The 54,538-nt window shown below is 69.2% G+C and carries 60 protein-coding genes (2 of these 60 cut by a window edge); 16 read left to right on the plus strand and 44 right to left on the minus strand.

What is annotated here, in order from left to right; translation table 11 throughout:
• The 6 genes from H7I87_RS25470 to fadD5 form a co-directional block, all read right to left on the minus strand.
• Positions 1-602 carry the 5' end (the start) of a virulence factor Mce family protein gene (locus H7I87_RS25470; RefSeq protein WP_011726387.1) on the minus strand. The gene continues 964 nt to the left of window position 1, outside the view, so only the first 602 of its 1,566 coding nucleotides appear in the window; its start codon is at positions 600-602; its stop codon lies off the left edge, out of view.
• Positions 599-1,639, minus strand: coding sequence for a virulence factor Mce family protein (locus tag H7I87_RS25475; protein ID WP_003874130.1), 1,041 nt, complete (start codon positions 1,637-1,639; stop codon positions 599-601). Before H7I87_RS25475 ends, H7I87_RS25470 begins: the two co-directional genes overlap by 4 nt.
• Positions 1,636-2,940: an MCE family protein gene (locus tag H7I87_RS25480; protein WP_033727407.1), complete on the minus strand. Its 1,305-nt coding sequence runs from the start codon at positions 2,938-2,940 to the stop codon at positions 1,636-1,638. Before H7I87_RS25480 ends, H7I87_RS25475 begins: the two co-directional genes overlap by 4 nt.
• A gap of 5 nt (positions 2,941-2,945) precedes the next feature.
• A complete protein-coding gene (locus tag H7I87_RS25485) occupies positions 2,946-3,815 on the minus strand; it encodes an MlaE family ABC transporter permease (protein ID WP_003874163.1) in 870 nt (289 codons plus the stop codon).
• 1 nt (position 3,816) lies between these two features.
• Complete coding sequence (locus tag H7I87_RS25490; RefSeq protein WP_003874164.1) at positions 3,817-4,632, minus strand: MlaE family ABC transporter permease; 816 nt, start codon at positions 4,630-4,632, stop codon at positions 3,817-3,819.
• A gap of 299 nt (positions 4,633-4,931) precedes the next feature.
• The gene (gene fadD5 / locus H7I87_RS25495; RefSeq protein ID WP_033727414.1) at positions 4,932-6,518 is read right to left on the minus strand and encodes a fatty-acid--CoA ligase FadD5; all 1,587 of its coding nucleotides are present in this window, start codon (positions 6,516-6,518) and stop codon (positions 4,932-4,934) included.
• A gap of 183 nt (positions 6,519-6,701) precedes the next feature.
• Here fadD5 and H7I87_RS25500 point away from each other — a divergent pair, with 183 nt between their 5' ends.
• The gene (locus H7I87_RS25500) at positions 6,702-7,394 is read left to right on the plus strand and encodes a GntR family transcriptional regulator (protein WP_031353768.1); all 693 of its coding nucleotides are present in this window, start codon (positions 6,702-6,704) and stop codon (positions 7,392-7,394) included.
• Here H7I87_RS25500 and H7I87_RS25505 read toward each other — a convergent pair.
• Both H7I87_RS25505 and H7I87_RS25510 read right to left on the minus strand, forming a co-directional pair.
• Entirely contained in the window at positions 7,391-7,831 is a 441-nt protein-coding gene (locus tag H7I87_RS25505) for an SRPBCC family protein (protein ID WP_033727408.1), read from the minus strand. The two genes, H7I87_RS25500 and H7I87_RS25505, sit on opposite strands and share 4 nt — an antisense overlap.
• Before the next feature lie 43 nt (positions 7,832-7,874).
• Positions 7,875-8,360: an acyl-CoA thioesterase gene (locus H7I87_RS25510; RefSeq protein WP_023879447.1), complete on the minus strand. Its 486-nt coding sequence runs from the start codon at positions 8,358-8,360 to the stop codon at positions 7,875-7,877.
• Between the two features lie 14 nt (positions 8,361-8,374).
• Between H7I87_RS25510 and H7I87_RS25515 the strand changes: the two genes are divergently transcribed.
• Positions 8,375-9,487, plus strand: coding sequence for an alcohol dehydrogenase catalytic domain-containing protein (locus H7I87_RS25515; protein WP_033727409.1), 1,113 nt, complete (start codon positions 8,375-8,377; stop codon positions 9,485-9,487).
• Here H7I87_RS25515 and H7I87_RS25520 read toward each other — a convergent pair.
• The 9 genes from H7I87_RS25520 to H7I87_RS25560 all read right to left on the minus strand — a co-directional run bounded on the left by H7I87_RS25520 (position 9,484) and on the right by H7I87_RS25560 (position 18,205).
• Positions 9,484-10,401, minus strand: coding sequence for an alpha/beta hydrolase (locus H7I87_RS25520; protein ID WP_003879085.1), 918 nt, complete (start codon positions 10,399-10,401; stop codon positions 9,484-9,486). The two genes, H7I87_RS25515 and H7I87_RS25520, sit on opposite strands and share 4 nt — an antisense overlap.
• The gene (locus tag H7I87_RS25525) at positions 10,398-11,912 is read right to left on the minus strand and encodes a flavin-containing monooxygenase (RefSeq protein WP_080708791.1); all 1,515 of its coding nucleotides are present in this window, start codon (positions 11,910-11,912) and stop codon (positions 10,398-10,400) included. The genes H7I87_RS25520 and H7I87_RS25525 overlap by 4 nt, the downstream gene beginning before the upstream one ends.
• Positions 11,894-12,640, minus strand: coding sequence for an SDR family NAD(P)-dependent oxidoreductase (locus H7I87_RS25530; protein WP_011726476.1), 747 nt, complete (start codon positions 12,638-12,640; stop codon positions 11,894-11,896). Before H7I87_RS25530 ends, H7I87_RS25525 begins: the two co-directional genes overlap by 19 nt.
• The gene (locus H7I87_RS25535) at positions 12,637-13,389 is read right to left on the minus strand and encodes an HpcH/HpaI aldolase family protein (protein WP_009979753.1); all 753 of its coding nucleotides are present in this window, start codon (positions 13,387-13,389) and stop codon (positions 12,637-12,639) included. The genes H7I87_RS25530 and H7I87_RS25535 overlap by 4 nt, the downstream gene beginning before the upstream one ends.
• A gap of 10 nt (positions 13,390-13,399) precedes the next feature.
• On the minus strand, positions 13,400-14,365 hold the full coding sequence (locus H7I87_RS25540; RefSeq protein ID WP_009979754.1) for a zinc-binding dehydrogenase: 966 nt from the start codon (positions 14,363-14,365) through the stop codon (positions 13,400-13,402).
• Between the two features lies 1 nt (position 14,366).
• The gene (locus tag H7I87_RS25545; protein ID WP_011726477.1) at positions 14,367-15,578 is read right to left on the minus strand and encodes a cytochrome P450; all 1,212 of its coding nucleotides are present in this window, start codon (positions 15,576-15,578) and stop codon (positions 14,367-14,369) included.
• 17 nt (positions 15,579-15,595) lie between these two features.
• On the minus strand, positions 15,596-16,300 hold the full coding sequence (locus H7I87_RS25550) for a hypothetical protein (RefSeq protein WP_009979756.1): 705 nt from the start codon (positions 16,298-16,300) through the stop codon (positions 15,596-15,598).
• A 3-nt stretch (positions 16,301-16,303) separates the two neighbouring features.
• Entirely contained in the window at positions 16,304-16,867 is a 564-nt protein-coding gene (locus tag H7I87_RS25555) for a hypothetical protein (RefSeq protein WP_023860796.1), read from the minus strand.
• 159 nt (positions 16,868-17,026) lie between these two features.
• Entirely contained in the window at positions 17,027-18,205 is a 1,179-nt protein-coding gene (locus tag H7I87_RS25560; protein ID WP_011726478.1) for a CoA transferase, read from the minus strand.
• A gap of 113 nt (positions 18,206-18,318) precedes the next feature.
• Here H7I87_RS25560 and H7I87_RS25565 point away from each other — a divergent pair, with 113 nt between their 5' ends.
• Positions 18,319-19,005 carry a DUF427 domain-containing protein gene (locus H7I87_RS25565; RefSeq protein ID WP_003874179.1) on the plus strand — a complete coding sequence of 229 codons (687 nt, stop codon included), beginning with the start codon at positions 18,319-18,321 and terminating at the stop codon, positions 19,003-19,005.
• On the opposite strand, the gene H7I87_RS25570 is transcribed toward H7I87_RS25565, so the two are convergent.
• Genes H7I87_RS25570 through H7I87_RS25580 form a run of 3 tightly spaced genes read right to left on the minus strand, consistent with a single transcriptional unit; the run spans position 18,989 to position 22,004 of the window.
• Positions 18,989-20,164 (minus strand): acyl-CoA dehydrogenase family protein, encoded by a 1,176-nt coding sequence (locus H7I87_RS25570; RefSeq protein ID WP_033721279.1) that lies wholly within the window; start codon positions 20,162-20,164, stop codon positions 18,989-18,991. The genes H7I87_RS25565 and H7I87_RS25570 overlap by 17 nt on opposite strands.
• A gap of 8 nt (positions 20,165-20,172) precedes the next feature.
• Positions 20,173-21,093 (minus strand): LLM class F420-dependent oxidoreductase, encoded by a 921-nt coding sequence (locus H7I87_RS25575; RefSeq protein ID WP_033721280.1) that lies wholly within the window; start codon positions 21,091-21,093, stop codon positions 20,173-20,175.
• Between the two features lie 5 nt (positions 21,094-21,098).
• Positions 21,099-22,004, minus strand: a complete 906-nt coding sequence (locus H7I87_RS25580) for an acyl-CoA thioesterase (RefSeq protein ID WP_009979763.1) — start codon at positions 22,002-22,004, stop codon at positions 21,099-21,101.
• Between the two features lie 122 nt (positions 22,005-22,126).
• Between H7I87_RS25580 and H7I87_RS25585 the strand changes: the two genes are divergently transcribed.
• The 4 genes from H7I87_RS25585 (at position 22,127) to H7I87_RS25600 (ending at position 24,942) form a co-directional block, all read left to right on the plus strand.
• Positions 22,127-22,609 carry an SRPBCC family protein gene (locus tag H7I87_RS25585; RefSeq protein ID WP_033727411.1) on the plus strand — a complete coding sequence of 161 codons (483 nt, stop codon included), beginning with the start codon at positions 22,127-22,129 and terminating at the stop codon, positions 22,607-22,609.
• A gap of 72 nt (positions 22,610-22,681) precedes the next feature.
• Positions 22,682-23,500, plus strand: coding sequence for an SMP-30/gluconolactonase/LRE family protein (locus H7I87_RS25590; protein ID WP_019732877.1), 819 nt, complete (start codon positions 22,682-22,684; stop codon positions 23,498-23,500).
• Between the two features lie 19 nt (positions 23,501-23,519).
• Positions 23,520-24,338, plus strand: coding sequence for a thioesterase family protein (locus H7I87_RS25595; protein ID WP_009979766.1), 819 nt, complete (start codon positions 23,520-23,522; stop codon positions 24,336-24,338).
• Between the two features lie 52 nt (positions 24,339-24,390).
• On the plus strand, positions 24,391-24,942 hold the full coding sequence (locus H7I87_RS25600; protein WP_009979768.1) for a TetR/AcrR family transcriptional regulator: 552 nt from the start codon (positions 24,391-24,393) through the stop codon (positions 24,940-24,942).
• A 13-nt stretch (positions 24,943-24,955) separates the two neighbouring features.
• Here the strand turns inward: H7I87_RS25600 and H7I87_RS25605 are convergent, their stop codons facing one another.
• The 4 genes from H7I87_RS25605 to H7I87_RS25620 all read right to left on the minus strand — a co-directional run bounded on the left by H7I87_RS25605 (position 24,956) and on the right by H7I87_RS25620 (position 28,929).
• Entirely contained in the window at positions 24,956-26,296 is a 1,341-nt protein-coding gene (locus tag H7I87_RS25605; protein ID WP_033712357.1) for an FAD-binding oxidoreductase, read from the minus strand.
• Between the two features lie 21 nt (positions 26,297-26,317).
• Complete coding sequence (locus H7I87_RS25610) at positions 26,318-27,058, minus strand: glucose 1-dehydrogenase (RefSeq protein ID WP_003874189.1); 741 nt, start codon at positions 27,056-27,058, stop codon at positions 26,318-26,320.
• A 17-nt stretch (positions 27,059-27,075) separates the two neighbouring features.
• The gene (locus H7I87_RS25615) at positions 27,076-28,176 is read right to left on the minus strand and encodes an NAD(P)H-dependent amine dehydrogenase family protein (protein ID WP_009979770.1); all 1,101 of its coding nucleotides are present in this window, start codon (positions 28,174-28,176) and stop codon (positions 27,076-27,078) included.
• A 117-nt stretch (positions 28,177-28,293) separates the two neighbouring features.
• A complete protein-coding gene (locus tag H7I87_RS25620) occupies positions 28,294-28,929 on the minus strand; it encodes a TetR/AcrR family transcriptional regulator (protein ID WP_003874193.1) in 636 nt (211 codons plus the stop codon).
• 158 nt (positions 28,930-29,087) lie between these two features.
• Between H7I87_RS25620 and H7I87_RS25625 the strand changes: the two genes are divergently transcribed.
• On the plus strand, positions 29,088-29,213 hold the full coding sequence (locus H7I87_RS25625; RefSeq protein ID WP_003874194.1) for a hypothetical protein: 126 nt from the start codon (positions 29,088-29,090) through the stop codon (positions 29,211-29,213).
• Positions 29,214-29,233: 20 nt separating this feature from the next.
• Here the strand turns inward: H7I87_RS25625 and H7I87_RS25630 are convergent, their stop codons facing one another.
• From H7I87_RS25630 to H7I87_RS25645, 4 genes are all read right to left on the minus strand, one after another.
• Positions 29,234-30,658 carry an NAD(P)(+) transhydrogenase (Re/Si-specific) subunit beta gene (locus H7I87_RS25630; protein WP_009979772.1) on the minus strand — a complete coding sequence of 475 codons (1,425 nt, stop codon included), beginning with the start codon at positions 30,656-30,658 and terminating at the stop codon, positions 29,234-29,236.
• Positions 30,655-30,984, minus strand: coding sequence for an NAD(P) transhydrogenase subunit alpha part 2 (locus tag H7I87_RS25635; RefSeq protein WP_023860800.1), 330 nt, complete (start codon positions 30,982-30,984; stop codon positions 30,655-30,657). Before H7I87_RS25635 ends, H7I87_RS25630 begins: the two co-directional genes overlap by 4 nt.
• A complete protein-coding gene (locus H7I87_RS25640) occupies positions 30,985-32,082 on the minus strand; it encodes a Re/Si-specific NAD(P)(+) transhydrogenase subunit alpha (protein WP_003874197.1) in 1,098 nt (365 codons plus the stop codon). It abuts the gene before it with no gap.
• 141 nt (positions 32,083-32,223) lie between these two features.
• On the minus strand, positions 32,224-32,685 hold the full coding sequence (locus tag H7I87_RS25645) for a nuclear transport factor 2 family protein (protein WP_023860801.1): 462 nt from the start codon (positions 32,683-32,685) through the stop codon (positions 32,224-32,226).
• A gap of 120 nt (positions 32,686-32,805) precedes the next feature.
• Here H7I87_RS25645 and H7I87_RS25650 point away from each other — a divergent pair, with 120 nt between their 5' ends.
• Both H7I87_RS25650 and H7I87_RS25655 read left to right on the plus strand, forming a co-directional pair.
• A complete protein-coding gene (locus H7I87_RS25650; RefSeq protein WP_162936215.1) occupies positions 32,806-34,026 on the plus strand; it encodes an acyl-CoA dehydrogenase family protein in 1,221 nt (406 codons plus the stop codon).
• Positions 34,019-34,849, plus strand: coding sequence for a tyrosine-protein phosphatase (locus H7I87_RS25655; RefSeq protein ID WP_033712354.1), 831 nt, complete (start codon positions 34,019-34,021; stop codon positions 34,847-34,849). Before H7I87_RS25650 ends, H7I87_RS25655 begins: the two co-directional genes overlap by 8 nt.
• Before the next feature lie 19 nt (positions 34,850-34,868).
• On the opposite strand, the gene H7I87_RS25660 is transcribed toward H7I87_RS25655, so the two are convergent.
• The 9 genes from H7I87_RS25660 to H7I87_RS25700 form a co-directional block, all read right to left on the minus strand.
• Positions 34,869-35,732 (minus strand): SDR family oxidoreductase, encoded by an 864-nt coding sequence (locus H7I87_RS25660; RefSeq protein WP_019734343.1) that lies wholly within the window; start codon positions 35,730-35,732, stop codon positions 34,869-34,871.
• A 58-nt stretch (positions 35,733-35,790) separates the two neighbouring features.
• Positions 35,791-37,215 carry an aldehyde dehydrogenase family protein gene (locus tag H7I87_RS25665; RefSeq protein ID WP_016705823.1) on the minus strand — a complete coding sequence of 475 codons (1,425 nt, stop codon included), beginning with the start codon at positions 37,213-37,215 and terminating at the stop codon, positions 35,791-35,793.
• 117 nt (positions 37,216-37,332) lie between these two features.
• Complete coding sequence (locus tag H7I87_RS25670; RefSeq protein WP_033712353.1) at positions 37,333-38,883, minus strand: LCP family protein; 1,551 nt, start codon at positions 38,881-38,883, stop codon at positions 37,333-37,335.
• A gap of 74 nt (positions 38,884-38,957) precedes the next feature.
• Positions 38,958-39,890 (minus strand): class I SAM-dependent methyltransferase, encoded by a 933-nt coding sequence (locus tag H7I87_RS25675; protein WP_170925426.1) that lies wholly within the window; start codon positions 39,888-39,890, stop codon positions 38,958-38,960.
• A 40-nt stretch (positions 39,891-39,930) separates the two neighbouring features.
• On the minus strand, positions 39,931-40,872 hold the full coding sequence (locus H7I87_RS25680) for a class I SAM-dependent methyltransferase (RefSeq protein WP_033712352.1): 942 nt from the start codon (positions 40,870-40,872) through the stop codon (positions 39,931-39,933).
• A 76-nt stretch (positions 40,873-40,948) separates the two neighbouring features.
• Positions 40,949-41,584: a TetR/AcrR family transcriptional regulator gene (locus H7I87_RS25685; protein ID WP_033712351.1), complete on the minus strand. Its 636-nt coding sequence runs from the start codon at positions 41,582-41,584 to the stop codon at positions 40,949-40,951.
• Positions 41,585-41,586: 2 nt separating this feature from the next.
• Positions 41,587-42,573, minus strand: coding sequence for a pirin family protein (locus H7I87_RS25690; RefSeq protein WP_019732067.1), 987 nt, complete (start codon positions 42,571-42,573; stop codon positions 41,587-41,589).
• Between the two features lie 125 nt (positions 42,574-42,698).
• A complete protein-coding gene (locus tag H7I87_RS25695; RefSeq protein WP_003879065.1) occupies positions 42,699-43,247 on the minus strand; it encodes a Dps family protein in 549 nt (182 codons plus the stop codon).
• Between the two features lie 88 nt (positions 43,248-43,335).
• Positions 43,336-44,250, minus strand: a complete 915-nt coding sequence (locus H7I87_RS25700; protein WP_033712349.1) for a DNA-3-methyladenine glycosylase family protein — start codon at positions 44,248-44,250, stop codon at positions 43,336-43,338.
• A gap of 60 nt (positions 44,251-44,310) precedes the next feature.
• Between H7I87_RS25700 and H7I87_RS25705 the strand changes: the two genes are divergently transcribed.
• Entirely contained in the window at positions 44,311-44,712 is a 402-nt protein-coding gene (locus H7I87_RS25705; RefSeq protein WP_011726492.1) for a nuclear transport factor 2 family protein, read from the plus strand.
• Positions 44,713-44,714: 2 nt separating this feature from the next.
• Here H7I87_RS25705 and H7I87_RS25710 read toward each other — a convergent pair whose 3' ends face one another.
• From H7I87_RS25710 to H7I87_RS25720, 3 genes are all read right to left on the minus strand, one after another.
• Positions 44,715-45,095, minus strand: a complete 381-nt coding sequence (locus H7I87_RS25710) for a DUF427 domain-containing protein (RefSeq protein WP_023864822.1) — start codon at positions 45,093-45,095, stop codon at positions 44,715-44,717.
• Between the two features lie 223 nt (positions 45,096-45,318).
• Entirely contained in the window at positions 45,319-46,338 is a 1,020-nt protein-coding gene (locus tag H7I87_RS25715; protein WP_033712348.1) for an NAD-dependent epimerase/dehydratase family protein, read from the minus strand.
• Positions 46,335-46,841, minus strand: coding sequence for a nuclear transport factor 2 family protein (locus H7I87_RS25720; protein ID WP_009979794.1), 507 nt, complete (start codon positions 46,839-46,841; stop codon positions 46,335-46,337). Before H7I87_RS25720 ends, H7I87_RS25715 begins: the two co-directional genes overlap by 4 nt.
• Positions 46,842-46,969: 128 nt before the next feature.
• Here H7I87_RS25720 and msrA point away from each other — a divergent pair, with 128 nt between their 5' ends.
• Positions 46,970-47,485, plus strand: coding sequence for a peptide-methionine (S)-S-oxide reductase MsrA (gene msrA / locus H7I87_RS25725; RefSeq protein ID WP_003874215.1), 516 nt, complete (start codon positions 46,970-46,972; stop codon positions 47,483-47,485).
• 12 nt (positions 47,486-47,497) lie between these two features.
• Here msrA and H7I87_RS25730 read toward each other — a convergent pair whose 3' ends face one another.
• Positions 47,498-48,814, minus strand: a complete 1,317-nt coding sequence (locus tag H7I87_RS25730) for a cytochrome P450 (protein WP_033712344.1) — start codon at positions 48,812-48,814, stop codon at positions 47,498-47,500.
• 139 nt (positions 48,815-48,953) lie between these two features.
• Between H7I87_RS25730 and H7I87_RS25735 the strand changes: the two genes are divergently transcribed.
• On the plus strand, positions 48,954-49,559 hold the full coding sequence (locus tag H7I87_RS25735) for a TetR/AcrR family transcriptional regulator (RefSeq protein ID WP_033712343.1): 606 nt from the start codon (positions 48,954-48,956) through the stop codon (positions 49,557-49,559).
• A gap of 106 nt (positions 49,560-49,665) precedes the next feature.
• Positions 49,666-49,878, plus strand: a complete 213-nt coding sequence (locus H7I87_RS25740; RefSeq protein WP_003879062.1) for a TOBE domain-containing protein — start codon at positions 49,666-49,668, stop codon at positions 49,876-49,878.
• A 77-nt stretch (positions 49,879-49,955) separates the two neighbouring features.
• On the opposite strand, the gene H7I87_RS25745 is transcribed toward H7I87_RS25740, so the two are convergent.
• Both H7I87_RS25745 and H7I87_RS25750 read right to left on the minus strand, forming a co-directional pair.
• Positions 49,956-50,846 (minus strand): alpha/beta fold hydrolase, encoded by an 891-nt coding sequence (locus tag H7I87_RS25745; RefSeq protein WP_003874219.1) that lies wholly within the window; start codon positions 50,844-50,846, stop codon positions 49,956-49,958.
• Positions 50,847-50,875: 29 nt separating this feature from the next.
• Positions 50,876-52,105 carry a sulfotransferase family protein gene (locus H7I87_RS25750; protein WP_033712342.1) on the minus strand — a complete coding sequence of 410 codons (1,230 nt, stop codon included), beginning with the start codon at positions 52,103-52,105 and terminating at the stop codon, positions 50,876-50,878.
• 28 nt (positions 52,106-52,133) lie between these two features.
• On the opposite strand from H7I87_RS25750, the gene H7I87_RS25755 reads away from it, so the two are divergent.
• A complete protein-coding gene (locus H7I87_RS25755) occupies positions 52,134-52,709 on the plus strand; it encodes a TetR/AcrR family transcriptional regulator (protein WP_033712340.1) in 576 nt (191 codons plus the stop codon).
• Positions 52,706-53,818, plus strand: a complete 1,113-nt coding sequence (locus tag H7I87_RS25760; protein WP_019733140.1) for a DUF1214 domain-containing protein — start codon at positions 52,706-52,708, stop codon at positions 53,816-53,818. The genes H7I87_RS25755 and H7I87_RS25760 overlap by 4 nt, the downstream gene beginning before the upstream one ends.
• A gap of 81 nt (positions 53,819-53,899) precedes the next feature.
• Here the strand turns inward: H7I87_RS25760 and H7I87_RS25765 are convergent, their stop codons facing one another.
• A protein-coding gene (locus H7I87_RS25765; protein ID WP_019733141.1) for a fatty acid desaturase family protein crosses the window boundary here: on the minus strand, positions 53,900-54,538 show its 3' portion. Its footprint extends 462 nt past the window's final position; 639 of the gene's 1,101 nt are visible here — the last part of the coding sequence; the start codon falls outside the window, past its right edge; the stop codon is at positions 53,900-53,902.

Genomic DNA, 54,538 nt, shown 5'->3' on the forward strand with positions numbered 1-54,538 from the left:
TTGGCCTGGGCCAGCAGATGCTTGACCTGTTCGTCGCGCTTGCCGATGGTGTCGGAGAACTTGGCCACCCCGTCGAGCGCCGGGCTCAGGTGCGGGTAGGTCTGGTCGATGGTCTGCGACAGCACGTGCAGCGACTGCTTGACGGTCTCGATGTCCCAGCCCTGGGCGGCCTTGGTGACGTCGAAGAACGCGTCGTAAATCTGGTACGGCGTGGTGCTCTGGCCCAGCGGCAGCGTCGACCCGGGTCGCAACTGCTGGCTGCCGCGGGCCTCGACGTCGAGGATCTTCTTGCCGAGGATGGTGTCGGTCTTGATCGCCAGCCGGCTCTCGGTGCCGATGGTGTTGGTGCCGATGGAGAACTTCACCACGATGTGGTCGCCGTCGATCTTGAGGCCCTCCACCTTGCCGACGTCCATGCCGGCGATGCGCACCTTGTCGCCGGTGTTGATGCCGCCGGAGTCGGTGAACTGGCCGTAGTAGCTGGGCTTGGCGAACAGCATCGGGACGCTGGTGAAGCTCTGGCCGACGCCGATCACCAGCACCGTCACCACGATGCCCATCAGGCCGATGCGGACCCGGTTGGGGGGTTCGAGTGTTCTCATTGCGGTGTGCACCTACCCGTCGGCTGCTGGAACAGCCGGACCGTGCGGACCGGGCCACCGGCCTGCAGGCCGTTGATCTTGAGCGTGATGTCGCAGGCGTAGAAGTTCACGAAGTCCCCGTAGGACCCGATGGCGCGCCCGATCATGTTCAGCGCGGTCGGCACCTTCTTGAGGTAGTCCTGCAGCTGGTCCTGCTGGTCGATCAGCGGCTGCTGCACGGCGTCGAGGTAGTTCAGCGTCTTGTGCAGCAGTGAGCGGTCCTCGGCGAGCAGGTCGGCGACGGTGCCGGCGGCGTTGCTGATGTGCGCGGTCCCGCCGGCCAGCTGGTCGCCGTGGTCCTTGAGCCCGGTGATCAACACCTCCAGGTTGTTGATCGTCTGGTCGAACTGCTGGCGGTGCCGGACGGTGGTGTCCAGCACGGTGTTCAGGTTCTTGATCACCTCGCCGATCGCCTGGTCGCGCTCGCCGAGCTGGCTGGTCAGCTGCGCGGTCTGGTCGAGGATGTCGTTGATGGTGCCGCCCTGGCCCTGGAACACGGTGACCAGCGCGGTGGCGATGGTGTTGACCTTCTGCGGGTCCAGCGCCCGGAACAGCGGCTTGAAACCACCGATCAGCGCGTCGAGGTCGAGCGCGGGCTGGGTCCGCGACAGCGGGATGAACCCGCCGGGCGGCAGCACCTTGTCCGCGCCTTCGCCCTGACCGCGCTTGAGCTCCAGGTACCGGTTGCCGATCAGGTCGAGGTAGCGGATCTGCGCCGTCGTCGACTGGTACAGCGGCACCGAGCGGTCGACGTTGAATTCCACCCGTGCCCGCTTGCCGCCGTCGACCAGCTGCACCGAACTGACCTTGCCGACCTCGACCCCCGAGGCGCGGACGAACTGGCCGGCGCGCAGCCCGCTGATGTTGCTGAACTCCGCCGAGTACCCGTTGGTGCGGTCGAAGCGCATCTGACCGAACACCACGATGATCATCACGGTGAAGATCAGCAGCACCACCGAGAAGATGCTGAGTCTGACAAGGGTTCCGGTGATTTTCATGGGTTGATCGTGTTATCCCCTACCTGGCGGCCCCAGACGTACTCGTTGGCGTACGGCGATCCGGTGTCCAGGTGGTTGTACGGCGCAAGGCTGTTGCCGGAGTCGATCACGAGCTCGGGTGCCGGCCACAGGTCGTGGGTGATCGGCTGCCAGCATCCGGGCGCGCCTCCCGGCCCGCCGCGGGCGTTCACCCGGGGCAGGTTCTCCGGGTAGGTGTACGGGTTGGGCGCCCCGCCGACCAGACCGGCGATCCCGCCCACCAGCGAGGCCAACACGGGAATGGTCGCGACGGGGTTGAGGAGCAGCCCCAGCCCGGAGGTGACCTCGGTGTTCATGTTCAGTGAGTAGCCGTTGAACCCGCCCTCGGAGGCACCGGTGATCGGCACGATGTCGTGGTAGTTGTGCAGGGTGCAGAACAGCTCGGGGCTGTAGGTGTCCAGCAGTTGGGCGGTGGGCACCAGGTCGGCCCCGCCGCGGGCCAGGTACGGCCCGCCCTTGTTGAACAGCTCGGCGCCAGTGTTGCCGAATCCAGCCGCCGACAACAGCGCCTGGTCCAGATCCTTCTGCTGGGCGTTGATCGTCCGCGAGGTGATCACCGCATTGTTCAGGAAGTCGAACAGGTCCGGCGAGGCATCCGCATAGGTGTCCCCCAGCGCCGCCAAGCCCTGAATGTCCTTGCGCGCCTGCGGCATTCGTGGGTTCACGTCATCGAGCAACGCATTCGCGTCCACCACCGACTGACCGAACTTCTCCCCCAGACCCGACAACGACTGCGCCGCCGCGCTCAACGTCAAATTCAACTTGACCGGATCCACCTTCTCCGCGATCGACGTGATCGTCTGGAACAAGGTGTTGATCTCGGTCGTCACCGAACGCGCGTCGATGATGGTGTGCGAAGAGATCTTCTGCGGCGACGGGTGCGCCGGCGTCGTCAACGACACATACTTGCCCCCGAACACCGTCGTCGCCTTGATATCCGCATTCACGTTCGACGGGATCAACGTGAGATACCGCGGATAGACCTCGAGGGTGAATTTCGCCGCCGGCTTTCCGTCGCGCACCGTCTCCGAAATCGTGCCCACCCGGCCGATCTCGACGCCGTTGTAGGTCACCTTCGAGCCCGGGTCCATCACCAACCCGGCCCGCGACGCCAGCATCGTCAGGCTGGTCTTAGGGGTGAAGTTGCCGCGGAACTGGCCGTAGATCAGCGCCAGGGCCAGGGCACCGACGACCAGGATCGCCAGCCCGGCCAGCTTGTACGGCGGGGTCCGCGGCGCGTTGGTCTGGACGGGTCGGGCCATGGCGGTTACACCGTGAGCGCGAAGTTGGGGTTGACGCCGTAGAGCGCCAACGCGGCGGCCAGCACGACGACCTGCACCGAGACCAGGGAGAACCGCATCGATCGACCGACGGCCTCACCGACGCCGACCGGCCCGCCGCCGGCGTTGTAGCCGTAGAAGCAGTGGGTGATCATCACCACCGCGGTGATGATGATGGCTTCCAGGAACGACCAGAACACGTCGTCGGGCCGCAGGAACGTGCGGAAGTAGTGCTCGTAGGTGCCGTTGGATTGGCCGTAGAGCACGGTCGTGGTGATCTGCGGGGACAGGAACGACATGATCATCGCCAGCGCGTAGAGCGGGATGATCACCACCAGCCCGGCCATGATCCGGGTGGTCGCCAGGAACGAAATCGACTTGATGCCCATCACTTCCAGGGCGTCGATCTCCTCGCTGATGCGCATGGCGCCCAGCTCCGCGGTGGCACCGGCGCCGACCGTGGCGGCCATCGCGATGCCGGTGACGACGGGGGCGGCGATGCGCACGTTGATCAGCGCGGCGAAGAAGCCGGTGAACGCCTCGACACCGATGTTGCCCAGCGAGGCGAAACCCTGGATGGCGACCAGCGAGCTACCCGAGAGGGTGACGAAGCCGACGATGGCGACGGTGCCGCCGATGACGGCCATGGCACCGGTGCCCATGCCGATCTGGGCGATCAGCCGCAGGGTCTCCTTGCGGTAGTGGCTCAGCGCGTGCGGGATGTGCGCGAGGGCCACCCCACCGAACCAGGCCATCTGGCCGACGTCGTCGAGGCCGCGGGCGGCGGCCAGGCCGTAGCGGTTGAGGTTCTCGGCCGCCCGCGGGAAGCGCGAGCGAAAGACGGCGGCGGTTGACATGTCAGTGCCCCGTCCCGAATCGCACACCGATCGTGGTCAGCACCACGTTGACCGCGTACAGCGCGACCACGCACAGCACCACGGTCTCGTTGACGGCGGTGCCGAGCCCCTTGGAGCCGCCGCGCACGGTCAGCCCGCGGAAGCACCCGACCAGCCCCGCGATCAGGCCGAAGACGGCGGCCTTGACCGTCGCGATGACCACCTCGGGCAGGCCGGTGATGGTGGTCAGGGTGGCCAGGTACGCACCACCCGACACGTTTTGCAGGTAGACCCCGAACAGGTAGCCCCCGACCAGGCCGACGGTGATCACCAGGCCGTTGAGCAGGGTGGCGACCAGGGTCGCGGCGATCACGCGGGGCACCACCAGCCGGTGGATCGGGTCGATGCCGAGCACCTCCATCGCGTCGATCTCTTCGCGGATGGTGCGCGCCCCCAGGTCCGCGCAGATCGCCGTCGACCCGGCGCCAGCGACCACCAGCACGGTGGTCAGCGGGCCGAGCTGGGTGACGGCGCCGATGGCCGCGCCGGCGCCGGACAGGTCGGCGGCCCCGAACTGGGCGAGCAGCACGTTGAGGGTGAAGATCAGCAGCACGGTCAACGGGATCGACACCATGATGGTGGGCAGGAACGCCACCCGCATGATGAACCAGCATTGCAGGACGAACTCGCGCCACTGGAACGGCCAGCGGAACAACGCTTTCCCGGTGAGCACGCACATCCGGAAGAAGCCACCGACAAGGGTCAGCGGGGTCTCCAACTGGTCGCGCAGATAGCCCACCAAGTAGGGACCCCGTCGACTTGTCGACGTTGAAGTCACCGCTGCCCCCTCCGGCCGTCTCCGCGCGCCTGGTGGAGCGGCACATCGTCTAGCACGCCTGTCTCCCTCACCGCTACGCGGCTGGGGGTGTCCCCACCTCGCCCCGACTCAACGTGTGTGACCATCGGCTCCCTACTGGCAAGTAGTAACGGAGACCACAGGAATGTACCCGATGGCCAATCACGTGTGAACCGCATCCGCACAATTAACCCTTCGTCAACAACGGGCAAACGTTACAGCGTCCGTCAACTTTCCTTTCTGGTCCCAGAACCTCTTGCCCCGGAATGGATTTAGCCGATTCATCCGCCTCCGTAGCGGATCCGCAGCTCAGTCTTGAGCACCTTGCCGGCAGGGTTGCGCGGCAGCGCGTCGACGATCTCGAGCGCCTTCGGGTGCTTGTAGCGCGCCAACCGTTCGGTCAGGAACTCGTCGAGATCTTCGAGCGCCAAATTGTCGTTCGCGACAGCGGCGACCGCGATGGGCACCTCGCCCCACTTCTCGTGCGCCCGGCCGATGACGGCGACCTCGACGATGTCGGGGTGGCTGGCCAGCACGTTCTCCACCTCGGCGCAGTAGATGTTCTCGCCGCCGGAGATGATCATGTCCTTCTTGCGGTCGACCACCCAGACGTAGCCGTCCTCGTCCATGCGCACCAGGTCGCCAGAGTGAAACCAGCCGCCCGCGAACGCTTCCGCGGTGGCCTCCGGGTTGTTCCAGTAGCCGCTCATCAAAGTCGGTGCGCGATAGACGATTTCGCCGACCTCGCCGACGGGCACGTCGTTCATGTTCTCGTCGACCACCCGGGCCGCCACGGTGGGGATGACCTTGCCGACCGAGCCGCGCTTACGGATGGCGTCCTCGCCGAGCAGCATGCAGGTGACCGGCGACATCTCGGTCTGGCCGAACGCGGCCAGAATCTGGGTGCCGGGGAACATGGCCGACATCTCGCGCAGCAGGGCGTCCGGCGCCGGTGCGGCCCCCCAGGAGATCACCCGCAGCTTCAGGTCGCGCGGCCGTGCCCTCTGTTCGGCGCACACCGCCTGCCATTGCGCGGGTACCAGGAAGATCCCGGTGACCTTCTCCGCGGCCAGCACGTCGAGCAGTTGCCCGGGCTCGAACGCGCCGAGCGGATAGATCACGGTGGGGATGCCGAGCAGCAGCCCGGTCAGCATGTTGCCGATGCCGGCGATGTGAAAGAACGGCACCCCGATGAACCCGACGTCGTTGTTGATGTCGGCCCCGTTGGTGTACAGCCCGGTCATCGTCTGTCCGGTCAGGTTGGTGTGGGTGAGCACGGCGCCCTTCGGCCGGCCGGTGGTGCCCGAGGTGTACATGATCAGCGCCGCCGCGTCGTTCGGGATGTCGACGGGTTGGTGCGCCGCCCCGGTCTCGTCGATCAGGTCTTCATAGCCCAGCACGGCGTCGTCGGAGGAGCCGCCGGCCACCACGACGGTGTCGAGCAGCGACTCGATGTCGCGCACCCCGGTGGCCACCGGGGCGAGCACGGCCTCGGTGATGACCACCCGCGCCTGGCAATCCTGCACCAGGAAGGCGATTTCGGCCGCGGTGAGCCGGAAGTTCAGCGGCACCGCGATGGCCCCGAGCATGTTGATCGCCAGCACCGACTCCATGAACTCGGGGCGGTTGAGCATCAGGACCATGACCCGGTCGCCGAAGCCGACCCCCCGCCGGCTCAGCGCGTCGGCCAGCGCCCGCACCCGGCCGTGCAGCTCCCCCCACGTCAGGCCCTTGCCGAGGAACCGCAGCGCCATCGCGTTCGGCTGCATCAGCGCGTGCCGTTCCAGCTGGTTCACCCAGTTCTGCCGGCGGGACAGGTACGGCTGCTCGTTCGCCTGAGTCGGATGGTGTGCCAATTGGGCGGTCAAACTCAACACTTCCCTTCACTCGCGCACCGCTTGCGCCAGGTTGATATTTGATAAAACTTAGTGTTGTGTGGGTCACATTATGGCGTTGACGGTCTACTGACAAGCCCCCGTCGACACCGGTCAAAACGTAAACCCCGTCCCGCCAAGCCACTGAAAGCCCTGGCAAGCCCCGTGAACGCACCGATGTCCATGCAGCCGAGGAGCCGGCGGCGGCCGCTGCGCCGGGCCCAGTTGTCCGACGAGGTCGCGGGTCACCTGCGGGCCGCGATCATGTCCGGCACGCTGCGGCCGGGCACCTTCATCCGGCTCGACGAGACCGCGGCCGAGCTCGGCGTCAGCGTCACGCCGGTGCGCGAGGCCCTGCTGAAGCTGCGCGGCGAGGGCATGGTGCAGCTGGAACCGCACCGCGGTCACGTGGTGCTGCCACTCACCCGCCAAGACATCGAGGACATCTTCTGGCTGCAGGCGACCATCGCCAAGGAGCTGGCCGCCGCGGCCACCGACCACATCACCGACACCGAGATCGACGAGCTGGATCGCATCAACGACGCGCTCGCCGCGGCCGTCGGGTCCGGCGACGCCGAGACCATCGCGGGCCTCGAGTTCGGCTTCCACCGGGTCTTCAACCAGGCCAGCGGACGGATCAAGCTGGCCTGGTTCCTGCTCAACGCCGCCCGCTACATGCCGGTGCTGGTGTACGCCGCCGACCCGCAGTGGGGGCGGGCCGCCGTCGACAACCACCGGCAACTGATCGCCGCGCTGCGCCGCCGCGACACCGCCGCGGTGATCGAACACACGGTCTGGCAGTTCACCGACGCGGCGGCGCGGCTGACCGAGATGCGCGACCGCACCGGCACGCCGAGCAACCGGGGTTAGTTCGCGGCCAGCTGCTCGGCGCGCTGCTTGAGGTTGTCGGCCAGGTGGTCGAGCACGTTGTTCAGCATCGACTTCACCATCGGCGCGGGAACCGGCATCGACGGCTCGACGTCGATGTCCACCGTCAGCAGGCTCGAGGCGCCCATCTCCACCACGCTGAACAGCTGCTCCTGCTTCTTGAACAGCTCCCCCTGCTGCATGACGGTCTGGATCTGGTTCGGCCCCGGGTAGTAGACGGCCTGGATGTAGACGCCCTCGAAGCCCTGGTAGGCGGCGTCCAGCCGCAACTGGCTGGGGCGGCCGTCGTCGTAGCGGGCCAGCACCCAGCAGCCCGTGACCCCCTCACTCCACTCCGGGTACCGCTCGAAATCGGCGACGATGGCCATGATCGCGGCGGCGTCGGTGTTGACCTCGACGGTCTTGCTCAAAACGGGCATGCGCGAAGCATAACCGCGCACGCGAAAGTCCCAGCGCCGGGCGCTATTTCGGTGCGGCGTCCCCGACGGCGGCGCCGGCCAGCAGGGTCCGGATCGGGTCGGGGATGGGGACCGGCTTGCGGGTGTCCCGGTCGACGTAGACGTGCACCCAATGCCCCAGCGCGGTGATGGGCTCGGCGCTGCCCGGCGCCGCGGACCGGAACACGCCCAGCCGGTAGGTGACGCTGCTGCGGCCCAACCGGGTGACGGCCAGCCCCACCTGCAGGCCCTCGGGGAAGTGCAGTTCGGAGAGGTACCGGCAGCCCGACTCGGCGACGATGCCCAGCGCGGGCGTGGTGAGCGGGTCCAGGCCGGTGCTGGTGTTGATCCAGCCGTTGATGGCGGTGTCGAATAGTTGGTAGTAGACCGCGTTGTTGAGGTGGCCGAACATGTCGTTGTCTGCCCACCGGGTGCCCACCGGCCACAGCACCGGGAAGTCGTTGCTGGTCAACCCCTCCGGGGCGGGGGGAACTACGGGAGCCGACGCCATGGTTGTATTCCAGCATGTCCGGAATTCGGGGAGCGGTGCTGCAGCGCATCGGGGCGCCCCGGCCGTATGCGCGCTCGCGACCGATCAGCATCACCGACGTGGAGTTGGCGCCCCCGGGGCGCGACGAGGTCTTGGTCCGCATCGAGGCGGCCGGCATCTGCCATTCCGACCTGTCGGTGGTCGACGGCAACCGGGTGCGCCCGGTGCCGATGCTGCTCGGTCACGAGGCGGCCGGGATCGTCGAGCGCGTCGGTCCCGGGGTCGCCGACCTGGCCGTGGGCGCCCGGGTGGTGCTGGTGTTCCTGCCGCGCTGCGGCCGGTGCGCGGCGTGCGCCACCGAGGGCCTGACGCCGTGTGAACCGGGCAGCGCGGCCAACGGGGCCGGCACGCTGCTGGGCGGCGATATTCGGCTCAGCCGGGCCGGCCGGCCGGTGTATCACCACCTCGGGGTCTCGGGGTTCGCCACGCACGCGGTGGTCAACCGGGCCAGCGCGGTCGAGGTGCCGCCCGACGTGCCGGCCGAGGTCGCCGCGCTGCTCGGCTGCGCGGTGCTGACCGGCGGCGGCGCGGTGCTCAACGTGGGCCGCCCCGCGCCGGGCCAGACGGTCGCCGTCGTCGGGCTGGGCGGCGTGGGGATGGCGGCGCTGCTGACCGCGCTCACCTACGACGGCGTTCCGGTGGTCGCCGTCGACCAGCTGCCGGAGAAGCTGGCCGCGGCCCGGCGGTTGGGCGCGCACCAGGCGTACACGCCGCAGCAGGCCGTCGAGGCGCGGGTGAAGGCGGCGGTGGTGATCGAAGCCGTCGGCCATCCCGCCGCGCTGCAGACCGCGATCGACCTGACGGCCCCCGGCGGGCGTACCATCACCGTCGGCCTGCCGCCGCCGGACGCGCGGATCACGGTGTCGCCGTTGGGTTTTGTGGCCGAGGGCCGGTCGCTGATCGGCAGCTACCTCGGTTCGGCGGTGCCGAGCCGGGACATCCCCCGGTTCGTCGAGCTGTGGCGCGCGGGCCGGCTGCCGGTGGAATCGCTGGTGTCGTCCACGATCCGGCTGGAAGACATCAACGAGGCGATGGATCATCTGGCCGACGGCACCGCGGTGCGCCAGCTGATCCGGTTCGACGGCTAATCGCGGTGCAACGCCGCCGACAGCACCTCGCCCTGCAGCGCGAACAATCGCTGCGAGCCCGGCCAGTCCGGCAGCAGCGAGTCGAAGCCGTGGCAGGCGCGGGCGAACACGTGCAGCTCGGTGCAGACTCCGGCGTCCAGTAGCCGGCGGGCGTAGTCGATGGCCTCGTCGCGGAACGGGTCGATCTCGGCGCAGGTGATCAAAGCCGGTGGCAGCCCGGCTAATTCGGGCCGCCGCGCGGGTACGGCGGCCGCGGACCCGACGGTCGGGCCCAGGTAGTAGCGCCACATCAGCTCGGCGGCCTCGCCGTCGAAGGCCGGGCTGGTCCGGAACCGTGCCTTCGACCCGGTGGCCCGGTCGTCGAGCACCGGCTGGTGCAGCAGCTGGAACACCACGGCCGGCAACGACCCGTCGGGGTGCGCCAGGCAGGCGGCCAGGGCGGCGCCGGCACTGCTGCCCGCGACGGCGAGCCGGGCCGGGTCCACGCCGAGGGCGGCGGCTTCGGCGTGCACCCACCGCAACACGGTGCCCGCGTCCTGCAGCGCGGCCGGGTAGGGGTGTTCGGGGGCCAGCCGGTAGTCGACCGACACCACCGTGCAGCGGCCGCGCCGGGCCAGCTCCACGCACTGGCGGTGGTCGGTGTCCAGGTTGCCCAGCGCGAATCCGCCGGCGTGGCAGTAGATCACGGCGGGCGCCGGTTCGGGCCCGCCGCGATAGATGCGCACGCCGACGCCGTTCGCGTCGTCGTCGACGATCCGCACGCCGGCGGTGTCGGTCTGCGCGGCGGCCAGCCGGCGGCGCTCGTTGAACGGCGCCCGGGTGAGTTCGATTGCGGCGGGCGAGAAGTCGGTCCGGGTGGTGGCGACCGCGCGCAGCGCCGGGTCGAGGCGCTCGGCGCCGTCCAGCGCCGTCACCGCGCGTCCGCCTCGGAGGCCGGGGCCGGGACGCAGACCGCCGGCGCCTGGAACCGGTAGTCAGCCGGCCTGAACCGGCGCGTCATCGACCAGAAGGCGCGTGCGCTGCGCGGCCACTGGGTGACGACGCGGCCGTTGGGGGCGCGAAAGTAGTTGCTGCACTGGGTGGTCCAGACGGTGCCGACCATCCATCGGTCGATCTTGGCGACGAAGTCGGCCAGCGCGGCGGGCCGCACCGCGATGTAGCGGCGGCGGTGGCGGCGCAGATACTTCAGGGCCCGCACGATGTAGCGGGCCTGGGCCTCCAGGACGAAGATGACGCTGTTGGAGCCGACGTTGGTGTTGGGTCCGTACAGCATGAAGAAGTTCGGGAATCCCGGTACGGCCATGCCGAGGTAGGCGTAGGCGCCGTCGCGCCACACCTCGCGCAGCGTGACCCCGTGCTCGCCGGTCACGTCGAGTTCGCCGAGATAGTCGGCGGCGGCGTAGCCGGTGGCGCAGACCACCAGGTCGACCTCGCGCTCGGTGCCGTCCTCGGTGACCAGCGACCGCCGGCGCAGGGAGCGCGCGGGGCTGGTCAGCACCTCGACGTTGGGCCGGGTCAGCGCGGGCAGGTAGTCCGAGGAGAACACCAGCCGTTTGCAGCCCATCGGATGATCGGGCGTGAGCTTGCGGCGCAGTTCCTCGTCGGGGACGCTCGCCTCCAGCAGTCCCAGCGCGATGTTGGTGAATTGCCCGGTCTTCTCGCTGCCGTGCTCGATCACCGAGATGTTGGATTCGCTGCGCAGCCACAACCTGGTCCGGTAGAGCTTCTTCGCCAACGGCAGGTGCGCGAACGCCCAACGCTCCCACCGCGTGTAGGGCCGGTCGGGCTTGGGCAGGATCCAGGTCGGCGACCGCTGCACCGAATACACCCGCTCGGCCACCTTGGCCAATTCCGGAATCAGCTGGGAGGCGGTGGACCCGGTGCCCAGTACGGCGATCCGTTTGCCGTGCAACGGAATCGAGTGGTCCCAGCGCGCCGAGTGCATCACCGTCCCGGTGAACGGCTCCTCCTCGACCAGCTCGGGAAGCAGCGGGCGGGTGAACAGGCCGACGGCCGAGACCACCACGTCGAAGTGGTGCCGGTGGCCGGACGCGGTGGTCAGCCGCCACCGCTGCGTGTCGGCCTCCCAGTGGGCGGAGCGGATTTCGGTGCCCAGCCGCAGATGTGGCCCCAGCCCGTATTTGTCCGCGCAGCGCTGGAAGTAGTCCAGGATCTCGGGCTGTCCCGACCACAGCCGCGACCAGTGCGCGTTCAGGTCGAACGAGTACGAGTACAGGTGGGATTTGACGTCGCAGGCCAGGCCCGGGTAGGTGTTGATCCGCCAGGTGCCGCCCACGCCGTCTTCCCGGTCGAAGATGGTGAAGTCATCAAACCCAGCCTGCGACAGCAGGATTCCCAGCGCCAGGCCACCCGGGCCGGCGCCGATGATGCCGATCGACAGCTCGCTCATCGGATCTGCAGGCATTGCCCGCCATCGACGACGAGTTCGGCGCCGGTGATGAACGACGCCTCGGCGGACACCAGGAACGCCACCGCGTCGGCGACCTCACCGGGCTGCCCGATCCGCCCGAAGGACGCGGCCGCGGCCAGCCGGGTCTGGGTGGCCTCGTCGAGCATCGGCGTGGCGATCGGGCCGGGGAACACCGCGTTGACCCGGATACCGGCCGGGGCGAGTTCGGCGGCGGCGGTTTGGGTCAGGCCGCGCAGCGCCCATTTCGACGAGCCGTAGGCGCAGTGCTGCGGGAACGGGCGGATCGCACCGGTGCTGCAGATGTTGACGATCGACGCGCCGGGTGTCCCGCGGAGCCGCTCCAGCGCCGCACGCATGCCCAGGAAGGCACCGAAACAGTTGACCCGCCAGGCGTTTTCGAAGGCATCCGCGGTCTCCTGCGGCAGCGGGGTGCGGTGCAGCACGCCGGCGCAGTTCACCAGCGCGCTCAGCGCGCCGAAACGGTCCACCACGCGTTCGACGGCCGAGCGCCATTGTTGCTCGGAGGTGACGTCGAGCTCGACCGCGATCAGCCGGTCGTCGCCCGATGCGGCCACCGTGGCGGCCAGTTCGTCGATGCGCCGATCACACGCGGCCACCGCAAACCCGTTGCCGCGCAGCCGTTCGGCGATGGCCCGGCCCTGACCGCCGGCCGCGCCGGTCACCAGCGCCACCCGCGGCGGCTGGGCCGATCCGCCGGTCATTGCGTCGCCTCACGCAGGTGTTCGGCGGCGCCGCGGCGCAGTGCCTGTGCCTCGGCGGCCAGCGTGATCATGTCGAATCCCAACTGCGCCATGGCATGTCCCGTGCTGCCGTCCCCGGCGTGGATGCCGGTGACCAGGCCGGCCTTGGTGGCCGCCTTGTGGATGTGCACGATCGCGTCGAGCACTTCCGGCTGCCGGGTCGCGCCGATCACGCCGGCGCCCAGCGAGATGGCCAGATCGGCGGGGCCGACGTAGATTCCGGTCAGCCCGTCGACGGCGCAGATCTGGGTGATGCCGGACAGCGCCGCCGCGGTCTCGATCATCGCGAACACGCTGACCCGCGACTCGTGGGCCGCCGGATCATGGCCCAGGCTGACGCGCAGCGGGCCGAAGCTGCGCACGCCCGCCGGCGGGTAGCGGGTGGCGGCCACCGCGGCCGCGGCCTGGTCGGGCGACTCGATCATCGCGATGACGACGGCGTCGGCCCCGGCGTCGGCCACCCGCCCGATCGGTGCGGCGTCGGCGTTGGGCAGGCGCACCACGGTGCCGATCGGCAGGTGTTCGATGCGGCGCAGCACGCCGGCGATGTCGGCGTCGTCCAGATAGCCGTGCTGGGCGTCGAAGCCGACGTAATCGTAACCGGCGCGGGCGAATTCCTCCGGCCCCAGCAGTGTCGGGCCGGTGACCCAGCCGCCGAATATCGGGGTCCGCCGGTTCAGGGCCAGCCGCAGGTTGCTCGGCGCGGTCACGGTCGGCCACTCACCCGGCGATCGCGATCTTGATCCGGTCGGCGACCGGCCGGCAGGCCAGCTCGAAGGCGTCCTGCACCTCGTCGACGCCGAACGTGTGGGTCAGGTAGGCGCCCAGCAGCCAGGGATGCTCGGCGGCGAACTTGCCGGCCAGCTCCAGCATCCGCCGCCGGTCCAGTGTCACACCGGATTTCAGGGTGAGGTTGTTGCGCAGCATGGTCCGCATGCTGATCGGGTAGGTGTCGTCGTCAGCCACACCGAAGTAGAACACGGTGCCGCCGGGCGCGGCGGCGTCGATGGCGTGCGCCAGGGTGGCGACCTGGTGGCCGACGGCCTCGATGACGACGTCGGCGCGGTCGGCGGGGTCGAGCTGGCTGACCCAGCGGTCGCTGGTGGCGCGCACCGGGTCGTCGACGCCGAACGCCCTTGCCACGTCGCGGCGGTCGATGGGGTCCACTCCGGTGACCCGCCGCGCGCCGGCCGCCTTGGCGACGTAGGAGAACAGCAGGCCGATCGATCCCTGGCCGATGATCGCGACGTGCTTGCCGGCCAGCTCGAGCTGCTCGCAGGCGTAGAGCACGCAGGCCAGCGGCTGCAGCCCGACCGCCTGCGCCGGGCTGAGCGCCGGATCATAGGGCGCCAGCCCGTCGCCGTCGCTGACGACGCGTTCCATCAGGCCGTCGAATCCGGATGCCCAGCCGACGACGCGGTCTCCGGGACGGTGCGCCGGATGCCGGCTGGCGATCACCTCGCCGGCGACCTCGTGGATGGGAAAGCCGTCCTTCTCGGGGCCGCTGCGGCCGTCGTCGCCGGGCAGCCGGCCCCGGGCGCCGCGGAAGGCGGGCAGGTCGCTGCCGCACACGCCGGCGGCCGAAAACCGCAGCAGCACTTGCCCGTCGGCGAGGCACTCGGGGGTCTTGTCGTCGATCGCGGTCGGTTCGAACCGATACGGCGCGACGATCCGGTAGCACCACACCTCAGACCTCCACCGGGATCTTGTTCCAGCCCCATTGGAAGCTGGACGGCAACCGGGTGGCGGCGTCGGCCCGGATCGCGTAGTCGGGTACCCGGCGCAGCCATTCTTGCAGCAGCACAGCCACTTCCAGCCTGGCTAGGTGGTAGCCGATGCAGAAGTGCTGGCCGCGGCCGAAGGCCAGGGAGCGGCGGATGGGCCGGTCCCAGACGAAGTCGTCGGGGTCGGGGTATTCGCGTTCGTCGCGGTTGGCCGAGGCGAGCAGGGTGATCACCCGCTGGCCCGGGTTGAGGGTCTGCCCGTGAATGTCGAAGGGCTTGCGCACCGTTCGCGCGAACCACTGTGCGGGCGCGCAGTAGCGGATCATCTCCTCGCGGGCCACCGGAATGTTGTGCTGCGGGTCGGCGCGCACGGCGGCCAGCTGGTCGGGATGCCGGCTGAGCTCCCAGAGCCCCTGGGCGACGATCTTGGGCACCGTCTCGGTGCCGCCGATGAAGATGCACAGCATCTGGGTCGCCACCTCGAGGTCGTCGAGCGCGCTGCCGTCGGGCAGCTGGTAGCCGAGCAGGCCGTCCACCACCTCGAGCGGCGGCCCGGACGGGTCGGCGCGGCGGCGCTGCACCGCGGGCAGCAGGAACTCGAAGTAGTTGGGGCGCGCCTGCCCGGTGTCAACGCCGACGCCCGGCTCGGCCAGGCTGCCGGCATTGACCGCGGCGAGCACCTGCGGCGCGAGATCGGTTGGGATGCCCAGCAATTCGCAGACGATGGTGGCCACCACCACCCCGCCGTACTCCTGGGTCAGGTCGAAGGAGCCGCGCGCCAGCAGCTCGTCCAGGCGTTCGTTGGCCAGGGTCCGGATCCGGCCCTCGAGGTCGGTGACCGCCCGCGGCCGGAACGGGCGCGAATGGGTGCGACGGATCTCGCCGTAGAGGTCGGCGTCGAACATGGCGTGAAACGGCAGCGGGTGCAGCGGCGGGTCGTCGACCGGGCCGTCGTTGTGCTGGGCCAGCACCGATGCCGGCGGCAGCGTGCCCTCCGAGGCGACGAAGGTGCCGTTGTTGACCTCGAGCACCCTCCAGATGTCGTCGAACCGGGACAGCGCGAAGGTGTCCCACTGCGGCATGTAGTACACCGGGTGGTGGTCGCGCAGAATCCGGTAGTACGGCAACGGGTTTGCCATCACCTCGGCGTCGAAGGGATCGTAGGCGAAGTCCACCGGCGCTCCTTGGGCCGTCACTGCAGCGGCGAGGGGGGTAGGGCCTGCAGGATGGAATCCTCCCAGCCGTCGCGCAGGGCCGGGGCCACGCTCATCCAGGTGACGATCTCGGCGGGCGGGCTCTCCTTCCACGACGGGTAGTGGTTGGCGAAGCAGTCCCAGCCGCCGTCCAGCGCCCAGTAGTGGATGACCTCGTTGTAGCGGAAGGTGGTGGTGAACGAACCCAGCCAGCGCTTTCCGGTGCGCTCCGACCACGGCACGTAGAGTCGCTCCAGCTCCCGGATGTAGTCGTCCTGGCGGCCCGGCTTGGTCTGCATGATCTCCTGAATCACCAGGGGCGCAATGAAATTGGCCTCGCGCAGCTGGGCGAGCGTCTTGTTGCTGGGGCCCGGGTACATGATGCGCCCCTCCCCCGAGGCGCCGATGTCGGCCAGAAACGCCGACCATTTTCCGGCCGCGGCCTCGTGGCTGCCGCCGCGCGCCTGGGCGGCGCCGATCCTGGCGTAGTCGGCGAATCCGTCGACCTCCCAGATGATCGTCACCTGCGGCCAGTGACCGTTGTACGGGGTGGATTCCCAGATCGCGAACAGCCGGGCGCCGAGCTGGTCCATCATCGGCCGATACGTGTCGGTGAAGACCTCGGTGAAGCGGTCGCTTCGCCCGGATCCCAGCGAGATCGTCTCGTGCAGGTAGAGCAGCGTGTGTCGGTAGTACTTCTTCATGGGCTAGTCGAGCCGGACCAGCTCTGAGTCGGCGGCCGAGTACACGTCGCACAGCAGCGATTCGGCGGGGGCGATGCCGGCGTCCGAAATCCCTTCTGCCGCAAGCGCATAGCCCTTGAACCTGCGCGCGGCCGCGCTGAGCAGGTGCTGGGCCCTGGTGGTCGCGCGGCTCACGCCCAGCGGCCAGCCGTCGCCCCACAGCGCGACCGCGGTGAGCCGGTTGTGCAGCGATTCGAGCACCGTGTCGCGCACCCGGGCGTCGGCGGTGAACGCGTCGGCGCTGACGGCCAGGCCGGCGGCGCCCTGGCCCAGCCCGGCGAGCCCGGAGTCGAGGTCGGCGGCGCGCACCCCCAGGATCCGCAGCGAGCGGGTGTTGCAGCCCTGTGGGAGCAGCACGGTCACCTCCCAGCCGGCCATCGCCCGGTCGTAGAGCCAGCCGCCGGCCGACTGCACGACGTCGACGGCGCTGGCGGCGACGACGTCGAGCCGATACCGCAGGCCCTCGTCGTTCGCGCGGGTGACCCGGGCGGCGCTGCTCTTGCTGATGTCGAACGTCGGAGCGACCATCGATCCATTCCTCACCACCGCCCGCAACGAATCCGTTGCCGGGCCTCGAGCGCTTGTCATGGGCTTTGCACGGGCTGGAGCCGCTTGCCGGTCCGGGCGATGCGACTCACCGCACAGCGTGACACTTCCGCGCAAATTTGTAAAGCTCCCGGCGGCCGGTCAGGAGCCGCGGCGCGCCTTGAGCTCGGCGAGGACCTCCGCGGTGTGCTGCCCGAGTTCCGGTGCCGCAGAACGCGGTGCCCACGGCGTGCCGTGGAAATCCGCCGGGGTGGCCACCATCGGCACCGCGGCTTGGTCGTCGGCGCCGTCGGGCACGTAAACGATCCCGCCCGCGGCGTGGAACTGCTCGTCGGCCACCACGTCTTCCAGCGAGTTGACCGGCGACCAGAAGAAATCCGGTTCGCCGGCGAAGATCTGCGCCCACTCGTCGAGCGGGCGGGTCGCGAAGATCTCGTCCAGCGCCGCGATCAGCGCCACCGAGTTGGCGGCGCGGGCGCGGGCGTCGGCGAAGCGGGGATCGTCGCGCCACTCGGGGCGGCCCACCGCGCGGCACAACGCCGGCCAGTGCCGCTCCGGCTCGAGCCCGACGATCCAGAACCGCCGTCCGTCGGAGGCGGCGTAGTTGTTCATGCACGGGTTGCCCATCGACTCGCGTTGCCCGATCGCGATGGGCTGGCCGCTCATCAGGTAGGTGTTCAGGTCGAAGCTGACGGTGTAGGCGCCCTGCCGGTACAGCGAGGTGGTCACCAGTTGGCCGGCCCCGGTGCGCTCGCGCGCCAGCAGCGCCGCGCACACCGCCGCGGCCATCGTCATCCCGGCCGAATGGTCGCCCATGCCGCCGCGCTGGAACGGGGGCGTGTCGCCGGGCCGGGTGAGCAGATGGGCCACCCCGGCGCGGGACCAGAACGCGGCCACGTCGAAGGCGGCGCGGTCGGCGTCCGGCCCGCTCTCGCCGTACCCCGTGATCAGCCCGTACACCAGCCGGGGGTTGGCCGCCGACACCGACGCGAAGTCCAGCCCCAGCCGCTGCAGCGCCCCGGGCCGCACGTTGGTCAGGAAAACGTCTGCGCCGGAAAGCAATTCGAACGCCGCCCGGCGGTCCGGTTCGCTGCTCAGGTCCAGCACGACGCTGCGCTTGGACCGGTTGTCCATCTCGAACGGCGGGTTCAGCCCCAGGTCGCAGCCCAGCATGCGGCCGAACATGCGGGCCGGGTCGCCGGTCGGCGGCTCGATCTTGATCACGTCAGCGCCCCAGTCGGCCAGGATGCCGCCGGCGGCCGGCCCGGCCACCCAGACCCCGAGTTCGACGACTGTGACGCCTTCCACCGGTCCCGCCATGGGTGAGTTCCCGCCTTCTGCCGTTCGGGCGTCACGCCATCGTGGCGCCGCGTGTCGAGTGTCACGCTAGCGTGGGCCTCGGGTGGGGTTTGCGTGCGATGGGAGGACGACCCATGTCTTTGGTGGCCGGGCGGGGTCCGCTCAGCAGCGATCCGGCGGGGCGGTTCTCGCCGCCGATCCCCGCCGAGGTCGTCTACGTCGAACCGCATCCCCGGCGGGTGCAGGCGGTCAAGGACGGGCGTTCGGTGATCGACACCGAACGGGCGCTGATGGTGCACCGGCGGGGGCGGCCGCTGAGCTACGTCTTCCCGGCCGACGAGGTCGCCGGCCTGCCCGGGGAGCCGGAGCCGGAGGCGCCCGGTTTCGTCCACGTCCCCTGGGACGCGGTGGACACCTGGTGGGAGGAGGGACGCAAGCTCGTGCACTACCCGCCCAATCCGTATCACCGCGTGGACTGCCGGGGCACCCGCCGGCGGCTGCGGGTGCGCGTCGGCGGCACCACGCTGGTGGACACCGACCACACGACGATCGTCTTCGAGACCGCCCTGCCGCCCAGGCTGTACGTCGATCCCGCGCACGTGCGCACCGATCTGCTGCGCCGCTCGGAGACGACGAGTTACTGCAACTACAAGGGTTTCGCGACGTACTGGTCGCTGGTCGACGGCGACCGGGTGGTCGACGACGTCGGCTGGTGCTATCCGGATCCGCCGCCGGAAAGCCTGCCCATCAAGGGTTTTCTGAGTTTCGACGAGACCCGCGTCGAGCTGCTGGCCGAGCTGCCGGTCAGCGCCCGTAGCTAGGCCGTCCGAGCCCCAGCTCGTGCTGGGCGATCATGTTGCGGAACACCTCCATGGTGCCGCCATAGATGCCGGCGGGCACGGCGTGCCGGAAGATGAACTCGATGGCGCCGTCGTCGGGTGAACCCGGCGTGCCGGTGGGCAAGGCCGATGCGGTCCCCAGCAGGTCCATCAGTTCCTGGGATACCTCACGCATGGTTTGAATGAGCGCCACGCGTCCGTACATGCCGGGGGTCGACATGGCCGCCTCGATGCGGGCCATGCCGCGCCCGAGCCGGTATTTGACCGACTCGTCGTCGATCGGCCGGCCGCCGGCCGCATCGGGTCTGGCCAGGATGGCCGCGACACCGTCGGCCGCCTCGGCCATCAGGTGGCCGTGCTCGGAGAGCATCGAAATGTTCTGCAGGCCATGGTCTTGGGGGTCGGTGATGCCGTGTTCGGCGTCGAGGGCGAACCGCATCACCGTCCAGCCGCCGTTGACCTCGCCGATGCGGTAGAGGTCGTCGACGCGCACGTCGCTGTAGTAGACGATGTTGGTGCGGTCGCCGTCGACGGTGCGGATGCCCTGGATCTCGATGCCCGGTGAGTCGAGCGGCACCAGGAACATGGTCAGGTTCTTGTGTTTCGGCCGCCGCGGATCGGTGTTGGTGAGCAGGAAGACGTACTCGGCGTTCTGCGCGTTCGAGGTGAACATCTTGGAGCCGTTGATGATCCAGCCCGACCCGTCCCGCACGGCCCGGGTTTTGCAGGTGGCGACGTCGGAGCCGCCCTCGGGTTCGGTGTAGCCCAGGCAGAGCCGGATCTTCCCGGACAACACGCCGGGCAGGATCGCGTCGGCGAGTTCGGGCGCCCCGAATTGCTTGACCAACCGCGCGACCACCGCCGTGGTGCCCCAGTGGAACCACGGCGTGTGCGCGCGGCCGATCTCGAGCTGAAAAATCCGCCGGCGCACCGGATCGAATCCGCCCTCGGACTCCAGCTTCCAATCCGATTCCAGGTAACCCGCTTCACCCAGCGCCACATGCACCGGCTCACTGAAGTTTTCGCCGGTTTCGCGATCACGCCGGCGCACCTCGTCGGTGACGTGCTCGGCCAGGAACGCGCGCGTGCTCTGCTGGAAGGCCGCGTCCTGCGCCGAAAGTTCTACCCGGGAGAAGTCCATGGTTGCGGCTAGGCGGCGTCGACGACCAGGGTGCGGAACCGGTCCAGGGTCTCCAGCGCGTGGGCCATGCTGTCGCCGGGCAGGTGCACGCTCACCCAGGTCACCCCCAGCTTGGCCAGCTTGTCCAGGCCGTCGAGATAGGCGTCGGCGTTGAATTCGTCGTCGACGGGGCTACCACCCTCGAAGTTGGTGAAGGTGATGTCGATCGTCGACCAATCACGTTGCGCCGCATCGCATCTGCGACGCAGGTCGGCGATGCCGTCGGCGAGTTTGGCCACCGAGTCGATGACGGCGGTGCCGGCCGTCCGGGCCAGCTGCGGCGGGGCGGGAAACGGGCACCAGCCGTCGCCGTAGTCGGCCACCCGCTGGCGCGCGGCGGTGGTGTTGCCGCCGATCCAGATCGGCGGATGCGGGCTGCTGACCGGCCGGGGATGCGCGGTGATGCCCCGGGCGCTGAAATGCCTTCCCTCGAACGAGATGTCGTCGCCGGTCCACACGGCGCGGATCACCTGCAGGGCCTCCTCGAACAGCTCGGCGCGCTCGTCGTAACTGACGCCCAGCGCCGCGAACTCGCGCTTGAGGTAGCCCACGCCGACGGCGAGGGTGAAGCGGCCGCCGGAGAGCAGGTCGAGGGTGGCGCCGGATTTGGCCACCACGAACGGGTTTCGATACGGCAGCACCACGATGTTGGGGATCAACCGCAGCGTGGACGTGGTGGCGGCGGCGAAACCCAGTGCCACGAAAGGATCCAACGCGTCATGCCCACCGGCCTCGAGCCAGCGCTGCGACGGCGCGGGGTGGTCGGTGAAGCCGAAGCCGTGGATCCCGGCCGCCTCGGCCGCCGCGGCCACCTTGGCGATGCCGTCCCCGCTGACCAGCTCCCGGTTGTAGGGATGGCTGTGCATCGGGTGGGTGATGGTGAAGCGCATGGCCGTTAGAAGCGGGCCCGGGAATCGATCGCGGTGTCGCTGGTGCGCAGCGGGCGGATCAGCGCCTCCTGCGCGAAGGAGGCCAACAGCTCGCCCTGTTCGGTGTGCACGGTGCCGCGCACATACGACATTCCGGCGCCCACCTGGGTGCTCTCGTGGCTGTAGAGCAGCCAGCCGTCCCAGCGCACCGGCTCGTGGAAGGCGACCGAGATGCTCATCGGCGCGGTGGACACGGTCAGGTGCGCCTGGGCGGTGCCGATGCCCGGATGCGCGCGCATGGTGGTGGAGATGCCCAGGTGCCCGGTGAAGTAGGCCAGCAGCGCCTTGGCCAGGTCGTCACGGGTGGGGATGGGGTCGTAGTGCAGCCAGGCGTACAGCTCCGGCGGGCCGACCTCGTCGGGGCTGTTGACGTCGACGACGTCCACCAGGCGCAGCTCCCGGCCGACCATCGGCATCGGGGAGGGGTTGGCGTCGGCGGGCCCGGCGACGTCGGGCCGGGGCAGCTGGTGGCGGATGACGTCGCCGGTGGGCACGTCGGCCAGCACGGTGATGCTCAGGCAGCGCCGGCCGTTCTGGTGCACGGCGACGACGGCGGTGGCGGTGGACCGGCCTTCGGCCACGACGTCGAGGACCAGCTCGATGGGCGGTCCGACCGCGACTGCGCGGGAGAACACGGCGTGCGCCGAGCGCACCGACTTGTCACCGAACCGCTTGGCCACCGCGACGATCGCCTGCGCGAGCACCTGGGTGCCCTCGACCACCTGGCGTTCGTCGCCCCCGCCCCCGATATCACCGGCGGTGTCGGCGGTGAACCGGTCCTGCCCGTCGGGCCGCACCTCGAACAGATCCAGCAGGCCCTGCACCGTCCACTCGGTCGATTCCTGGGAAACCTTGCTCAACTCGGATTCCACCTCTCGTGTCGCCCAGCTTCGCGCTCAGCGTGACACTTTGCGTAAGATTTGTAAAGCTTGGCTAACAACACGGCGGGGCGGCATAGCGGCCGGGCGACGGAACGCACAGGGAGGCAATACAATTGGGCATCGTCACCACCAGCTCGGAGACCGCGTTCACCCAGTCCGCCGAAACGGTGTACGACTTCGTCACCAATCCGCAGAACTGGACCAAGACCTATCCCGGCAGCGCCCACATCGGCAAGCTGCCCGAGCTTCCGCTGCGGGTGGGCGACACCTGGGAGGAGACCGGCCCCGACGGCGACCGGATCTTCAGCTGGCAGCTGGCCGCCGCGGTGCGCCCGTCGCTGTTCGTGTTCACCTCGATCGGCCGGCTGGGCCACGACCGCGACGGCGGTATTTTTCAAGGCGGCCTGCCGGGCCGCATCACGGTCTGCTACCGGTTCACCCGCCCCGGCCACGACATCACGCTGTTCTCCCGCACCATGACGATCGAGGCGGACAAGGACGCCCCGCTGCCCGATCAGCTGTTCGTGCAGGCCAACCCGGCCAGGATCGACGCCTACCACGAGGCCGTCGCGCGGGAGCTCGCCGCGCTCGATTGACACCGGCACCCGCGGTGCATGACACTTTGTCGATGTTTTGTAAAGCGGAAGGTTTGCCGAAGGCATGAGCGGATGATCCCCGAGCCACTGGTCAACGGGTTCTGCTTCGGCGAGGGCCCGCGCTGGTTCGAGGGTCTGCTGTGGTTCTCCGACATGCTCGGCGAAGCGGTGCACACCACCACCATGGGTGGCGCGCTGACCACCCTGCCGCTGCCCGGGCACTGTCCGTCCGGGCTGGGATTCCGCCCCGACGGCTCGTTGCTGATCGCCTCCACGCGCGACCGGCGGGTGTTGCGCTACGACGGCGAAACGGTGGTCACCGTCGCCGAACTCGCCGACATCGCGCCGGCCGACCTGGGCGACATGGTGGTCGACCGCGCGGGCCGCGCCTACATCGGCTGCCAGGCCTTCACCGGCGGCGCGATCATCCGGCTGGACCCCGACGACCGTGCGACCGTGGTGGCCGACGACCTGGACTTCCCCAACGGCATGGCGATCACCCCGGACGGGGCGACGCTGATCGTCGCCGAGTCCACCGGGCGGCGGCTGAGCGCGTTCGCCATCGACGACGACGGCGCACTGTCGGGCCGGCGGGTCTTCGCCGACGGCCTGGACGGGCCGCCCGACGGCATCGCGCTGGACGCCGACGGCGGGGTGTGGGCGGCGATGACGCTGGCGCACCAGTTCGAGCGGATCGTGGCCGGCGGCGCCGTCACCGACCGCATCGACATCGGCGATCGCGTGGCCATCGCCTGCGCACTGGGCGGTCCGCAGCGCCGCACGCTGTTTTTGTTGTCGAGCACGGACGCCTATCCTCAGCGTCTGGTCGGCACCCGCCTGTCCCGGTTGGATGCCGTCACGGTGACCACGCCCGGCGCCGGCCTGCCCTGACTTTCCGGAGAGGTTGACGATGACCGACGCCTACTACGAGCTGATCGACTCCGACGCGTCGGGCGAGAGGTTCCGGGCCACCGATCTGGCGCGTGGCACCTGGTCGGCGACGATCCAGCACGGCGGTCCGGTGTCGGCGCTGCTGACGCGGGCCCTGGAGCGCTGCGAGCAGCGCGACGACACCCGGCTGTCCCGGGTGGTGATCGACCTGCTGGGTGGGGTGCCGGTCGAGGGCGACCTGTGGGTGCGCGCGGAGGTGCAGCGCCCCGGCAAGCAGATCGAACTGCTCGGCGCCCAGATGCTGGCGCCGGGGCCCGACGGCGCCCCGCGGCCGGTGGCGCGCGCCAGCGGCTGGCGGTTGCAGCACCAGGACACCGGATCCCTGGCGCACGCGGCGGCGCCGCTGCCGCGTCCGCGGGCCGAGGCCTACGACCGCAACCTCAAGGCGCGCGACTGGGACCGCAACTACGTGCACAGCCTGCAGTGGCTGTGGTTGACCGAGCCGCTGAGCGAGGGCCCCGGGGAATCCTGGATCAGCCCGACCGTCGACCTGGTGAAGGGCGAATCGATGACCCGGCTACAGCGGCTGTTCGCGGTGGCCGACTGCGCCAACGGCATCGGCAGCAAGCTGGACATCACCAAGTGGACGTTCCTCAACACCGATCTAGCCGTGCACGTGTTCCGGGTCCCCGACGGCGACTGGATCGGCATCCGGGCCGAGACCAGCTACGGGCCGGACGGGATCGGCACGACGATCGGCACGTTGTTCGACGAGCAGGGCGCCGTGGGCGCCATCCAGCAGTCGGTTCTGGTGCGCCGGCGTCCCGGTCGGGCCTAACGTGGGAGCGAATGACCATGACACCGCGGCGACACTTCGTAAAGTTTGAATCATGAGCCATCCGGTCCGGGCGACGGCGATCGCCGACACCGACACCTCGACCCGCCAGCGCATTCTGGCGGCCACCGCCGAGGTGCTCGGTCGCAACGGCAAGACCAAGCTCAGCCTGTCCGACGTCGCCACCCAGGCCGGGGTGTCCCGCCCGACGCTGTACCGCTGGTTCGCCTCGAAAGAGGAGCTGCTGTCGGCGTTTTCGGCCTACGAGCGCCAGATCTTCGAAAGCGGCCTGGTCAAGGCCACCGCGGGTCTCAAGGGTGTGGACAAGCTGGACGCGGTGCTGCGGTTCATCGTCGACTATCAGCATTCCTACTCCGGCGTCCGCATGGTCGACGTCGAGCCCGAGCACACCATCGCCCAGTTCTCCGGGGTGATCCCGCAGATGCGCGAGGGCCTGCAGCGCCACCTGCCCGGACCCAACGCCGCGGTGAAGGCGGCCACGGTGATCCGGATCGCGATCTCGCACTACATCGTGCGCAGCGACGACGCCGATCAGTTCCTGGCCCAGCTGCGCCACGCCGTCGGCATCAAGGCGCCGACCGACTGACCGCCGGCCGGGATCAGTCGAACAGGACCGCGGCGTTGAGGTAGCCCGTCGGGTCGAGCGCGGCCTTGACGGTGCGCATCGCGGCGATGTCGGCGGGCTCCCGGGACATGCCGAGGTAGGGCCGCTTGCGGCTGCCGACGCCGTGTTCGGAGCTGACGTTGCCGCCGCTTGCCGCGATGAGATCCATCATCGGCTCATACAGCGCGTGCTCCCGGTCGGCCGCACAGCGCAACACGTTCAGGTGCAGGTTGCCCTCGCCGATGTGGCCGAACAGCACCGGCAGCGCGTCGGGCGCGTGGGTGTGCACCAAATCGATTGCGGCTCTTTCGAATTCGCTGATCGACGACAGCGGCAGCGAGACGTCGAACTTCAGCGGCGGCCCGTACACGCCGAGCACCTCGGCCAGCGCCTCCCTGACCTGCCACAACCGTTGCCGCGCAACGGCATCCACGCCGACGGCCGGTTCGCCGCTGAGCGGCGCGTCGTCCAGCAGGCCGGCGAGCCGCTCGGTCTGGTCGTGGTCGGCGGCCAACTCCACCAGCAGCAGCCAGTCGGCGTCGACCGGGGCGGGCACGCCGCGATGCTCGCGGGTCAGCGCAGCCGCGCGGCCGTCGATCAATTCCAGCGCAGCGATGCCGTCCACGTCGCGGAACGTGCGCCCGGCGGCCACCACGGCATCGAGTTCGGCGAACCCGCAGATCGCCGTCACCGTGTGCGTCGGGGTGGGGTGCAGTCGCAGGTCCAGCTCGGTGATCACGCCCAGCGTGCCCTCGGCGCCGACGAACAGCGCGGGCAGGTCGTAGCCGGTGTTGTCCCGGCGCACCCGGCTGCGCCGGCGCAGCAGCGCGCCGTCGGGCAGCGCGACCTGGATGCCGAGCACCTGCTCGCCCATGTTGCCGTACCGAACAGTGTGCAGCCCACCGGCATTCGTGGAGGCCATGCCGCCGACGGTCGCGCTGTCGCGGGCCGCGAGGTCCACGCCGAACACCAGGTTGGCGGCCGACGCGGCCTGCTGCACCGCGGCCAGCGTGGCCCCGGCGCCGACCTCGATGCGACGCTCGACGGTGTCGACGTCGGCGATGCGGTGCAGCCGTTCGGTGGACAGCAACACGTCGTCGTGCTCGGGCACCGTCCCGGCCACCAGCGACGTCCGCCCACCCTGCACCGTCACGTGGGCGCCGGCGTCCCGGCACACCCGCAGCACCTCGGCGAGTTGCTCGGCCGAGCCCGGCCGCACCAGCGCGCTGGCCCGCCCGCGATAGCGGCCGGTGTGGTCGACGCTGCGCGCCGCCAGCACGTCGGGGTCGGTGACGACGTGAGTGGATCCGACCGTATCCGCCAACGCGCGCAGCATGTTCGCGGTTATAGCACCGCGCTAGAACTGCTTGTGCGGCACGTCGGTGACCAGTCCGCCGTCCATCACGAATTCGCTGCCGGTCGCGTACGACGACTCGTCGCTGGCCAGGAACAAGACGAACGTCGACACCTCGCGGGACTCAGCCGGACGGCCGAGCGGGACGGTCACCATGTCGTCGGGCAGGTGTTTGGTCATCGGGGTGCGGATGAAGCCGGGGTGCACGGAGTTGACCCGGATGTTGTGCGGCGCCAGCTCCAGCGCCGCGGACTTCGCCAGGCCGCGCACGCCCCACTTGGAGGCGACGTAGGGGTGCACCATGGGCGCACCGCGCAGCCCCTCGATGGAGGAGATGTTGATGATCGAGCCGCCGCCGGCCGCGATCATCGGCTCGACGGCCACCCGCATGCCCAGGAAGGTGCCGGTCAGGTTGACGTCAATCACCTTCTGCCACTTGGCCAGATCGAAACTCTTCAGCGGCCCGAGCGCGACGGTGCCGGCGTTGTTGACCAACACGTTGAGCTTGCCGAATTCGCCGACGGCGGTTTCCACGGCGGCGTCCCACTGGTCGGGCTGGGTGACGTCCAGGTGGACGTAGCGCACCGAGTCGCCGATCTCGTCGGCCACGGCCTTGCCCTCGTCGTCGAGGATGTCGCCGATCACCACCTTGGCGCCCTCGGCCGCCAGCAGCCGCGCGTGCTCGGCGCCCATGCCGCGGGCGCCCCCGCTGATCAGCGCAACCTTGCCGTCTACCCGTCCCACGCGGGTCTCCTTTCGATTCAGGTGGTCACCAAAGTGCTTGGTGCGTAAAGGCCTTTGCCGGTCACCAGCGGCAAATCGAGGGTGGTCCGGATGCCAGGTGGGGCCGCGATCACCGCCGGGATGGCGTTGACGATACGGCCCGCGGCTCCCGCGATCGCGGCGTGGTTGTGGTCTCCCTTGCGGCTGCTCGGGACGATGTCGACGGCGTACGACGGCTCCCCGGTGATCTCGACCCGGTAGGACCCGTCGCCCGCGGCCGGCTGCGGCAGGTCGGGGCGCAGATCCGGCCGCAGCCGGGTGACGTGCTCGATGACGATGGCGGGGTGGCCGTTGACCATGCCGCGAATCTCGAACTGCAGCACCGCCAGCGTGCCCTTGGCCACCCGGCCCACCGCGATGTCGAAGTCCTCCGGCGCCGGCTCGCGCTGGTAGGACTCGGTGATCTCGTCGACCTCGATGCCCAGCCCGGCGGCCAGCTGACGGATAGCGGTTCCCCAGGCGATGCTGAGGACTCCCGGCTGCAGCAGCATCGGGATCTCGTCGAGCGGACGGCCGAATCCCATGTAGCCCATGACTTCCGCGCCGTTGTAGCTGGCGTAGTCGTGAATCTCCATGCAGCGCACCTGCTCCACCCGCTGACAGGTTCCCGCCAGCGCCAGCGGGATCAGGTCATTGGCGAAGCCCGGGTCGACACCGCTGATGAAGATGCTCGAATTGCCTTGCCTGGCAGCGTCTTCCACGCGGGCGATGTACTTCTCGGGCATCACACCCCAGGGGTATTGCAGCAGCCCGGGCGACGATCCGACGACGTTGATGCCGGCGGCCAGGATGCGCATGACGTCGGCCATCGCCTCGGGCAGCCGGGTGTCGCCCATCGCGCAGTACACCACGCATTCGGGCTTGGCGGCGATGACGGCGTCCAGGTCGCCGACGGCGGCGACGCCGGTGACCACCCCGGCATCGAGTCCGACGCCGCACAGCTCGCCGGCGTCCTTGCCGACCTTCTCCGGGGTGGACACGCACACCCCGGTCAGCTCGTAGCGCGGGTTGGTGATCAGTTCGGCGAGGGCCAGTCCGCCGACGTTTCCGGTGCCGACGTGCGCGACGCGGATCGCCATGACAGTCTCCGTCCGTTGAGCGCCCAAAACTTTTCTAGACACTAGTCCATTAAATGGGCGGCGCCTACCGGCCCGGAGCCGCCGGCGGTTCCGCGTCCGTCGGCTACGACGAGAGGGTCAGGGGCCCAGCGGCGAGGTGGTGCGGATCTCCTCGTCGCGGATCAGGCCGCGCAGCAGCGCGGTGCTGAACTCGGCGGCGATCTCCTTGGCGCTGCGGCGTCCGCTCGGGCGCAACCACCGGTAGGCGCCGAGCGTCATGCCGATGTAGCCGAGCGCCAGGACGTGCGAGTCGCACTCGTAGAACTCCCCGCTGGCGATCCCACGGTCGATGAGCCCGTGCACGTGCTCGTAGACCTGGGTCTCCTTTTCCCGGACCGCGGCGACCTGTTCCTTGGTGAACCACTCGGTGATGTAGGGCTGCTCCTGGAAGTAGACGGCCGCACCCTCGGGGTTGGCGGCGATCTGGTCGAGCAGCCGCACGGTGTACTGGTACAGCGCCTCGCGGGCGGTCATCGAGGGGTCGTCGTGGACCGCGGCCAGCGTCCGCTCGGCGGCCTGCTGGTAGATGTCGTAGAGGATCAGCGACTTGCTGGCGTAGTAGTGGTAGACGGTCGCCTTGTTCAGCCCGATCACGTCGGCGACGTCGTCCATCCGGGTGCCGTGATACCCGCGCGCGGCGAACAACTTGGTGGCGACGGCCAGCAGCTCTTCGCGGCGGGTTTGCCCATTCGGGGTGCTGCTGTCGGCGGGCATCTGTTCTCACTATCGTCGGTACGGGCAGGCCAGCCCCGGTTCGGCCAAGGATAACTATCAATCAACTGGTTGGACAGTTTAAGCAAAACGCCGGGTGTCCCGTCGACGGCTATGCGACTAGACTTTCCTCGAATGCGCTGAGTCGAGAGGTGGGGCCGATGGATCCGAGTCCGGATTACGACGGAAGCGACGAAATCGAGTTCTTCATGCGGTACCTCACCTGGGGGTTGCGCGGCGTCACCGACGGCAACGGCTACCCGCCGCCGGCCTACCCGCCCGTCTAGGCACCGCGTGAGAGCGCCAGTTAGAGCGCCTTCAGCTCCTCGGCAACCTCGGTCACCGACTTCTTCGCGTCGCCGAACAGCATCGTCGTCCCCTCGGCGTAGAACAGCGGGTTGTCGATGCCGGCGAAGCCGGAGTTCATCGACCGCTTGAGCACGATCACCGACTTGGCCTTGTCCACGTTGAGAATCGGCATGCCGTAGATCGGGCTGGACGCCTCGTTGCGGGCGGCCGGGTTGGTGACGTCGTTGGCGCCGATGACGATCGCGACGTCGGTGCGGGCGAACTCGTCGTTGATGTCGTCCATGTCCTTCATCGCGTCGTAGTCGACCTCGGCCTCGGCCAGCAGCACGTTCATGTGCCCGGGCATCCGGCCGGCCACCGGGTGGATGGCGTACTTCACCGGCACGCCCTTCTCCTCCAGCAGCGCGGCCATGTCCTTGACGGCGTGCTGGGCCTGCGCGACGGCCAGGCCGTAACCGGGCACCACGATCACCTGGTTGGCGTAGGCCATCTGGATCGCGGCGTCGGCCGCCGAGGTGGACTTGACGTGCTTGTCGCCGCCGTCACCGCCGCCCGGTGCCACGCCCCCACCGCCGAAGCCGCCGGCGACGATCGCCGGGATGGAGCGGTTCATCGCCTTGGCCATCAGGTTGGTCAGGATCGAACCCGAGGCGCCAACGATCATGCCGGCCACGATCATCGCGGTGTTGTTCAGCGCCAACCCCGCGGCCGCGGCCGAGAGCCCGGTCATCGCGTTGAGCAGCGAGATGACCACCGGCATGTCAGCGCCGCCGATGGGCAGCACCACCATCAGGCCCAGCACGCCGGCGGCGGCCAGCAGCCCGATCATCCACCACAGCGACACCCCGCCGCTGCCGGGATGGGCGTGCAGACCGATCACCACCGCGGCGGCCACGGCGCCGGCCAGCAGCAGCAGGTTGATCGGCTGCTGGGCCTTGCCGAAGCCGATCGGGGCGCCGGAGATGATCTCCTGCAGCTTGCCGAACGCGATGATCGAGCCCCAGAACGAGATCGATCCGATGATCGCGGCGAACAACGACGCCACCACGATGTGCACCGTCGGTGACTCGCCGTGCTGGAACGCCGAAAAGCCGGATGTCTCAATGAATTCCGACAGGGCGATCAGCGCGACGGTGCCACCTCCGACGCCGTTGAAGAAGGCCACCAGCTGCGGCATGGCCGTCATCTTGGTGTAGCGGGCCGGCGGGACGCCGAGCACCACGCCCACCACCAGGCCGGCGATGATCAGCACCCATTGGTCGGTGTGGCGAATCTTGATCAGCGTCGCGGCCACCGCGATGGCCATGCCCACCGCGGCGATCAGGTTGCCGCGCACCGCCGTCTTGGGCCCGGTCAGCCCCATCAGGCCGTAGATGAACAGCGCGAAGGAAACGATGTAGAGGCCGATCACCAAGTAGTTCATTTGGCCGCCGCCTCTTGTGTTTCCGGCTTCGCCGGGCTCTTCTTGCTCTTGAACATGCCCAGCATCCGGTCGGTGACGATGAACCCGCCGATGACGTTCAGGGTTCCGAACACCACCGCGACGAACAGGATGATCTGCATCGCCAGCGACGGATGCTCGACCGAGCCGAACACCACCAGCGCGCCGAGCACCACGATGCCGTGGATGGCGTTGGTGCCCGACATCAGCGGCGTGTGCAGCGTGTTGGGCACCTTGGAGATGACCGCGAACCCGACGAACCCGGACAGCACCAGGATCGCCAGGTTGGCCAACAGTTCGTCGTACATCTATGCACTCTCCCGTGTCACACACGCCGCCGCCACGACTTCGTCGTCGAAGTCGGGGGCCAGCTTGCCGTCTTTGATCAGCAGGTCCAGCAGCGCGGTGATGTTCTTGCTGTAGAGCTCGCTGGCGTGCTCGGGCATGGTCGCCGGCAGGTTCAGCGGGGCGGCGATGGTGACGTCGTGCTTGACCACCGTCTTGCCCGGCTCGGTCAGCTCGCAGTTGCCGCCGGTCTCGCCGGCCAGGTCCACCACCACGCTGCCCGGCTTCATCGACTCGACCGCCGCGGCGGTCACCAGTCGCGGCGCCGGGCGGCCGGGCACCAAGGCCGTGGTGATCACCACGTCGAACCCGGCGATGGCCTCCTCCAGGGCCTTCTGCTGCTGGGCCCGCTCTTCCTCGGTGAGCTCGCGGGCGTATCCGCCCTCACCGGCCGCATCGATGCCCAGGTCGAGCCACTGCGCGCCCACCGAGCGCACCTGGTCCGCGACCTCGGGACGCACGTCGTAGCCCGACGTGCGCGCGCCCAGCCGCTTGGCCGTCGCCAGCGCCTGCAATCCGGCCACCCCGACGCCGAGCACCAGCACGCTGGCCGGTTTCACCGTGCCCGCGGCCGTCGTCAGCATCGGGAAGAACCGGGTCGACTCCGAGGCGGCCAGCAGCACCGCCTTGTAGCCGGCCACGTTGCCCTGCGACGACAGCGCGTCCATCGCCTGGGCCCGCGAGATCCGCGGAATGGCCTCCAGCGCGAAGGCCTGCACGCCCGCCTGCTTCAAAGCGCCGATCGAGTTGTCGGCGTTGCGCGGCGCCAGGAAGCCGATCAGCGTCTGACCGCTGTGCAGCTTGGCGACCTCGTCGGCCGTCGGCGGCGCGACCTTGACCACGATGTCGGCGGCCCACGCGTCCCCGATGTCGGCGCCGGCCTCGGTGTAGAGCGCGTCGGGCAGCAGGGCCCGCTCGCCCGCGCCGGACTCGACCACCACCGCCAGGCCGCTGCCCACCAGCGACGCCACCGCCTTGGGCACCAGCGCGACCCGCCGCTCGTCGGCCCCGGATTCGGCGACCACCCCAACCTTGACCGCGTTGGCCTGCGCATTTGTCATGGCGCGTACATCTACTTTCCTTGCTGATTTCCTTGCCTACCGGCAACTCATCGGCGACCCCGTTGGCGTGAACACCCTAACCCGGTCGCCGCGCCGCGCCGCAGGCCGCACCCGGCCCCCGCCGTCGCCGCCGCGCCGGCGCTACCAGAGCGGAATCTCCCGGCCGTGTTCGGACGCCGGGCGCGGCCCGAAGTAGCGGCGCTGCGACTCGTCGATCGGCACGTCGTTGATGCTGGCCTCGCGGCGGGCCATCAGCCCCGATTCGGCGAACTCCCACAGCTCGTTGCCGTAGCTGCGGTACCAGTGGCCGGACCGGTCGCGGCACTCGTACTGGAACCGCACCGCGATGCGGTTGTCGTGGAAGTCCCACAGGCTCTTGCGCAGCGAGTAGTCGAGTTCGCGCTGCCACTTGCGGGTCAAAAAGGCGACGATCTGATCGCGGCCCACGATGTACTCGTCGCGGTTGCGCCACCGCGAATCGGGCGTGTACGCGAGGCTGACCTGCTCGGGATCGCGGGTGTTCCAGGCGTCCTCGGCGGCCTGCACCTTCTGCAGGGCCGTATCCCGGGTGAACGGCGGGAAGGGGGGTCGGGATTCGGTCATGCCGCATCTCTACCGCGAGCAGACACAAAAGCCCATTCCCAGCGGCGTGTCGGGGGGCTTTTGCGTCTGCTCGCGTTGGGCGGCGACCCGTGTCCTATGGTGACGGGCATGGACTTCGCGATGTCGGCCAAAGCCAGCGACTACCACAAGCGGCTGACCGATTTCATGACCGAGCACGTCTTCGCGGCCGAGGCCGAATACAACAAGTACCGGCACGAGGCCGGCCCGCACGACCACACCGTCCCGCCGGTGGTGGAACAGCTCAAGGTCAAGGCCAAGCAGCAGGGGCTGTGGAACCTGTTCCTGCCCGCCGAGTCGGGTCTGACCAACCTGGAATACGCGCCGCTGGCCGAGATCACCGGCTGGAGCCTGGAGATCGCGCCCGAGGCGCTCAACTGCGCGGCGCCCGACACCGGCAACATGGAGACGCTGCACCTGTTCGCCACCGAGGAGCAGCGCAAGCAGTGGCTGGAGCCGTTGTTGGCCGGCGAGATCCGCAGCGCCTTCTCCATGACCGAGCCCGCCGTCGCGTCCAGCGACGCCCGCAACATCGAGACCTCCATCGTGCGCGACGGCGGCGACTACGTGATCAACGGCCGCAAGTGGTGGACGTCGGGCGCGGCGGACCCGCGCTGCAAGATCTTGATCGTGATGGGCCGCACCAACCCCGACGCGGCCAGCCACCAACAACAGTCGATGGTGCTGGTGCCGATGGACACCCCGGGGGTGACGGTGGTGCGCTCCACCCCGGTGTTCGGCTGGCAGGACCAGCACGGCCACTGCGAGATCGTCTACGACAACGTGCGGGTGCCCGTCACCAACCTGCTCGGCGAGGAGGGCTCGGGCTTCGCGATCGCCCAGGCCCGGCTCGGTCCCGGCCGCATCCACCACTGCATGCGCGCCCTCGGCGGGGCCGAGCGGGCGCTGGCGCTGATGGTCGACCGGGCTCAAAAGCGGGTGGCGTTCGGCCGCCCGCTGGCCGAGCAGGGCGTGGTCCGGGAGTCGATTGCCAAGTCCCGCAACGAAATCGACCAGGCGCGGCTGCTCTGCGAGAAGGCGGCGTGGACCATCGACCAGCACGGCAACAAGGCCGCGCATCTGCTGGTCTCCCAGATCAAGGCGGTGGCGCCGAAGGTGGCCTGTGACGTCATCGACCGGGCCATCCAGGTCCACGGCGCCGCCGGGGTCAGCGACGACACGGTGCTGGCCCGCCTGTACGGCTGGCATCGCGCCATGCGGATCTTCGACGGCCCGGACGAGGTGCACATGCGGACCATCGCCCGCGCCGAGCTGGGCCGGGAAAAGTCTGCGCTCGCCGCGGCGGTCACCGCGCATGCCTGAGGCGCTGCGAGAACTGTCCGGCGCGTGGAACTTTCGTGACGTCGCCGACGGTGCGCCCATGCTGCGGCCGGGTCGGCTGTTCCGGTCCGGCGAGCTGAGCGGGCTCGACGACGAGGGCCGCGCGACGCTGCGCCGGCTGGGCATCACCGACGTCGCCGACCTGCGCGCGGCCCGCGAGGTGGCCCGGCGCGGCCCGGGCCGGGTTCCCGACGGTGTCGAGGTGCACCTGCTGCCCTTTCCCGATCTCGGCGAGCACGAGGCCGGCACCGACGACCAGGCGCCGCACGAGCACGCCTTCCAGCGGCTGCTCACCGGCGACGGGGCCGAGCAGTCGGCGGAGTCCGTCGACGAGGCCGCCACCCGCTACATGATCGACGAATACCGGCAATTCCCAACGCGTAACGGGGCGCAGCGAGCGCTGCACCGGGTCATCTCGCTGCTGGCCGCCGGGCGTGCGGTGCTCACCCACTGCTTCGCCGGCAAGGACCGCACCGGGTTCGTGGTGGCGACGGTGCTCGAAGCGATCGGCGTCGACCGCGACGTCATCGTCGCCGACTTCCTGCGCAGCAACGACGCCGCGCCCGCGCTGCGCGCGCAGATCTCGGCGATGATCGCGCAGCGCCAGGACACCGAGCTGACCCCGGAGGTGGTGACCTGGACCGAGGCGCGGCTGTCCGACGGTGTGCTAGGGGTGCGCGAGGAGTACCTGGCCGCCGCCCGGCAAACCATCGACGAGAAGTTCGGGTCGCTGCAGGCCTACCTGCGCGACGCCGGGGTCGGCGAGGCAGACGTGCAACGCCTGCGCGCGGCGCTGCTCGCCTGACCCGCCGACCGCGCGCTGCCTACCCCAGCTTGAAGTCGGCCTGCTTGGCCGCGGACAGGTCGGTGATCTCGTCCCACCGCGCGGCGACGTCCTGCACCGTCGGCGGCTTGTCGTAGGTGACGCCGGCGTTCTGGAACAGCGCGACGCGCTGCACCTTGCCGCCACCGACCACGAAAACCGAAGCGCTGTTGGGGTTTTCCTCGGTGCACAGGTAGGCGACCACCGGCGCGACGTACTCGGGGGTCAGCTTGGCCAGCACTTCCTTGGGCAGGATGTCCTCGGTCATCCGGGTCGCCGCGATCGGGGCGATCGCGTTGGCGTGGATGTTGTACTTGGCGCCCTCCAGCGCCAGGCTGTTGATCAGGCCGACCAGGCCGAGTTTGGCTGCCCCGTAATTGGTTTGGCCGAAGTTGCCGAACAGGCCGCTGGTGGAGGTGGCGACGACGACCCGGCCGTAGCTCTGCTCGCGGAAGTGCGGCCAGGCGGCGCGGATCACGTTGTACCCGCCGTACAGGTGCACCTTGAGCACGGCGTCCCAGTTCTCGAACGACATCTTGTGGAAGGTGCCGTCGCGCAGGATCCCGGCGTTGCTCACCACGCCGTGCACGGCGCCGAACTCATCAAGCGCGGTTTTGATGATGTTCTCCGCGCCCGCGGGCTCGGCCACGCTGTCGTAGTTGGCCACCGCGCGGCCGCCGGCGTCCTTGATCTCCTTGACCACCTGGTCGGCCATGTTGTGGCCGGCGCCGGTGCCGTCGCGGGCCCCGCCGAGGTCGTTGACGACCACGCTGGCACCCTCGCGGGCCAGCGTCAGGGCGTACTCACGGCCCAGCCCGCCACCGGCTCCGGTGACGACGATGACGCGATCCTGCACTCCGGGCATAAGATTCCTCTCTGCTGTGAAAAGCTCTGTCTAGCAACCGATTCGGTGAAGCCAGCGGTCAGAACATCTTGCGGGCCATCTTGAAGGCCCGCTCCGTGTACGGAGGGTAGATGAAGCTCGACAGGTCGGGACGGGTGGGTTTGGTCAACACCGACTTGCGGTGGCTGAACTCCTCGAAGCCGTAGCGACCGTGGTAGGCGCCCATTCCCGACGCGCCGACCCCGCCGAACGGCAGCTTGGCCGTCGACACCTGGAAGGCGAGGTGGTTGATCAGCATGCCGCCGGCCGGCACTTCCTTGATCACCCGCTCGCGGGTCTCGCGCGTCTTGGTGAACAGGTAGGCCGACAGCGGCTTGGGCCGTGAGTTCACGAAACGTATTGCCTCATCCAGGTTTTGGACGGTGATCACCGGCAGCACCGGTCCGAAGATCTCGTTGCGCATCAGCGGCCCGTCGGGGTCGGGGTCGACCACCACGGCGGGCTGGATGCGCAGGGTGGACGGGTCGCACGCCCCGCCGACGGTGACCTTGCCGTCCGACCCGGACAGGTAGCTGCTGATCCGGTCGAACTGGCGCTGGTTGACCACCCGCATGCCCTCGGGCTTGTCGGCGGTGAACTTGGTGATGGCGGCACCGATCTTGTCCACCAGTTCGTCGCGAATCTTGGCGTCCGCCAACACGTAATCGGGTGCCACACAGGTCTGCCCGGCGTTGAGCAGTTTCATCCAGGCGATCCGCTTGGCCGCCACCTCCACGTCGGCGTCGGCCGCGACGATGACCGGGCTCTTGCCGCCCAGCTCCAGGGTGCACGGCGTCAGGTGCGGGGCCGCGCCCTCGTAGACCTTGCGCCCGATTTCGGTGCCGCCGGTGAACATCACCCGGTCCAGGCCCTGGGCGATGAGCTCCTGGCTGGTCGCCCCGTCGCCCTCGATCACCGCGATGGCGTCGTTGTCAAGGTATTTCGGCACCAGCTCGGCCATCACCCGCGAGGACGCGGCCGCGATCTCCGACGGCTTGAGGATGACGGCGTTGCCGGCGGCGATCGCCCCGACGGCCGGGCCGAGGGTGAGGTAGAAGGGGTAGTTCCAGGCGCCGATGATCAGCACGGTGCCATAGGGTTCGTACTCCACCCAGCCGCGGCCGGGCAGCTGCGGCAGCTCCAGCAGCTGATAGCGGCGCCGGGTCCACTTGCGCACCCGTTTGGCCGCATACTTGGCCTCACCGGCGGTGGTGGCGATGTCGGCGATGTAGGCCTCGAACGGGCCGCGGTCCAGGTCTTCGGCCAGCGCGGCGGCGATCGCGGCCTCGTTCTCCTCCATCAGCTTCTGCAGTTGCAGCAGCTGGCGCTTGCGCCATTCGACGTCGCGGGTGCGTCCGGTGGCGAAGGTCTGACGAAGCCGGGCAACCGTGCCGGCGATGTCGGCCGATGCGGTCCCGTTGGCCGAAGTTGTGGTCTTCGATGCAACCGATTCGGTGGTCATCATTGTCCTTCCCGAGCAGAGTCGCGCTGCGCGGCGGCCGCTCATCGGTGATAACCGCGATCCTAACCATCTAGTTGGGGGAGCAATAGGAAGGATCCGGCCCGCGGCCGGGCCGCGCGGTTACTTGACGCAGGGGACGCTGGTGGCCGTCATCTGGCTGAGGTCGGTCGGCGCGGGGGCGTGATCGCCGGTGCCGGTGGCGGACACCGTGCTCACCTGTCCCGACCCCGAGGCGCCGGGATGGGCGAGGTAGTCGGCGGCCGGGAACGCGGTGCCGACGGTCAGCCGCACGGTGCCGGGCGCGACCGCGCTCTGCGCGGTGGCCGGCAGGTGCAGTTGGTCGGCCAGCAGCCGCGCGGCCGCCTCGGCGCCGGGGCCGTATTCGATGCTGCTGTCCTCGGCCTGGGTGGGGGCGGTCGTGGCGCTGCCCCGGGTGAAGCCTCGGCCGGCCAGGGCCTCCTCGAGGGCGGCGGCCAGCCCGTCGTGTGTGGTGGCGTTGACGACGTCGAGGACCGCGGGCTCGGCGGGGGCGGCCGGTGGCTGGGAGCCCGGGACCGCCGCGTCCAGCGCGGCCGGCGCGTCGGACATGAAGCGTTCGTTGACGATCCGCCGGATCGCGGGAAGGTCGACCAGGTTGATGTCGGAGCCGTTGGGGTCCTTGCCGAAGCCCGAGATCGGCAGGGTGTACAGCGACAGCGGCCGCCCGGCCAGTTGCGAGGCCCGCGCGGCGAACTGCATCAGGTCCAGCCCGGCGTCGACGGCGACGTTGTCCCGGGCGACCTGCAGCAGCTTGCGCAACCCGCTCACACTGGACAGCGCGCCGCCGCTGCGCGCCGCCTCGACCAGCGACACCAGGAACGCCTGCTGGCGGCGGGTCCGGTCGAAATCGGTGAAGGAGCCGTCGTTTTCGTCGCGCCGCTGCCGCACGAAGGCCATCGCCTCGGCCGCGTCGATGCGCTGCACGCCCTGGTGGAAGTCCGCCCCCGAATAGCTGTCCCGGGTGTCGCCGGCCAGGCACACCGTGATCGGCTCGACCGCCTTGGCGATCTGGAAGAAGGCGCCCAGGGTGACCTCGACGAAGTGGTCGACCGAGATGCCCAGAAAGTCGGTGACGGCGCCGATCTCGGCCTTGCGGCCGGCCTCGCGGGCGGTCTGCTCGCGAGCGGCCAGGTCGGTGGCCCCGGCGCCGGAATTCCCGGCGGCCTGCGCATTCAGCGACTGCTGATAGGCCAGCCCGTAGGCCTGTTTGATCTTGCCGGCACACACCGATCCCGGGCAGCCCGGCAACTCGGCGTAGTCGTCGCGCGGGATCGACACCGCGGTGACGGGCCCGTCACCGTCCGAAAGATGAACGACGATAAGGACATTGGCGTTGTAGCCGCCGGAGCTTTCGTCGCCGGCGTGCAGCGCGTCGTAGATTTCCGGCGGCAGCGGCCGGCCGTTCTGGTCCAACCGGCTGTCCAGGCCCATCAGCAGGATGTTCTGGTTGTCGCCGAGCGACATCGCCCCGTTGGGCAGGGCATGCGAGATGATGATCCGGCCCAGCGCGGTGTGATAGCCGGTCCAGCCGACACCGGTGACGGCCATGACGAACGCCGACGCGACGCTGGCGACGAGCCGGCCCTTCAACAGCACCCAGCGGCGCGGGTGACCGGTTCCAGCGCTGCCCATAATGGCTGACCATTGTTCCCGATGACCAGGTCAAATCCCGGTAACCGGGGCCGCGCGCCAGCCGGGAATGCCCCTTAGCGGCGCTCGGCGACGACGAAGTCGGAGAAGGCGTCCTTGTCGTCGGCCAGCGGGACGTTCTCGATCCAGCGACCGAGCCGGCGCATCGCGGCCGTCGAGTGCTCGGCCGTGGCGCGCCAGCCGTGCGCGTTGAGCCACTCGGTGACGTCGGCGCGGTGATCGTCGCGGTACATCAGCTCGCCGACGTCGACGGTCTGCTCGAAGCCGATCTCGTCGGCCACCTTCTTGAACCGTTCCCGCATCTGCTGGCGCCGCTCGTCGGCGTGGTTGGGCGCGGTTTCGGCGGCCACCCGGCTGCCGGCCGGGCTGAGCTCGCCGATCAGGGTGAACAGCCGGTCCTGCGCCTCGGCGGGCAGGTACATCAGCAGCCCTTCGGCCAGCCAGGCGGTGCGCTGGGTGGGGTCGAAGCCGGCCGCACGCAGCGCGGCCGGCCAGTCCTGGCGCAGATCGACGGCGACCTCGCGGCGATCGGCGGACGGCGTCACCCCGTTCTCGGCGAGGGTGGTGGATTTGTAGGCCAGCACCTGCGGCTGATCGATCTCGTAGACGGTGGTGCCGGCCGGCCAGTCGAGCCGGTACGCCCGGGAGTCCAGTCCCGAGGCCAGGATCACGATCTGCCGGATCCCGGCGGCGACGGCGTCGGCGAAGTAGGTGTCGAAGAAGTGCGTCCGCACCGCCTGGTAGCCGCGCATGTGGTGCAGGTGCGCCGCCGATTCCTCGTCCAGGGCCTCCACCCGGGCGGCGATGTCGGGGTCGAGCATGGCCTCCCACAGCACGCCGGCGCCGGAGTTGGTGACCAGCAGCTTGGCGTACGGGTCGCGGATCAGCGGGTCGGGCTGCTCGGTCTCGACGGCGCGGGCGGCGGCCACCATCACCGCGGTGGTGCCGACACTGCTCTTGATGTCCCAGGTGTCGTCGTGGGTGCGCAGTGAGCTCATGGCGTTTGCTCCTTGGAATCCTCGGGGGAAGTCAGCCGGTGGACCCGCCGAGGTGGGCGCGCAGCAACGTGCTGCGGACCGCCTCGTCGGACAGGTCCTCGGGTACCGGGCGGCCCAGCCGGGCCATCTCGTCGCGGTTGTCGACGCTGTGCACCCGCCAGCCGTGCCCGGTCAGCCAGGCGGCGGCATCCGAGCGGTCCGGCTCGTGGTAGGTCAGCGCGGCGACGTTGACGTCCAGGCCCAGCCGCCCGCGCATCCGCAGCCAGCGCTGCGCGTTGCTGCGCGAGTTCATGCCGAACACCTCGACGGCGACCTGGCTGCCGGCGGCGCTGAGCGCGGTGACCATCTCGAACAGCCGGTCCTGGGCGTCGCTCGGCAGGTAGGGCAGCAGTCCTTCGGCCAGCCAGGCGGTGGGCCGGGCGGCCTGGAAGCCGGCGGCGGTCAGGGCCGCGGGCCAGTCGTCACGCAGGTCGACTGGGACGGGACGCCGGACGGCGGCGGGGGTGGCGCCGTGCCGCTGCAGGGTCTCGGTCTTGTACTCCAGCACCTTGGGCTGGTCGATCTCGTAGACGGTGGTGCCGCCGGGCCAGTTCAGTCGGTAGGCCCGCGAGTCCAGCCCGGCGGCCAGGATCACCACCTGCCGGATCCCGGCGCGCAGCGCGCCGTCGAAGTACTCGTCGAAGTAGTGGGTGCGCACGGCCTGGTAGTCGATGCCGACGCGGTGCGCGCGTTTGCCGTGCGGATCGTCGTCGAGCCAGGACAGCTCCGGGTCGGCCAGCCGCGCCCAGGCCGGCCCGGCGGACGACACCAGCAGGCCGGCGAATTCGTCGCGGATCAGCGGATCGGGACCGGCGGTCTCCGCCGCACGCGCCGCGGCGACGCCCAACGCGGTGGCGCCGACGAGTTCGGTGATGGTCCAGCTGTCGCCGGCGGTCCGGACGGACGGCGGCAGCGAGGAGTCCAGATCAGTCATGTCCGGACCATGCTACCGGGATAAGTTAGTTAGCCTATACGCTTTGTGCGCAACTTCACTGCGCGCCCGTCCGCGCTTAGGACCCGGGACGCCACAGCGCGCCTTCCAGCAGCTGTCGCAGCATGCCGGTGACGGCCAGCATCTCCTGATAGGTCTCGACGTAGCCCGCGTACAGCCCCACCCCGCACATCACCACGAGCAGGGTCTCCACCAAGGCCGACGCGTCGATGTCGGCCGCGACCTCGCCGTGCTCGATCGCGTCGTTGACCACGCGGATCAAGAATTCGCGGGCAATGCGCACGGAATCGTTTTCCGCTGTGTTCCATTCGGGGTGCCGCTGCGATTCCAGGACGCCGCCGATAATGAATGCGGAACCCGCCGGATTCTCGGCATTGGCTTTCACCGCCGCGGAGATGAATGCCGTGAGCCGCCCCACCAGCGTGGTTTCGCGGTCTGCCTCTTTTATCCCGACCCCGATGACGAATTCATTCGTCTCGTCCATCACTTCCTGATACAGCGCCGGCTTGCTCGAGAAGTAGTGATTGATCGCCGGCCGGGTCAAATCGGCGCGCGCCGCGATGGCCTGGAAGGTCGCGCCGTCATAACCGCGTTCGCTGAAAACCAGGCGAGCGGCCTGAATGATGCGTTGCCGGGTTTCATCGGCTTTGGCCGCAGGCGGACGCCCTGGCCTGCGATTCCCCCGTGGAAGCATTCTCAGAGTGTGCCATCGCGGCGGTGCGGCATTAGCGCGTTTGGCGGAATGCTGCCAAACTTTCCGGCCTGGTAGTCCTGCAGCGCCTCGATCAATTCCGTGCGCGTGTTCATCACGAAAGGCCCGTAGTGGAATACCGGCTCGCGAATGGGCCGCCCGCCGAGCAGCAGCACATCAATGGCGCCGCGATCCGGCCCCGAATCCTGGACCTCGCGCGCGCCGACGGTGATCCGGTCACCCGGCCCCAGCACGGCCAACTGCCCCTGACGAATCGGGTGCGCGACCGGGCCGACGTAGCCGTCGCCGGACAGCACGTACACCAGCGCGTTGAAATCGCGCCGCCACGGAAGGTTGAGCCGCGCGCCGTTCGCGATCGTCGCGTGCGCCAGCGTGATCGGCGTGTGGGTGACGCCCGGGCCGTGGTGCCCGTCGACCTCGCCGGCGATGATGCGCAGCAGCGCGCCGCCGTCGTCGGAGGCCAGTAACGCGACGTCGCCGCCTTCGATGGCCTGGTAGCGGGGCGGGGTGAACTTGTCCTTGCGGGGCAGGTTCACCCACAGCTGGATGCCGTGGAACAGCCCACCGCTGTCGACAAGTTCGGCCGGGGGCGTCTCGATGTGCAAGATGCCCGACCCGGCGGTCATCCACTGGGTGGCGCCGTCGGTGATCAGGCCCCCGCCCCCGTGCGAGTCCTGGTGGGCGAACTTCCCGTCGAGCAGATAGGTCACGGTTTCGAAGCCGCGGTGCGGGTGCCAGTCGGTGCCCCGGGGCTCGCCGGGCTGATAGTCGACCTCACCCAGCTGGTCCATGTGCACGAACGGGTCCAGGGCGGCGGTGCTGACCCCGGCGAAGGCGCGCACCACCGGGAACCCTTCGCCCTCGTAGCCCCGCGGGCCGGTGGTGATGGATCGCACCGGGCGTTCGGTGTCGGCGGGGCCGGGGCCACCGACCCGCGGCAAGGTGAGCGTGTTGGCCGTGACTGCAGGCATTTGGCCTCCTCGATGTTGCGGACTACCCGGTATAACCGGACTACGGTCCACTTATTCCTGAGGGGCCGGACGCGCGATCGCCCCGGCGCTGTGCCGGGGCGATCCGTCGTTCGCTGCGGGGTGGGTCAGGATTTGCCGCGCGCGCTCTGCGCGGCGGCGCGTTCGGTGCTTTTGCCCTTGTGCGCCAACTGCCCGCCGGCGCTTTCCAGGTGTGCCCGGACGAACCATTGGAACTTCTCGAGCTGCGCCGCCTGCCCGATCAACAGGTCCTGGGTCACCTGGTCGAGTTCGTCCGTCTCGTCGATGTATTGGCGGATGTCTTCGATCACCCCGTTGTAGACGAGATCGAGGGCGGCCAAGTGCGCCTGGACGGTGTCGCGGCCCACCGAGTAGTCGTCCCACGACCGGTCCTTGATGATGGCTCCGGGCGTGCCCTGCGGCGAAGCACCAAGCGCCGCAATGCGTTCCGCGACGTCGTCGGCGAAACCGCGGACCGCCTCGACTTGCGGGTCGATCATCTCGTGCACGCCGATGAAGTTGGGGCCCACCACGTTCCAGTGAATGTGCTTGAGCGTCAGGTGAAGATCGTTGTAGGTGCTCAGTTGCTTTTGCAGCAGTTCGGTGAGCCGCGCCGCCTGCTTGTCGGTCAATCCCGGAATTGTGAACTCACTCATCGCTTGTTCCTGGCTTCCTTCCCTCGGTTCGCACTCGGTCACTTGGGCTGTCGAGTACCCGATGCCAAGGTGCGAAAAACGCCGCGAATCAAAGCGAGTGGATTTGCTGGACCGGAAGCCGCGGCCCCCGCCGGGGTTCACGAGCCAGCCCGCTGGCTTCGAGCAACCGGACCACCCGCTGGCGATGCGGCCGCATCGGCTCCAGCAATTCGAGCATGCCAGCGTCGTCGACGGGACGGCCCAGCAGCGTCCAGCCGACCATCTTGGGAATGTGGTAGTCGCCCACCGACACGGCGTCGGCGTCGCCGAAGGCCCGTTGCGCCGTCTCGGCGGCGGTCCACTCCCCCACCCCCGGCAGCGACGTCAACGCCGCGCGCGCCTGCGCGGCCGGCCGCGACACCAGCCGTTCCAGCGAGGCGGCGCGCCGCGCACAGGTCACCACCGTCTGCGCCCGCCGCGGGTCGACGTTGGCGCGGTGGAACTCCCACGACGGGATGCTGCGCCACGCCTGCGCCGAGGGCGGGACCATCATCCGCTCCGGCGCCGGTCCCGGCGCCGGCGTGCCGTACTTCGACACCAGCACCCGCCAGGAGCGGAACGCGTCCGCGCCCGGCACCCGCTGCTCGATGATCGCCGGGATCAGCGCTTCGAGCACCAGCCCGGTGCGGCCCAGCCGCAGGTGCGGGACGCGCCGCTGCGCGGCGGCGACCGTCGGATGCCGCGGCACGAAGTCCGAGGCGTCGTCCTCGCTGCCCAGCATCGCGGGCAGCATGTCGACGAACTGCGCCGCGCCGGCTCCCCACGCCACACACTGCACGGCGTTGGTCCCCGCGCGGCTGATCCGGGCGGTGACCGGGCCGGTGGGCAGCAGGCTGGTCCGCCAGATGGAGCCGTCGCCCGGGGCCAGGAAGCAGGGATCGCCCAGGCCGCGGCGGAGGGGCGCCAGGGTGTGCCCGAAGCTGACCGCTCCGGGAAACACCACGGTGCGCGCGCTGCTCTTCACCCGATGCTCTCCGATTTGCCCTGATTGACCGTGAACTGCGTGCCACGTCAATATTGCGGTGTGATGACGCCGTTCGATGATCCTCAGGGCGAACTGGCCTGGATGTTCTTACAGAGCACCACCGAGGGCGGCGATCTGGACGAGGGCTTCGCGCTGCTCAGCGACGACTTCAGCTACTGGACGCTCTACACCCGCGCGGCTTGCGACAAGGACACCTTGCGGCGGGCGATCGAGCGGCGCAAACAAGACCTGGAGCTGACCATCGACCTAGTGCGCTGTGTCAACGAGGGCGAGACGGTCGTGGTGGAGGCGCAGGCCGCCGGAACCACCTCCGCGGGCGTCGAGTACGACAGCCCGTTCGTGTGCATTTTCGACACCCGCGACGGGCTGATCGTGTCGATGCGCGTGTACAGCGACACCCGGGCGGTGGATAACGCGATGCCCGGATGGATCGGCTACTGAGCTCAGTCGGTCGAGATGCTGATCTCAGCCTTGTCGGGGTAGAACGCGGCGTGCCCGGCGATCGCCGCCACGGCGGGGTAGGGCTGCTCGTAGGTCCAGATCACGTCGTCGACGGTGTCGCCTGCCGAGGTGGTCACGCTGTAGTAGCTGGCCTCGCCCTTGAACGGGCAGTAGGTGCTGGTGTCGGTGCGGGTGAGCCGGTCCTGCGCCACGTCGGTGAACGGAATGTATTGCACCGCAGGCAATGTTGCTTCACGCAATTCCAGTGCGGCGGTGCTGTCGGCGATCAGCTCGCCGTTGACACGTACCTGCACCCGGCCCCGCGTCGGCTCGATGGTGATCGGGTGTCCCGCACTGGGCTCTTTGATTTCCGGGTGGGCCATGGTGGTTCCTCCTCAAGACGCCGGTGAGATGTGCAACGCCCATCCGCGCTTAACCCTTCCCGGTCAGCCGAACGCGCAGCGGTGGTATTGCGCCATGTTCGCCACCGCGGGCACAAGCGTCCGGTGAGCTGCAGTTCGACGTGTTCAATGGGCCCCGATACCGCCCGAGGCTAGTCGCCCGCGATGGGCCGCGGCGCATCCTGAACGGTGATCGGCGTGGTGTTCAGCGAGGAGTTGCGCTCTTACCCTTGGCATTTCGCATCGAGGCCCAGAACCGCGCCGCCTCGCGAATGGACTCCTCGACCGGGCGCGGCTGCCAACCGAGTTCGCGGACGGCCTTGCTGTGGTCGACGGGCGCCTCGGCGCGCATCATTCGCACCGAGGCGAGGCTGAGTTCGGCGTCCTTGCCGGTGAGCCGGGCGCGCAGATCGCCCAGTGCGCCAAGGGCATACAGCGTCGGGACGGAGATCGAGCGCCGCGGGGGCGGCACCCCGGCTTCGTCGGCGGCGATCCGCACCACCTCTTTGAGCGCGATCATCCGCTCGGAGATCAGGTACCGCTCGCCGACACGGCCGCGGTCGGCGGCCAGGACCATGGCCTTCGCGGCGTCGGTGACGCCGACGACTTCCAGCTGGATGCCCTCCATGGTGAACGGCAACTTGCCGAACACGGCCCCGGCGATGAAGGCGCCGTGCGGGGTGCGGCCCCAGTCGCCGCTGCCGTAGGTGGTCGACACGCACATCGCGACCGCGGGCAGCCCGGCCTCGGCCACATAGCGCATCACCAGGTTTTCGGCCTGCACGCGGGATTTGACGTAGTCGGACAGCCCGCGGGTGCCGATGACGTCGTCCTCGGTCGCCACGTGCCCGCGCCGTCGCCCGACCGTCGCGTAGGTGCTGGTGAAGATGAACTTGCGCAGCTCAGGTTGGGTTACGGCCACATCCAGAACGTTGCGCAGCCCTTCGACATTGGTGCGAAACAGCGGCGAGGTGTCGCGCAACCAGGCGCGGGTGTCGACCACGCAGTAGTAGACGTCGTCGACGCCGTCCATCGCCTCGGACAGCACCGCGGTGTCGAACACGTCGCCATGGAAGCGGGTCAGCGAAAGGTCGTCGATACCACGGGTATTGGCGCCGGCGCGCACCATCGCGCGGACCTGCGCCCCGTCGGCGACGAGCTGGCGGGTCACGTGCGAACCCAGAAAACCGTTGGCGCCGATGACCAGTTTGGGTTTGCCGCTCACTGCGCGCCCCCGTTCTGCCGCATCCACTGCGCGGCCGCGTCGTCGAGGGTGCCCAGCGTCTGCGCCTTGCGGCACCACTTCATCGCGGCGCGCAGGAAGCGCAACGGGTTGTAGACATCCTCCTGCCGCGACCACAGTCCGTCGCCGGCGTAGGTGATGATCGAGATGTTGGTCGCGGTGATGACGCTGCCGTCGCCGGGGTCTTTCATGGGGTTGTCGAGTTCGCAGATGATCCGGCCGCGCTCCTCGTCGACCACCGACCACAGCGACGGGAACGCGACCATGTGGCTGCCGGGATAGGTCGTCATGGTCCGCTTGATCCACTGGCGCACCTCGTCGCGGCCGTGCATGGTGCCGGCCGCGTGCTCGACGTACTCCACGTCGGGGGTGTAGTGCTCGACCCAGGCATCCCAGTCGTGCGATTGGGCCGCGGCATCGACCGTCGCTTCGAATTTCGCGAAGGCATCGACGAGCTCACTACGGGAGAATTGCGGGCTGCTCACGCCAAAACTAGAACACGTTCTACCGCAGTTTGTCGAGAGCTTTGCCTCGCGGGTGTATTCGATGGCCAACGTCAGGATAATCGGAGGGGGACTGCGGCCATTCGGCGAGAGCGAAACGAGGCGATGACATGACGAACACGCAGAAAGCGATTCTGGCCGGCGGGTGCTTCTGGGGGATGCAAGAACTCATCCGCAAGCAACCCGGCGTGGTGTCCACCCGGGTCGGCTACACCGGCGGTGACGTCCCCAACGCGACCTACCGCAACCACGGCACCCACGCCGAGGCCGTCGAGATCATCTACGACCCGGCGGTAACCGACTACCGGCAGATCCTGGAGTTCTTCTTCCAGATCCACGATCCGACAACGAAAGACCGGCAGGGCAACGACCGCGGACCCAGCTACCGCTCGGCGATCTTCTACACCGACGACGAGCAGAAGCGGATCGCGCTGGACACCATCGCCGATGTGGAGGCCTCCGGTTTATGGCCCGGCAAGGTGGTGACCGAGGTCAGCCCGGCCGGCGACTTCTGGGAAGCCGAGCCCGAGCACCAGGATTACCTGCAGCGCTACCCCAACGGGTACACCTGCCACTACATCCGCCCGGGCTGGAAACTGCCGCGCCGGGCTACCTCCGGTAGCTGAACCGCGCCCGGCTCAGCGCCGGTGCACCACGATCCGACCGCCGTGTTTGGGGGTGAAGGCCACGCCGCGGCAGTGCCAGGGCTCGTCCGGTGCGTCGGTGGTTTCAATGGTGAAGTGGCGCAACACCGTTCGTAGCACCACGTCCATCTCCATGTTCGCGAACGCCGCCCCGACGCACCGGCGCGTCCCGCCACCGAACGGGATCCAGGACAGCGCCGACGGCTTGTTGTCGATGAAGCGTTGCGGGTCGAACCGCCGGGGGTCGGGGAACACATCGGGGTTGTCGTGGATCTGCGCGATGCCGACGATGATCGAATAGCCGCGCGGGATCACCCATTCGCCGAGCCGGTACACGTCGGGATAGACGTGGCGGCCGGCGAAATCGATGACGGTCCTTGCCCGTTGCACCTCCAGGATCGCCGCCTGGCGCAGCTCGTTGCCGCCGTTGTCGGCCTCCTCGACCAGCCTCGCCAACAGCTCGGGGTGCCGGCTGATCCGCTCGAACGCCCACGCCAGCGTCGACGCCGTGGTCTCGTGCCCGGCGGCCAGCAGGGTCAACAGCTCGTCGCCGATCTCCTTGTGCGACATGGCCGCACCGTCGTCGTAGGTGCTGCGCAGCAGCAGCGCCAGCACGTCGGTCCGCTCGGCGAAGTTCGGGTCGGCCCGCTCCGCGGCGATCAGCCTCTCGATGACGCCGTCGTATTGGCGGCGCCACCTGTCCAGTTGACCCCACGGGCCGAACCGCGGGTAGCGCTGCGGCTTCGGCAGCGCCGCAAGCCGTGAACCCAGGGTGACCCAGGGCGGGATGAGCCGGCGCAGCTCGTCGAGCTCGGCGCCCTCGGCCCCGAAGACCGCGCGCAGGATCGCGTTGAGCGTGATCCGCATCATCGGCGGCAACGTCGGGAATGACTCGCCCTCCGGCCAGCCGGCCGTCTCGCGCAGCGTCTCCTCTTCGATGATGCTCTCGTAGTTCTTCATGCTCTTGCCGTGAAACGGCGGCGCCAGCAGCCGTCGCCGCCGGCGGTGGTCGTCGCCCTCGAGCCCGAACACCGAGCCGGAGCCGAACAGCCTGCTCAAATTGGGCTGGATGTTGCCCAGTTCGTCCGGGCTGGTGGTGAAGATCTGCTTGGCGAGCTGGGGATCGCTGACCATGACGACGGGCCCCCACATCGGCAGGCGCAGCGTGAAGACGTTGCCGTAACGGCGGGAAAGCCGTCGCATCATGGTTCGGCGCGACACGGCAAACCCGATGCCCTGCAACAGTTTCGGGCCTCGGACCGCGGGAGGCAGATGGACCGCGGCCGGCGGGGCGGTGGCTACTTCGCTCATGCATTGCTCCCAACATCTGCCCCGGGCCGGGGTTGGTACCGCGATGTACCACAGACCTTTCGAAGTACGGTACTCTGCAGTACCAAAGCTGACAAGATGCGTTTCGAACCGAGAGGGGGCGCCGGCCGTGACCTCAGCAATGACCGCAACGGATGGCGAGCCCGATCTCGGCGAGATCGATCCATTTCGGCTCCGATTGCTCGACGGTCTGGCCACCTCGATCGGCGAGCGCGGCTACCGCGCCAGCACCGTCGCCGACGTCGTCCGCTGCGCACGGACCTCCAAGCGCACCTTCTACGACCACTTCGCCGGCAAGGAAGAGTGCTTTCTCGAGCTGCTGGCGGTCGACATCGAGAAATTGGGGGCCAAGATCGCGGCCTCGGTCGATCCCGAGGCGGATTGGCGCGTGCAGATCCGCCAGGCGGTCGAGGCCTACGTGGGATACATCGAGGCGCGTCCGGCCATCACGTTGAGCTGGATCCGCGAGCTGCCCTCGCTGGGTGCGGCCGCGCGCCCGGTGCAGCGCCGCGGGCTGCAGTTGCTGACCAGCCTGCTGATCGACCTGAGCGCCAGTCCCGGATTCCGCCGCGCGCAGCTTCCTCCGCTGACCGCGCCGCTGGCCGTAATCCTGCTCGGCGGGCTGCGGGAGCTGACCGCACTTGCGGTCGAAGACGGAAAACCGGTCCGAGGAATCGTGGAACCGGCCGTGGATGCGTCCGTAGCTCTGCTTGGCCCCCGGCACTAGGCCCGTCCGCTCGCGTAAGTGGAAGTCTCCCAAGCCATTCCGGGCCGAGCCGGGTAGGGCTACGCTCACCGCAGATCCCGACCGTTGCGACATGGAGGTTCTTGCGATGCGGCTCTCGACCCGAAACCAGCTCAGGGGGACCATCACCGAGGTCGAACTCGGCACCGTGATGGCCGTGGTGAAGGTGACGCTGGACGGCGGCGACCAGGTCGTCACGTCGTCGGTCACCAGGGATGCCGCGACCGACCTCGGCCTCGAGGTCGGTAAGCCGGCGACCGTGTTCATCAAATCGACCGAGGTCACCATCGGCGTCGACTAGGGCGCGCGGCGCGTACCGCCCGGCACGCCACGACACTTACACCACGCACACGACACGCCGAAAACCGGCGCCGCAGTTTAAGTTTCGCGGCGCAGGAAGGCCCGCACCCGGTCCAGCACCAGATCGGGCCGCTGGTCGACGATCCAATGCCCGACGCCGTCGACCAGCTCCAGCTGAAAGTCATCGATCCGCTCGGCGTATCCGTCCAACAGGTCCGGGGTAAGCACCGGGTCCTCGGTGCCCGACAGCCAGCGCACCGGAACGTGCACGCGGGCGCCGTCGTACTCCCCGCGCATCCAGCTCAGCATCTCCCTGGTCTGAAACGACCGATACCACCGCGAGCCCGCCTCGGCGTGCCCCGGTTGGCGCATGCACTCGAGGTAGAGGCGGACGTCCTCCTCGGGCAGCGTGTAGCCGCCGCCGACCCAGGACCCCAGCAGCCGCACGAACCGGGAATCCGGGGTGCTGATCACCCGGGGGCCGATGACCGGCAACGAGATCGGGATCTGATACCAGAACCGCCACACATTGCGGATCGTCGACAGCGAGCGCTTCACGAACGGCGCCGAGGTGTTCACCCCGAAGAAGCCGGTCACCTTTTCCGGGTGGCGCAGCATCATGATGAACGCGACCGGTCCGCCCCAGTCGTGGGCCACCAGGTCGACCGACCGGACGCCCAGGCGATCGAGCACCCCGGCCAGGTCGTCGGCCATCTCGTCCTTGCGGTAACTCGACCGCGGCGCCGAGCTCCACCCGGCGCCGCGCAGGTCCGGGCACAGCACCCGGTAGCCGTCGGCGGCCAGCGGCCCGATCAACGCGCGCCATTCCCACCAGTTCTGCGGGAAGCCGTGTACCAGCATCACCGCCGGGCCGCTCGCCGGACCCGCGTCCGCGACATGGATCGTCACGTCGTCTCCGAGATCCACGTAGCGGTGTTCGACGCCGTCCAGCTCGGGCATGGTGACCATGTGTTGAGAAGGTAGCCGCCGGCGCGGGATTAGGCCAGGAACCGCTCGACGTAGGGGGCGAAACGCTCGCGCAGGCTGTCCTCGTCCAACCCGAACATCTCGTAGGACGTTTCGACGTTGCCCAGCCGGCCGCGGCGGTGACCCGCCAGGTAGTCGGCGACGTCCGCGCGCGCGTCGTCGGTGAACGGCTCGCCCGCCAGGGCGTACACCCGCTCGGCCACGCCGAGTTCGTCGGCCATGAAGTCGTCGAACCGGATGTCGATCGAACGGTCCGGACCAATGGTGTCGCGGTCGCGGACCAGCGCGGCCAGCATCTGCCCCAGGCGGTCGATCCAGGACTCGGCGATCTGGCGCACCGGCACCGGCGAGCGGTGCATGCGGGCTGAGTAGGTGATCATCGCGATCATCGACAGCGCCACCGGCACCGGGTCGCGGTGGGTGAACACCACGATGCTGTCCGGAAACACCCGATCGAGCACCGGCACCTGCTCTAGATGCTGGGGCGACTTGAGCAGCCAGCGCCGGCCGCAGCGCAGGAACTGCATCGCCCGCAGCTGGGTGGCCAGATATTCGTAGTGCGGCGTCTGATCGTGGGCCTGGTAGTAGGCGCGCCAGCGCGGCGCCTCGGCGAGCGTCTCCAGCAGCATGGTGGACACGTCGTTGGCCAGCAACTGGATCTCCTCGTGGACGTGATCGGTGGTCATCTCGTGCATCAGCGCGAAATGCGGCATCACCGTGTTGATCACCCCGACCGCGACGTCCATCCGGGTTCGCCGCGGATCCGGTTGCACGCCAACCTCATTGGGCATCGGAAACGGCTCCACGCTTTCCCAGTAGGGCATGGTGCGGAAGGTGGGTGGCGCGGCCAGCAGGTTGTGCAGGTGGGTGGTGCCGGTGCGGGGCAGCCCGGCGATCACCACCGGGGAGCGCAGTTCGATGTCGTGGATCTCGGGATGACGCTTGAGCAGGTCGGTCAGCAGCAGCCGGTTCTTGAGGATCTGCAGCAGCTGACCATAGAAGTTGACCGTCCCGGCGGCGTGCAGCCCGTCGATTTCGCGCAGCGCGGTCAGGTAGACCTCGAGGCGCTCCCGGTAGTCGTCGGGCCCGAAGTCGTGCAGGCCGGTGTCGGCGCTGGCCTGGGTGTGCAGCGCGTCGGCATCCAGCGGGCACTGCGGGGCCATCGCGGCCATCATGTCCAGGATCTGTCGGCCCTCGGCGCTGAACTGCGGCTCGGCCAGGTCTTCGAGGCGAACGGTCACGCCGACTTATGTTACTCTTAGTTTCGTAATGGTAGTGGATTTTGGCCGACCCCGTGATCCCCGGATCGATGCCGCGGTGCTGCGCGCGACGGTGGAGCTGCTGGCGGAGACGGGCTATCCCGGGCTGCTGGTCTCCGCCATCGCGCAGCGAGCCGGCACCAGCAAGCCCGCGATCTACCGCCGCTGGCCCAGCAAGGCGCACCTGGTGCACGAGGCGGTGTTCCCGGTCAGCGCCGACACCGCCATCCCCGACACCGGGTCGACGGCCGACGACCTGCGCGAGATGGTGCGCCGCACAATGGTTTTCCTCACCGCCCCGGCCGCCAAGGCCGCCCTGCCCGGGCTGATCGGCGAAATGGCCGCCGATCCGAGCCTGCATTCGGCGCTGCTGGAGCGGTTCGCCGGCGCCATCGGCGGCGGCCTGGCCGACTGGCTCGCCGCCGCCGCGGCGCGCGGCGAGGCACGGCCCGACGTCACCGCCGCCGAACTGGCCGAGACCATCGCGGGCGTCACCTTGGTGGCCCTGCTGACCCGCCCCAACGAGCTCGACGACGCGTGGGTCGATCGCACCACCAGGTTGCTCCTGAAAGGAATCAGCGCATGACGCACGAATCGACCACCGCATGGCGGGAATTGCTGGCCGCCCTGGGCGAGCTCGACCGCTCCTTCCTGGAGGGCGACCGCGCGGTCAGCGACGACCGGCACATCGCCGACGGCTACCGCATGCTCGCCACCACCCTGGGCGTGGCGTTCGACACCTACCTGTTCCCCGAGCCCGACCGGCCGCAGTTCGTCGCGGTGAACACGCCGTTTCGCCGCGACCGGCGCTGGGGCGGCGACAACACCGACGCCTACTACTTCATCTGCCCGGTGGATCCGAAGCGCCGGTACCGGATCAGCGGCAACAAGGGTGACAGCGTGTACTTTTCGGTGACCGCCTACAACGAACCGTCACTCGGGGCGTGGTCGGACCGGGTCGTCGCGATCGTCCGCGACAGCGACCTGGACGTCGACGCCGACGGCAACTTCTCCTTCGAATTTCCCCCGACACCCGATGCGGCGGTGCTGATGACCCGCGACTACCAGGCCGACCCGCTGACCGGGCGCCCGGTGACGTGGCGAATCGAGGCGCTCGATGAGCCCGCGCCGATCCGGCACGGCGACGCCGAGACCGCCGCCCGGCTGCGCGCGGTCGCGACCTGGCTGCGCACCATGTTCGCCATCGTCCCGCTGGCGGTCGGCAACCGGGTTGACGACCAGCACGCGCTCGGGCACGAAACCGCCCACGCCGCAAACGCATTCGCCGACCCCTACCAGGTGCCCGACGCCAACTTCGGCTGGTCGGCACGCGATGCCTGCTACTCCTACGGCAGTTTCGTGCTCGACGACGACGAGGCCCTGGTCATCACGCACCGGCCCCCGTCCTGCCGGTTCTGGAACATGGTGGTGTGGAACCAGTTCATGGCCACCTACGGCGCCGCGGAGGGCCCCGACGCCCGGTGCTCGATCAACGGCCACAGCGCCGTCGCCAACAGCGACGGCACAGTGACCATCGTGTTGTCCGGCGACCGCACGCCGCACCCGAATTCCGTTACCACGCTGGGCTATCCGCGCGGCAACCTGGCCTTCCGGTGGTTCCTGGCCGATGGCGTGCCCGCCCGGCCCGAGGTGGAACTCGTCAAGGCCGCCGACGCCCCGACGGCGGTGCGCTGAGCCATCCCGTTGCGCCGAGCGTGGGGGCTGTGTAGGCGAGACGTCCGCAATCCGTACATGGCCCCCACGCTCGGGAGTCGCTCAGGCGGCCACCGGCTCGCGGTCGGCGGGCTTGGCGGCGCCGGGGACCCACGCGTCCGGCAACGACAGCTTGACGATCTTGCGCACGACGGTGCCGAACTGACGCAGCAGCGGCCCGCGGTTGTACGCGACGCCGTAGCGTTGGCAGATCGCCTGTACCTCCGGCGCGATCTCGGCGTAGCGCCGGGCCGGCATGTCGGGGAACAGGTGGTGCTCGATCTGGTGCGACAGGTTGCCGGAGAGCAGATGAAACAGCTTGCCGCCGGTCAGGTTTGCCGAGCCGAGGATCTGGCGGAAGTACCACATGCCGCGCGACTCGTCCTGCGTCTCTTCGACGGTGAATTCCTGTGTGCCGTCCGGGAAGTGGCCGCAGAAGATGATCATGTATGACCACACGTTGCGGATCAGGTTGGCGGTGAGGTTGCCGGTGAACACGAACGGCGCGAAGGGCCCGGCCAGCAGCGGAAAGGCGACATAGTCCTTGAGCGTCTGGCGGCGGGTCTTCTGCCAGATTTCGCGCAGCACCTCGCGCTTGTCCGCCAACCGGATCTCTCCGGAGCGGATACGTTCGGTTTCCAGCTCGTGCAGCGCCACCCCGTACTGGAACAGCACCATCAACAGGAACGCGTAGAGCGGGTT

This window comes from Mycobacterium timonense, from assembly GCF_025821985.1.
GTDB classification, from domain to species: Bacteria; Actinomycetota; Actinomycetes; order Mycobacteriales; family Mycobacteriaceae; genus Mycobacterium; species Mycobacterium avium.

Coding starts and splice junctions, on each gene's coding strand:
- H7I87_RS25475 (WP_003874130.1), bottom strand. CDS start 1,639: ATGAAAATCACCGGAACCCTTGTCAGACTCAGCATCTTCTCGGTGGTG.
- H7I87_RS25480 (WP_033727407.1), bottom strand. CDS start 2,940: ATGGCCCGACCCGTCCAGACCAACGCGCCGCGGACCCCGCCGTACAAG.
- H7I87_RS25485 (WP_003874163.1), bottom strand. CDS start 3,815: ATGTCAACCGCCGCCGTCTTTCGCTCGCGCTTCCCGCGGGCGGCCGAG.
- H7I87_RS25500 (WP_031353768.1), top strand. CDS start 6,702: ATGTCCATGCAGCCGAGGAGCCGGCGGCGGCCGCTGCGCCGGGCCCAG.
- H7I87_RS25505 (WP_033727408.1), bottom strand. CDS start 7,831: ATGCCCGTTTTGAGCAAGACCGTCGAGGTCAACACCGACGCCGCCGCG.
- H7I87_RS25510 (WP_023879447.1), bottom strand. CDS start 8,360: ATGGCGTCGGCTCCCGTAGTTCCCCCCGCCCCGGAGGGGTTGACCAGC.
- H7I87_RS25515 (WP_033727409.1), top strand. CDS start 8,375: ATGTCCGGAATTCGGGGAGCGGTGCTGCAGCGCATCGGGGCGCCCCGG.
- H7I87_RS25525 (WP_080708791.1), bottom strand. CDS start 11,912: ATGCCTGCAGATCCGATGAGCGAGCTGTCGATCGGCATCATCGGCGCC.
- H7I87_RS25530 (WP_011726476.1), bottom strand. CDS start 12,640: ATGACCGGCGGATCGGCCCAGCCGCCGCGGGTGGCGCTGGTGACCGGC.
- H7I87_RS25550 (WP_009979756.1), bottom strand. CDS start 16,300: ATGAAGAAGTACTACCGACACACGCTGCTCTACCTGCACGAGACGATC.
- H7I87_RS25555 (WP_023860796.1), bottom strand. CDS start 16,867: ATGGTCGCTCCGACGTTCGACATCAGCAAGAGCAGCGCCGCCCGGGTC.
- H7I87_RS25560 (WP_011726478.1), bottom strand. CDS start 18,205: ATGGCGGGACCGGTGGAAGGCGTCACAGTCGTCGAACTCGGGGTCTGG.
- H7I87_RS25565 (WP_003874179.1), top strand. CDS start 18,319: ATGTCTTTGGTGGCCGGGCGGGGTCCGCTCAGCAGCGATCCGGCGGGG.
- H7I87_RS25570 (WP_033721279.1), bottom strand. CDS start 20,164: ATGGACTTCTCCCGGGTAGAACTTTCGGCGCAGGACGCGGCCTTCCAG.
- H7I87_RS25575 (WP_033721280.1), bottom strand. CDS start 21,093: ATGCGCTTCACCATCACCCACCCGATGCACAGCCATCCCTACAACCGG.
- H7I87_RS25590 (WP_019732877.1), top strand. CDS start 22,682: ATGATCCCCGAGCCACTGGTCAACGGGTTCTGCTTCGGCGAGGGCCCG.
- H7I87_RS25595 (WP_009979766.1), top strand. CDS start 23,520: ATGACCGACGCCTACTACGAGCTGATCGACTCCGACGCGTCGGGCGAG.
- H7I87_RS25600 (WP_009979768.1), top strand. CDS start 24,391: ATGAGCCATCCGGTCCGGGCGACGGCGATCGCCGACACCGACACCTCG.
- H7I87_RS25605 (WP_033712357.1), bottom strand. CDS start 26,296: ATGCTGCGCGCGTTGGCGGATACGGTCGGATCCACTCACGTCGTCACC.
- H7I87_RS25615 (WP_009979770.1), bottom strand. CDS start 28,176: ATGGCGATCCGCGTCGCGCACGTCGGCACCGGAAACGTCGGCGGACTG.
- H7I87_RS25620 (WP_003874193.1), bottom strand. CDS start 28,929: ATGCCCGCCGACAGCAGCACCCCGAATGGGCAAACCCGCCGCGAAGAG.
- H7I87_RS25625 (WP_003874194.1), top strand. CDS start 29,088: ATGGATCCGAGTCCGGATTACGACGGAAGCGACGAAATCGAGTTCTTC.
- H7I87_RS25630 (WP_009979772.1), bottom strand. CDS start 30,658: ATGAACTACTTGGTGATCGGCCTCTACATCGTTTCCTTCGCGCTGTTC.
- H7I87_RS25635 (WP_023860800.1), bottom strand. CDS start 30,984: ATGTACGACGAACTGTTGGCCAACCTGGCGATCCTGGTGCTGTCCGGG.
- H7I87_RS25640 (WP_003874197.1), bottom strand. CDS start 32,082: ATGACAAATGCGCAGGCCAACGCGGTCAAGGTTGGGGTGGTCGCCGAA.
- H7I87_RS25645 (WP_023860801.1), bottom strand. CDS start 32,685: ATGACCGAATCCCGACCCCCCTTCCCGCCGTTCACCCGGGATACGGCC.
- H7I87_RS25650 (WP_162936215.1), top strand. CDS start 32,806: ATGTCGGCCAAAGCCAGCGACTACCACAAGCGGCTGACCGATTTCATG.
- H7I87_RS25655 (WP_033712354.1), top strand. CDS start 34,019: ATGCCTGAGGCGCTGCGAGAACTGTCCGGCGCGTGGAACTTTCGTGAC.
- H7I87_RS25660 (WP_019734343.1), bottom strand. CDS start 35,732: ATGCCCGGAGTGCAGGATCGCGTCATCGTCGTCACCGGAGCCGGTGGC.
- H7I87_RS25665 (WP_016705823.1), bottom strand. CDS start 37,215: ATGATGACCACCGAATCGGTTGCATCGAAGACCACAACTTCGGCCAAC.
- H7I87_RS25670 (WP_033712353.1), bottom strand. CDS start 38,883: ATGGGCAGCGCTGGAACCGGTCACCCGCGCCGCTGGGTGCTGTTGAAG.
- H7I87_RS25680 (WP_033712352.1), bottom strand. CDS start 40,872: ATGACTGATCTGGACTCCTCGCTGCCGCCGTCCGTCCGGACCGCCGGC.
- H7I87_RS25685 (WP_033712351.1), bottom strand. CDS start 41,584: ATGCTTCCACGGGGGAATCGCAGGCCAGGGCGTCCGCCTGCGGCCAAA.
- H7I87_RS25690 (WP_019732067.1), bottom strand. CDS start 42,573: ATGCCTGCAGTCACGGCCAACACGCTCACCTTGCCGCGGGTCGGTGGC.
- H7I87_RS25695 (WP_003879065.1), bottom strand. CDS start 43,247: ATGAGTGAGTTCACAATTCCGGGATTGACCGACAAGCAGGCGGCGCGG.
- H7I87_RS25710 (WP_023864822.1), bottom strand. CDS start 45,095: ATGGCCCACCCGGAAATCAAAGAGCCCAGTGCGGGACACCCGATCACC.
- msrA (WP_003874215.1), top strand. CDS start 46,970: ATGACGAACACGCAGAAAGCGATTCTGGCCGGCGGGTGCTTCTGGGGG.
- H7I87_RS25730 (WP_033712344.1), bottom strand. CDS start 48,814: ATGAGCGAAGTAGCCACCGCCCCGCCGGCCGCGGTCCATCTGCCTCCC.
- H7I87_RS25735 (WP_033712343.1), top strand. CDS start 48,954: ATGACCGCAACGGATGGCGAGCCCGATCTCGGCGAGATCGATCCATTT.
- H7I87_RS25740 (WP_003879062.1), top strand. CDS start 49,666: ATGCGGCTCTCGACCCGAAACCAGCTCAGGGGGACCATCACCGAGGTC.
- H7I87_RS25745 (WP_003874219.1), bottom strand. CDS start 50,846: ATGGTCACCATGCCCGAGCTGGACGGCGTCGAACACCGCTACGTGGAT.
- H7I87_RS25755 (WP_033712340.1), top strand. CDS start 52,134: ATGGTAGTGGATTTTGGCCGACCCCGTGATCCCCGGATCGATGCCGCG.
- H7I87_RS25760 (WP_019733140.1), top strand. CDS start 52,706: ATGACGCACGAATCGACCACCGCATGGCGGGAATTGCTGGCCGCCCTG.